We start from the raw sequence: 57,082 nt of genomic DNA, 5'->3' as shown, positions 1-57,082 counted from the left end.
CTTCCTGCGCGACAACTTCCAGGGCGCCCTGCCGCGCGACCGGCTCGAACTTGCGGCCCTTGAGGGCTGGACCAGCCGCGACGAGGACGACGAGCCGCGTCGCAGCCTGCCTCAATAGGAGCCTTGCTTTCGGAACCGCCTCCCTTTCGCTGGGGTTGGGCCGGGACAAGCAAGGAGACATCCCATGGCGCAAGACCAAGACCGGCAGGCCGACTCCCAGGCCAATCCGCACGAGAAGCCGCGGAACGCCTCCGACGGTCCGCCGCAGATCGACAAGTCCCCGGAAGGCGCATCCCCGGACCGGCAAATCGCCCAGGAGTCGCAGCAGTCCAGCGGCCAGGGCATGGGTCAGTCCTGAGGAGCCGCTATGTCTGAGCAGAACAACACGGGCCCGGGCGTCGGCCAGGGCGGCGGTGAGCAGTTCGAGCAACTGGAAGGCAGCCTGACCGACGGCGGCAGCCTGCCGGGTCGGCGGGACGAGGATCGCAGCTTCGGCGCTGGCCGCCAGGCGGAAGGCGTCAGCGAACCAGGCCATACGGGTCCGGAAGGCGAGGGCGGCGGCACGATGAGCGGTCGCGGCCAGGAAGAAGGCGGTGGTTGGCAGGCTCAGGTGGACGACGCCCACGAGCAGGCCGAGCGCGACCACAGCCTGGGGGAGGGCCAGGCAAGCGCATCGGCCGGCGATGCGGGACCTAGCGGTGAACAGAGCGGTTACGGCAACACCCCGCCCCGCGAATAGCACCCAACGCTGGAGCCTCGCTTGGGGCTCCGGCGTCCACCGGAAGTTGACGTCGCGGCAGCATTGACCCGGCGCTCGAACCGGCAGTCACTGTGCGAAAACAACGACGTACAGGGACGGAAATGAAACGGGCTCTCATCCTCGCCACAACCATGCTCGCGGGCCTCGGCGCCGCAAGCCTCGCCCATGCTCAAGAGGCGCCGTTCAACGGCGTGGTCGTTTTCGGCGACAGCCTGAGCGACGCCGGCAACATCTCCATCGCGTCCGGCTCTCCGGTGCGCACGCGGTTCACCACCAATCCCGGCTTGGTCACCTTCGAAGGGGTGGCCCAGTACTACGGCCTGCCGCTGGCGCCTTCCCTCGCAGGCGGAACGGACTTCGCCTTCGGCGGCGCGGGCTTTACGGTCAACGCGCCGGGCACGCCAGCTGGCGTGCCGACCATCACCACCCAGGTGAACAGCTACCTCGCCGCGAGGCCCACGCTTGATCCGCAGACCCTCTACGGGCTCTGGGGCGGGGCCAACGACATCTTCTACCACGCCACCGCGGCGGGCGCGGGCACGACGGCCGACGCCCTGATCGCCCAGCGCACCGTCGGCCTGCCCCCTGCGGCGGCGGCGCAGGTCGCGGCCCAGATCCGCACCCAGGTCGCTGCGGCGGCTGGGGTGGCGGCGGTGGAGACCTCCGAACAGGCGGCAAGAGCCGTGGGCGCTGCGGCCGACCAGCAGGTCGCCCTGATCAACCGGTTGCAGGACGCAGGCGCCAGGTACCTGGTGGTCATGAACCTGCCTGACGTCGGCCTGACGCCGTCCGCCCGCGCGCAGGGTCCGGCCGGCCAGGCCTCGCTGACCACTCTCGCCACCAGCTACAACGCGATCCTCGGAAACGGCCTGGCCAATGCCGACGAGGGCATTGTGCCGGTGAACACCTTCGGCCTGATCCGCGAGATCATCGCCAATCCCAGCGTCTATGGCTTCACCAACGTCACCCAACCGGCCTGCACGACGTCGAGCTCGGTGACCTGCACGCCCGCGACCCTGGTCGCGCCGAACGCTGGATCGACCTACCTCTATGCCGACGGCGTGCACCCCACGGCTGCGGCCCACGCGGCGCTGACGCAGGTGGTCATCTCGGAACTCGTGGCGCCCCAGCAGATGTCGCTGCTGGCCGAAACGCCCCTGGCCGTGCTGGAAAGTAACCGCATGGCCATCGGCGCCGAGATGGGCCAGGACCTGCCAGAGGGAACTCGAGCCTTCGCCGTGGGACGGTTCGGGTCGCGCAGCCTGAAAGGGGGGCTCGGCGTACCCGAAAGCGACAGCGATGATCGTCTGCTCACCGTCGGCCTGACCATGAGCCTGGGCTCCTCCGGCCTCGTCGGCGGCGCGCTGACGCTGGCTGATAGCGAGACCGAACTGGCCGGCCAGGCTGGCGGGTTCGACACTCGCGGCGTCATCGGCACGATCTTCGGCCAGTACCGGTTCGGGGCTGGCTACGTGGGCGGCCTGCTCGGCTTCGGAAAGTCCGACTTCCAGGACATCCAACGCGCTTTCCAGATCGGCGCCGCCCGCCGCGTTGAAACGAGCGAGACCGAAGGCGCGAGCCTCAGCGCCGACATCATCGGCGGTTGGTGGTTCGACGCCGGCGCGCTGCGGACCGGCCCCTTTGCGGCGCTCAGCTACGATCGCGTACGGGTGGAGGGCTTCGCCGAAGACAGCGGCGACTCCACAGCCATGCGCTTTGGCGACCAGCGCCGGGAAGCCCTGGTCGGCCGTATCGGCTGGAAGGTGCAAGGCGAGTGGGCCATGGGCGAGACCCGTCTGTTCCCCACGGCCTCGCTCGCCTACGCCCATGACACCCGTGCCGACCAGCGCAGCGTCACGGCCGGCCTGACCACCATGCCGGGCATGTTCTCCATGCCGGGGTACATGCCGGAGGAAAGCTGGGGCGAGGCTCAGGTCGGCCTCGGGGTGGCGTTCGGCGCCAACCTGCGTGGGCACGTCGCCTATCAGGGACGCATCTCGGGCGACACGGACCTGAACGTCGCCAGCGTCGGCCTCAGCTACAGCTTCTAGAGCGCGAGCGTCGCGCAAACGAAAACGGCGGCCGTCTCGCGACGGCCGCCGAATTCTTTGTCCGGTGAACCGGCGTTTAGTGCATGCCGCCGCCGGAAGCGCCGCCCTGCAGAGCGCGCGCGCGTTCCAGGTGAGCCTGGACCTTCGGAGCCGCCTTGGCGGCCGCGCCCTTCAGGCCGGCGTCGTCGCCGTTCTGAGCGTAGCCTTGCATCAGCGTCAGGGTCTCTTCGTGAGCGGCGACCTGCTGGGTCAGGTAGACGCGGTCGAAGTCGGCGCCGCTGGCGGCGCGCAGGTTGTCCAGCATGCCCTTGCGGCGCTGGTCGAGCTCGGCCGGCGCGGTCTGGCCAGCGGCTTGGATCAGCGGCTTCATCTCGTTGGTGAGAGCGGTGTGGTCGGTGACCATCATCTTGCCGAACGCCTTCACGTCGGCCGATTGGGCGCGCTCCTGCGCCATCCTGCCGGCTTCGATCTCGTACATGTTGCCCATGGCGGCGTTGGTCACGAACGGACCGGTCGCGTTGGCGCCCATGGTGGAGGCGGACACCTGACCGACGGCGGCGCCGACGGCGTCCTGCGCGGCGTTCACCGGCTGGGTCTGGCCCGGGTTCATGTTGGCGGCGGCGTCGCCGGCGTTGTCCGCGGTGTTTTCGGCCTTGTTGCAGGCTGCGAGCGAAAGAGCGGCGACGGCGGCGGCCGTCAGAACGAATGCGCGTTTCATAGTGGCGTCTCCCATTGACCCTGTCGGCAGAACGGGGCTCGGCAGAGCTGGTTCCGCCCACGATCAACTTTGCGAGAGGTAGGCGTTGCGGCCCCTGCGCCACTTGGGGGGATGCGCAGGGGCCTTGAGCTCATCAAACGCGGATGGAGCTGGAGACCTCCACCGTAGGGGCAATCCACGAGAAGCCGTCGGAGTTCCCGCGACGCCGCTCTGCGCCGCCAAAAATATCGTTTCCTTACAACAGGAACGGTCGATTTGCCGTGCCGTTGTGCAGGTCTGACGGTTTCGGGGGATTTTTGAGCACCAATATGTCGAGCGTAACGCCTGGCTCTATGCGCGTTCTTGAGCGCGCAGTTTACCGCGGCCCGCATCTGTTCGGGCCGATTCCCATGATCCGGTTCCAGCTCGATCTGGGCCCATTGGAGGAGCGTCCCTCCAACACGATCGAAGGGTTCGCAGACCGCCTTCTGGCGCTTCTGCCGACGCTGAACGACCATGCCTGCAGCCTGGGCCGGGCGGGTGGTTTTGTGGAGCGGCTGCGGGATGGCACCTGGCTTGGTCATGTGACCGAGCACGTCGCGTTGGCTCTGCAGACCTTGGCCGGCGTGCCGGTCACCAAGGGCAAGACGCGGTCCGTGAAGGGCCAACCTGGCGTCTACAACGTGCTTATCGAGTACCAGGAGGAAGAGGTCGGGCTGTTTGCGGCGCGGCTGGCGCTGGAACTGGTCGACTCGCTGCTGCCGGAAGACCTGCGCGGCGTTCGCGGGCTGGACGTACTGAGCCGGGAGCGGACCCGCAGTCCCTTTGATGTCGAGACGGCTCTGAATGACCTCAAGCGCCTGGAGCGGCGGGTGGGGCTTGGGCCGACGACCGGGTCCATCGTGGCCGAAGCCAAGCGCCGCGGTATCCCCGTGCTCAGGCTTGATGAGCGCAGCCTCGTTCAGCTGGGATGGGGCGCCCGGCAAGAGCGCATCCGCGCCAGCATCACTGGCCGAACCAGCTTCATCGGCGTCGAAACCGCATCCGACAAGGACCTCACAAAGACCTTGCTGGCCAAGGCCGGCGTGCCGGTGCCCCGCGGCGTGGTCGTGCGCAATGCCGACGACGCGGTGCGCGAGGCCCAGCGCCTAGGCGGGCCGGTGGTGGTCAAGCCGCTGGACGGCAACCATGGCCGCGGCGTCAGCACCAACCTGACCGATCCGGAGCAGATCCGGCGGGCCTTCCAGGCGGCGGCCGAGCACAGCCGCCGCATCGTTGTGGAGCAGTTCTTCAGCGGCAACGACCATCGCCTGCTGGTGGTCGGCGGCGAGTTGGTGGCTGTGGCCGAACGAGTGCCCGCGCATGTGGTGGGCGACGGCGCCAGCACTATCCGCCAGCTGATCGACGAGGTGAACAAGGACCCGCGCCGGGGCGAAGGCCACGAGCAGGTGCTCACCAAGATCAAGGTGGACGAGATCGTCGAAGCTTTCCTGGCCGAGCAAGGCCTGGATGTGAACAGCACCCCAGCGTCCGGCCAGAAAGTCTACCTGCGGGGCACCGCCAACCTTTCCACTGGTGGCACCGCTGTGGACCGCACGGACGACATCCATCCTGACAACGCCTGCATTGCGATCCGCGCGGCTCTCAGCCTGGGTCTGGACGTCGCCGGCATCGACTTCATCTGCCCGGACATCAGCAAGTCCGTGCGCGAGACCTCTGGCGGCATCGTCGAGGTGAACGCCGCGCCGGGCTTCCGCATGCACCTGCAGCCCACCGAGGGCCGGCCGCGTCCGGTGGCGCCTGCGGTGGTGCGGATGCTGTTCCCGAAAGGTGAGAGCGGCCGCATCCCAATCTTCGCGATCACCGGCACCAACGGGAAGTCGACCACTGGCCGGATGCTGTCGCACATCCTGCGCCAGACCGGCCTGACCGTTGGCCTCACCAACACCTCCGGGGTCTACGTGAACTCTGAGCAGGTGCTGCAAGCCGACGCTTCCGGGCCCAAGAGCGCCCGCATGGTGCTGCACGATCCTATGGTGGATGCGGCGGTGTTCGAAGTGGCGCGCGGCGGCCTGTTGCGCGAGGGCCTGGCCTTCGACCGCTGCGATATCGGCGCGGTCACCAACGTCCAGCCGGACCACCTCGGCCTGAAGGGCATCGACACGGTGCAGGACCTGGCCTGGGTGAAGTCGATCGTGGTGGAGAACGTCGCCGACGACGGGATCAGCGTACTGAACGCCGACGACGTGCTCACTGCACGCATGCGGCGCAGGTCCGGCGGCCGGCCGGCCTTCTTCTCCCTCCGCGGCGGTGAGGCGATGCCGCCGTTCCTCCGTGAGCACATCGTCGAGCGCGGGGGGCTGGCTGCAGTGCGCGAGCCCGACGGCGCGGGCGGTGAACTGGTTGTCTACCAGGAAGGACGCCGGCGCCTGCTTATGCGGGCGGCGGAAATCCCCGCCACCTTCGGCGGCCTGGCGGAGTTCAACGTCGCCAACGCCCTGACGGCCGCCTGCATGGCCATAGGTCACGGCGTGAACATCCAGCATGTGCGGCTGGCGCTGGCGACCTTCGGCACGGCCTTCGAGCAGAACCCCGGGCGGCTCAACGTCTTCGACGGCCACGGCTTCCGGGTCATCATGGACTACGCCCACAACGCCGCCGGCCTGATCGCCCTGCGCGACCTGCTGCAGAAGCTGCGTCCCAGCTACCGTCGCCAGATCGGCATGGTCACCATTCCGGGCGATCGACGTGATGAAGACATCCGCGCCATGGGCGAAGTGGCCGCGCTGACATACGATGAGATGGTGCTGCGCGAAGACCCCAGCCGGCGCGGACGCAGGGAAGGCGAGATCATACAGCTTCTTGCCGAGGGCGCCCGACGCGCCGGCGCCGACGACAGCCGCATCCACCGCGTCGCCGACGAGATGCAGGCGGCGGAGACCTGCATGTCCATGGCTCGGCCTGGCGACCTCGTGGTGCTGACGCCCACCGAGGTGGAGGACATGTGGCAGCGCGTCCTGGCCTTCCAGCCGAACCTGCGCCCGAACTTCGTGTCCGAGACGCTGCCCCAGCTCCATTCGGATCTGCCGCCATCGTTGACCTCGGTTGGAACTGGAACCGGAGGGATCCACCCCAATGTCTGATCGCGGCGTGCTGATGGCCATTGGCGGCCACGAAGACAAGGACGGTGACCGCGAGATCCTCAAGGAGGTCGCCCGGCATGTGGATGGCGGCGTGCTGGTGCTGGCCACCGTCGCCAGTCGCGAGCCGGAAGCCTATCTGGAGATGTACGAGAAGGCCTTCGCCGACCTCGGCGTGAAGGCGATCCGTGAGCTCTACATCAATGAGCGGGCCGAAGCCTCGGACCCCGACAAGCTGAGCGTCTTCGACGATGCGGCGGGCGTCTTTTTCACCGGCGGCGACCAGCTGCGAATCTCGAGCCAGGTGGGCGACACGCCCGTCGAGGTGAGGGTGCGGGAGCTGCTCTCGCGCGGCGCCGTGGTGGCAGGCACCTCCGCTGGCGCGTCGATGATGAGCGAGACCATGCTGGTGCGCGGGCCCAGCAGCGAGTCCTATCGGATCGGCGACCTACACATGGCGCCCGGCCTTGGTCTGGTGCGCGACATGATCATCGACCAGCATTTCGCCGAACGTGGCCGCATCGGTCGCTTGCTGGGCGCCGTGGCCCACAATCCGCGCGTCCTAGGCGTCGGCATCGACGAGAACACCTCAGCCATCTTCGAAGGCGACGAGATGCGGATCATCGGCGCAGGCGCAGTCTATGTGGTGGATGGGACGGACGTCGGCCATTCCAATGTGGCGGAGGCCGATCCCGACCAAGCGCTGTCCATGCACGACGTGCGGCTGCACGTGCTGAGCGCCGGCGACAGCTTCGACCTGCAGCGGCGCCGGCCGCTGCCGCGCAGCTAGCCGCGCACCAGGTAGGCGATCCACAGCGCGACAGAGCTCGCCAGTGCGACGAGTTCGGTCAGCCGGCCCCAGCGGACGGCATAGCGGACGGGTGCGCGATGGTGTTGGACGATGTCGCTCATGTCTTCTTTCCTCGCAGGGATGTCCCGCCGCTCCGGCGTGCGGGGAGGGAAAGGGGGCGCCGGAGCCTGGGGCTACAGGCCAAGGCGCCACACCGGAGCGGCGGAAACCGACGAGTCTACAAACTTACTCGTTGCGTAATTACTGTAGTCGGATCTCTTGCGGGATGCAAGCGCCACCTTGCGAACATTCATGGCGGATTGAGGGCTTGATCTGTTCGCCGGAACTTCCGACAGAGCGCTGACACCGGGGTCATAGCCTTGATGGCTAGGCCTGACTCGCGGGCGAAGGGAGAAACCTTATGGGTGGAGTGATCGCGCTCGGCGAGTGCATGGTCGAGCTGAGCCTGACGAGTTCGCGCGCCGCCGCCATCGGCTATGCCGGCGACACCTTCAACACGGCCGTCTACCTGAGCCGCCTCGGCCGGCAGGTGAGCTACGCCACCGCCTTGGGCGCCGGCGATCCGTTCAGCGCCGGCATCCTCCAGCTCATGGCCGACGAGGGCATCGCCCAGGACTTGGTGGTCAAGGCCGAAGGACGCGTCCCGGGCCTCTACGCCATCGAGCGGGATGAAGCCGGCGAGCGGCGCTTCTTCTACTGGCGCGACCAGGCGCCTGCGCGGCAGTTCTTCGAACTCGCCGACCTCAACGCCCTGCGGCGCGCCCTTCGCGACGCGGAGCTGGTCTATCTGTCCGGCATCACCCTGGCGGTGATCGGCGAGGGGGGACGTGCAACGCTCAGCGAGTTGCTGGCCGATGCGCGAGTTCACGGTTCGGCGGTGGCGTTCGATCCCAACTACCGCCCGCGCCTTTGGAGCGGCCCGGACGTGGCGCGGGACGCCATCGAGGCCATCGCGCCGCTCTGCCGCTATCTGTCGGTGAGCGGCCCGGATCTAGAGACGCTGTACGATGAACCGGTGCACGAGGTGGCGGCGCGCTGGGCGACCATGGGCCCTGAGGTGGTCGCCCGCGACGAGGATCAGACGGTGCACCTTCTGGGCGCCGGCGATCCGGTCCGAATGGAGCCCGAGCCGTCGGTCAAGGCGGTGGACACCACCGGCGCCGGCGACAGCTTCAACGCCGGCTACCTGGCGGCGCGTCTTCAGGGGCAAGAGCCGGTGGAGGCTGTCCGCGAAGGCCGCCGCCTGGCCCGCATCGTCGTGCAGCACATGGGCGCGATCGTTCCGAAGAACGCCATGCCCTGATCGGAAGAACGGCGTCGGAGCCCCTGGAGAAGCACCCCGACGCCGCCGGAACTCTCAAAGCTGGTCGAACCGGTTCCAGGCCAGGATGGCCAGGCTCCAGAATACAGCGCAGCTTGCAAGCGCCAGGATCCTGTCCCAGTGCAGTTGCATGTGTCCGTCCCTCAATAGGCCCTCCCAGGCCCAGATCGAGTGAACGGGTGAGTGCGTTGCAGCACAACCCCTTATGAAAGCTTGGCAATTCGGAATCTGCAGATTCCGCGTTGGGGCCGGCCCCTCGCAAGGCGGCTCGCCTTGAAAGGACCGGTCCAGCGCGGGCACGGGGGCAGGCCACGCATGCGCACAGCCCTCCAACTCGCCATCGATCTGTCGAGTTCCCGACCGTGCGCCGCGTGCGATTCGTTCAGAACAGGCCGAGCGCGCGGAAGCTCGCCGTGCCGTTGCGGCCCACCACCAGATGGTCGTGCACGGTGATCCGCAGCGGCCGCCCGGCTTCCACCACCTGCCGGGTCATGTCCACGTCGGCCGTAGATGGCGTAGGGTCGCCCGACGGATGATTGTGCACCAGGATGACCGCGCTGGCTGACAGCTCCAGCGCGCGCCGCATCACCTCGCGCGGGTACACAGGCGCGTGGTCCACCGTGCCGCGGTTCATGATCTCGTCAGCGATGAGCTGGTTCTTCTTGTCCAGAAACAGGACCCGGAACTGCTCCCGCGCTTCGTGCGCCAGCGCCGTCTTCACGTAGTCCAGCAGCGCCGACCACGAGGAGATCACGGTGCGTCGCTTCACCTCCTCCCGCGCGGTGCGCAGGGCCGCTTCGTGCATCAGCTTGAGGTCCAGCGCCACGGCCTCGCCGACGCCCTTGACCGTCTTCAGCTCCTCGGGCGTGGCGCCCAGCACCGCCCCAAGGCTGCCGAACCGCGCGAGAAGTTGCTTGGCCAAAGGCTTGACGTCCTTCTTCGGAATAGACCGAAACAGGAACAGCTCCAGCAACTCATAGTCCGGCACCGCCGCCAGCCCGCCAGCGATGGCCCGGGTGCGCAGCCGCTCCCTGTGACCGACGAAATGCGGCGGCGGCTGCGGGGCCGGCGCGGGCGCTGCGGCGGCCCACAGCTCGGGCTGGGCGGAGGCATCTTCAACGGCGCTGACAGGGTTCATGAGAACAGAGTTCCCCAAATGTTCCCGGTTGGCAAGCCGGCGTACAGCAGCGCTCATCTGGCCAAGACCGAAGCTACGGTCAGACCATGGGGATGAGACGATGGCGGGCATGACGCGGCGCGGGCTAGCGCTGGGCGGCGTTGCGGTAGGAAGCCTGGCGATCGGCGCGCGCGCGCTGGGCCAGGCTGCAGCCCCGGTCACCTTCACCGCCGAGCAGGACCAGCGGAACATGATGGACCGCCTGGGCATCCGCTCCATGCGGCCAAGTCCCAGCGGCCGCGAGGACGCGCCCAACCCGGCCAACTATGACGAGAGCATCGCCGGACCGACGGGCGACATTCCCGACGTCCTGCGCCTGAAGAACGGACGGCCCGTCACCACGCCCGACGCTTGGTGGAAGCAGCGTCGCCCGCAGATCGCCGAGGACTTCGAGCGCGAGGTCTACGGCCGTATCCCCGCCGACGTGCCGAAGGTCACCTGGGAGGTGGTCGCCAGCGAGCCTGAGCGCCTGGGCTTCACGCCGGTGAACGTGACCCAGCTTGTGGGCCGGGTGGAGAACTCCGCTTATCCTGCCATCAGCGTGAACATGCAGATGACCCTGGTGCTGCCAGCCCAGGCGAAAGGCCCCGTGCCTGTGCTGATCATGTTCGGGCGCGCCGCCTGGCCTTCGCCCCGGCAGCCGTCCCGCGACGAGCTCGCCCGCATCAACGCCGCCATGAAGGCGATGCTCGCCGACAAGGACCCGAGCCTTCGGCCGGTGTTTGAAGGCCTCCCCGCCTACCAGCCGTTCGGCGAAGCGCCCATGTTCCCCGCCGGCGGCCCGCCGCCCAGCTGGGACGTGGCCGGCGGCGGCTGGGGCTTCGCCCTGCTCGACACCGCCACCATCCAGGCCGACAGCGGCGACGGCCTGACGCGTGGGATCATCGGCCTCACCAACAAGGGCCAGCCGCGCAAGGTGGACGACTGGGGCGCCCTGCGCGCCTGGGGCTGGGGCGCCAGCCGCGCCCTGGACTACCTGCAGACCCGGCCCGAGGTGGACGCCAAGCGCATCGGGGTGGAGGGCGTCTCCCGCTACGGGAAGGCCGCCCTCGTCGCCGCCGCCTTCGACCAGCGGTTCGGCCTCGTCCTCGTGGGCTCCTCCGGCAAGGGCGGCGCGACGCTGCACCGGCGCAACTTCGGCGAGGCTGTTGAGACGCTGACCAGCTCGGGCGAGTACCACTGGTTCTGCGGGAACTACCTTCGCTACGGCGCCGCCGAGCCGGCGTCCGCCCGCCGCGACATCGACACCCTGCCAGTGGACAGCCACGAGCTGATCGCCATGGTCGCGCCCCGGCCCTGCTTTATCAGTTACGGCATTCCCGAAAGCGGCGACGCCAAGTGGCTGGACCAGCGGGGCAGCTGGATGGCCGCCGTCGCGGCCGGCCGCGTCTACCGCCTGCTGGGGGCGAAGGACCTCGGCGTCGGCGACGACTGGCGCAACACGCCTATGCCGCCGGTGCTCACCGGCCTGCTCGACGGCGAGCTCGCCTGGCGGCAGCACGACGGCGGCCACACCGACGGGCCGAACATCCGCACCTTCGTGACCTGGGCGGACAAGATCACCGGCCGCAAGACCTAAGCCTCCAGCGTTCCTTTTTTGCAGCGCAGCGGATCGGCCCGCGCGCTTCGGGCGTTGCGCCGTGGTGAAGCTCAGAGCCGCCCGCTGCGGCCCTGTGCGCGCGGCTGCCGCTTGGGGGAACGCTTTTGGACAAGACGCCGATCGTCTCGGTCATCATGACCCGCCGTGCTGCGGACGCGCCGCTCGCCGGCTCCGTGCGCTCCGTGCTGGGCCAAACCCTTCGGGCGCTGGAGCTCATCATCGTCGAAGAAGGACCGGGCGTGGAGGCCGCGCAGGCCGCCGCCGAAGACCCGCGGGTCCGCACGGTCACCGGCGCGCCCTTGTCGGCGGCGCGCGAGCGCGCCTTGCGCAGCGCCCGCGGGCAGTGGGTCGCCGTGATGGACGCAGGCGACATCCTGCGTCGCGACCGGCTGGAGCGCCTGGTGCTTTCCGCCGACGCCGAAGGCGCGGACCTCGTCGCCGACAACCAGATGATCTTCTCGGAAGACGGCCGCCGCCCGACGCTGCTGTTCCCAGGCGATGAGCCCCTGGCCGGCGCCAAGGGCCTCAAGCCCCTGATCCGCCGGACGCGGCTCGCGGAACTGGGAGGCTACGAAGCCGGCGTGTTCGAAACGGACGACGGCCTGGTGCGCCGGCTGGTGGAAGCCCGCCTCAAGCTGCGGACTTTCGCGGAGCCGACCTATCTGAAGCGGGTGGGCGGCGGCGCCGAACGCTCGTCCGCGGGCAAGCGGGTCGTGTTCCTGTCCCGGCAGCGGGTGACCGGCGCCAACACCGGCAGCTCCACCTATCTGCTCAGCGTCGCCAAGGCGCTGCGCGAGGCGGGGTACGAGCCGAGCTTCCTGGGCGTTGCGCCGACCATCTTCGGCCGTTGGCCGGTGCTGCGCCTGAAGCCCGAGACCAAGGTGTTCGCCGACTACCGCATCCGCGGCAGCGTCCGCTTCGGCGACTGGATCATCGCTCTGGACCCGAAGATCGCCTGGAGCGCCGGCCTGACCGCGCTGGAGCTGGTGCTCGGCAAGCTGAAAGTGAAGAAGCCGGGCTGGGTGAAGCCCGCGCCCTATTCCGTCGCCGTCCCGCACACCAAGTCGGACATGCTGTTCGTCGCTCGCAACGCCGGGCCGGGTGTGGCGGGCGTGCTGTGCGACTACGCCTTCCTGGCGCCCATGGCGGCCTATGCGCTGGCCCCGGAAGCGCCGGTGCAGGTGCTGATGCACGACCTGTTCTCCAGCCGCCCGCAGCAGTTCGCCAAGGTGGGCGCGCAGGACAGCGTCGCCACCCTGGACGCAGCCGAGGAGTTCCGTCTCCTGGCCTGCGCCGACACCGTGCTGGCCATCCAGGCGACCGAGGCCGAGGAGGTCAGCCGCCGCCTGCTGGACCGCCAAGTGATCGTGGCGCCCATGGCCGTCGAGGTCGGTGCGCCGGAACCGGGCCGCGCCGACGAAGTGCTGTTCGTGGGCAGCAACACGGCCCCCAACACCATCGGGATTCGCTGGTTCATGGACGAGGTGTGGCCGCGCGTCCGCGCTGCCCGTCCCGATGCGAAGCTCAAGATCGCCGGCTCGGTGTCGCGCTCGCTGGACGGCGTGCCGGACGGCGTGGAGGTGCTGGGCGTCGTCGACAGCCTTGATCCGCTTTACCGCCAGGCGGGCGTGGTGATCTCGCCCCTGCTCACCGGCTCAGGCCTGAAGATCAAGCTCGTTGAGGGCTTGGCGGCGGGCAAGGCCATGGTGGTGACCACCACCACCCTGCAAGGCGTCGAGGCGATCGCCGGTCCGGCCGTGCGGCTGGCCGACGAGCCGGCGCCGTTCGCCGACCATGTGCTGGAGCTTCTCGCCTCGGACGAGGCCCGCGCGCGTCTGTGCGAGCGGGCCGTCCGCTGCGCCGCTGACCACTTCAGCCCGGCAGCCTGCTACGGCGAAGCGATCCGGGCCTTCGCCCAGCCGCCCGCCGCGCCCGCGGCCTTTGTCGAGCCGCCGCGGGCCAGCATCGCCGTCTAGTCGCTGGTCTTGATGGCGTTGTCGTCCGAGTTGCGGTCGATCAGCTTGTTGTAGGGATCAATCCCCGCGAACCGCGGCGGCTTGTCGACGGTCACCGTCAGGGTCTGCGTCCCGGAGCGCAGCGGCCGCAGGCCGAACGACAGCACGTCCTCCGGCCCGAAGCCCTTGCGGCCCGGCTCGGCGGTGAACACCCCGACGTCGAACCGTTCGTTCGGGGCGATGGGGACTTCCGTCTCCTTGCCATTGCCGTCGGCGTACATCTTCTTGGCCTCGACGGTCAGGACGACGTCATAGCGGCCGTCGGCCCGCTTCTTCACCTGCGCGGTGCGGGTCTTCAGGTCGTGAAGGGTGATCCGCTCGAACACGTCGGTGATCAGCTGCTGGTGCTCGGGCAAGGCCTCGGCGCGCAGGGCGTTTACGAGGTCGACCGAGCGCGGGTAGGGCGCGCCCTTGAACTCGTACTGCGCCAGCACGCGGCGCAGCGCGGCGTTGACCCGCGCCTCGCCCATGCGGTCCCGCAGCAGGTACATGACGTGCCCGCCCTTGTTGTAGTGGATGTACTGCTGGTTCTCGACGCGCATCAGCGGCTGCTCTTCCAGCACGTCGCCGCCGCGGGCCCGCAGATAGCTGTCGAGTTCGCGCTTCAGGAACCGGCGGATCTGCGCCTCGCCCAGGGTCTTCTCCATGACCATGATCGCCGAGTACTCGGCCAGGGTCTCGGACAGGGCGGTGGAGCCCTGCATGTCGGCGCCGACGATCTGGTGGGCCCACCATTGGTGCGCGACCTCGTGCGCCGTGACGAAGGTCACGAAGTCGATCTTGTCCGGATCGCGCGGGTCCATGATGAACCCGAGGCCTTCCGACCAGGGCACGGTGTTGGCGAACGACTGGGCGAACTGGGCGTAGTCCGGGAACTCCAGCACCCGCAGCTGGCGGAACTGGAACGGGCTGAACTGCGCCTGGTAGTAGTCCAGGCTGTGGCCCATGGCGGCGAGCATCCGGTCCACGTTCCAGGTGTGGCTCGGGTGGTAGTAGACCGCGAGCTCCACGCCTTGGTGGTTGGCCCGCTTCACGGCGTAGCGCGCAGACTGCACCGAGAAGAAGTGCAACACCGGCGCGTCGGTCCGGTAGCGGATGGTCCGGCGACCGTCACGGGTGGTGTCCGAAACCCGGTAGCCGGGCGCCACCGGCGTCTGGTCGGCGTCGGTGGTGACGGTGATGTCCGCCATCACCCAGTCGGCGTCGCCCACATAGTTGCGGGACTGGGCCGACCGGTCCTCCAGCCTTGCCATCCGCAGCTGGGGCGGCAGGCCGTACTTGCGGCGCTTGGCCCTGTCCTGCAGCAGGCCGCTGCGGCTCATACCGATGGTGGGCGCGAACTCGCCGTTGTTGACGAAGGTCCCATTGTCCACCAGCCGGGTGGTGTTGCCCGAGTTCTTGAAGCCGCGCTGCGCCATCTGCGTCTGGAAGGTCAGCGAGGTCCGCTCGCCCGGCTGAAGCGGGCGGTCGAAGGTGAAAATGCGGTAGTTGAAGCGGTCGAAGGTCTGCACCTTGTGGGCCCCGCCGACCGCAAGCTGCAGGGCGCGGGTGTCGCGATCCAGGCGCACGTGCAACTGGGTGACGGGCGCGCCGGTGTCGTTGACCAGTCCGTACACGCCCCAGGTGACCAGCCGCGGCTCATGCGGGTGCAGGTCGAGCTTCAGCTTCACATCCGTGACGGAGGGCTGGGCCACCGTCTCGTACTTCAGGAAGCTCTTCTCGAAGTCCGCGAGCCAGCGCTCGCCTTCGATGCTGTTGCGGTAGTCGTTCCAGACGTTGGTGTTCTGGAAGATGAAGGCGCCAGTTCCGACGAACGCCGCGAGGGCGGCGGCGCCGATCAGGCCCGCGGGGCCGAACAGGCGGCGCGGCAGCCGCTTCAGGCGCGGCGCAAGACGCGTCTCCGTCCCCCGCCGCCACAGACCGTAGGACAGCACCAGCAGCACGATGGCGAACGCCGACCAGTAGGCGCGGAACCAGGCCGCGGCCCGGCCGAAGTCGCCCTGTCCGTTCATGTCCGAAAGCGGAACCTGGGGCGCGCCGCCGTAGAGGTACAGGTTGTGGTCGAACCCGATGTTGCCCAGCGTCATGCCGGCGATCAGGTAGAGGACCATCAGGCCCCAGCCGATGAACTTGTGGGGCGACAGCGCCTGAAGGAAGATGGCGAGCACCGCCAGCAGGGACCAGTCCACCGCCATGGGCGCGACGTACCAGGCGAGGTATCTGCCAAGCTCCAGGTCCGTGAAGCCCTTCCCCAGCTGCACGCAGATCGCGGCCAGCACGCTGATCAGCAGGGTCGAGACCAGCACCAGCACCAAGGCCAGGGTCTTGGGGACCACGAACGCCCAGTCGGGAACGGCGGTGGCGTCGACGATCTCGTGGGTCTTGCGGTCACGTTCGCGCCAGACGAGCTCGCCCGCGTAGTAGATCGCCACGATCACCGGGATCAGGCTGAAGGCGCCCTGCAGGGTCTGGATGCTCCAGCGGGTCACCGGGTAGATGGCCGCATCGCCGCGCTCGCCGCCGAGGATCAGCGCCGCGCAGCTGTTGAACAGCCCCAGCATGATCAGCACGGCGAAGGCCGGGCTCTTGAACACCTGCGCCATCTCGAAGCGGGTGCGCTTGGTCAGCTGCGCCCAGGCCGAACCCAGGCCAAAGCGCGGGCGGGGCAGGGGCTCGGCAGGCGTGGCGATCGGCGCTGCGGCCTCGACGCTTGCAGCCTGCGCCGCGGCCTTGGCGCCCTTGCGCGCCTTGGCGCCACGCACTTCGAAGCGGAACAGCCTGTAGGTGAGGGCCAGCAGCGCCAGGCCGGCCGCCGTCCAGATCAGGCGATTGTAGAGCAGGGCGCCCTTGAACGGCGGGACCAGGGTGTTGGCTTCGGCCGCCGTGAAATAGCGGGTGGCGCCCGCGAAGGCGGACATTCCCAACGGGTCAAGATAGGCGGCCAGATCGCGGCGCTCCGGCGCGCCCATCATCGCCAGGAACACCGTGTAGGCGACCAGGAAGCCCGCCGCGCCCAGGTAGGCGCCCATCATCGAGCGCGTCACCGTGGCAAGGCAGAAGAACAGGCTGGCGGTGATCAGCAGGGTCGGCAGGGCCAGGGCGAAGTACGCAAAGGCGTAGTGCGACAGCTGGTTCGGGCCAAGCGTCTCAGGGTCGACCCACGGCGCCCAGGACCCCACCAGAATGCCCAGCGGCACGGCCAGGAACGCCAGGCAGGTCGCGGCGAACGCGCCGGTGAACCGGCCGAACAGATAGTCGAACCGGCTGACCGGGGTCGCCCGCACGATCGGGCCGTAGCCCGTCTCATCGTCACGCACCACGACGTTGGCCACGAAAGCCGTCGAGACGAACATGAAGAACAGGGACATCACCAGCAGGGTGGTGCTGATCGCCTGGGGCGAGTTCTTGTGGATGTTGCCGCCGGAGCCGATCTGGATCTGGTCGATGACCACCGATCCGAACACCAGCAGGAAGAAGATCAGGCTGCTGATCCAGAACACCGGCTGGCGAGTCTGGTAGCGCAGCTCGAAAGCCGCGATCTTGCCGAACATGGGCCGCGCTCCGCCGTCAGGCCGCGCGCCGCGAGGCGGCGAGGGTGGAGAAGTAGACGTCCTCCAGCCCGCCTTGCACGGGAGTGAAGCCGTCGCCCGGGTTCTGATCTGACAGCACGTGGATGATGGTCCGGCCGGCGAACAGGCGGGTCGAGATCACCTGGCGCCGGGCCTTCTCCGCTTCCAGCTCATGCCGGTCGATCGTCTTCTGCCAGATGCGCCCCGACAGCGCGGTCATCAGTTCCAGCGGCGCGCCTTCCACCAGGATCTTGCCGCCGGCCAGCACGGCCATGCGCCGGCAAAGGTCGGCGACGTCCTCCACGATGTGGGTGGACAGGATCACCACCACGTTCTCGCCGATTTCGGCCAGCAGGTTCAGGAAGCGGTTGCGCTCCTCCGGGTCGAGGCCGGCGGTGGGCTCGTCCACGATGATCAGCGACGGGCGGCCGATCAGCGCCTGGGCGATGCCGAACCGCTGGCGCATGCCGCCGGAGTAGCCGGCCACGGCCTTCTTGCGCACTTCCCAGAGGTTCACCTGCTGCAGCAGGGCCTCGACGGTGGTCTTGCGCTCGCCGGCCGAGGCGATGCCCTTCAGCACCGCCATGTGGTCCAGCAGGTCGTAGGCGGAGATCCGCGGATAGACCCCGAAATCCTGCGGCAGGTAGCCCAGCGTCCGGCGCAGCTTCTCCGGCTCGGCGATCACGTCGATGTCGCCGAACTGGATCTTGCCCGAGGTCGGCGTCTGCAGGGTGGCGATGGAGCGCATCAGCGTCGACTTGCCCGCGCCGTTCGGGCCCAGCAGGCCGAACATGCCGCGGCCGATCTCCAGGTTCACCCCGTCCAGCGCGCGGGTGCCGTTGGCATAGACGTGCGTCAGGCCGCTGATCGAAAGCATAAGATCACTCCCCCACTCGAGCTTCGAGGCTGGCCCGTTTTTGCGGCGCGAGGCAAGTGAGGGATGTGTAACAGGCCTGGAGGGAGGAGAAGCGATGACCGCTTATGTGGCGCTGCTGCGCGCCGTGAACGTCGGCTCGGCGCAACTCCCGATGGCCGACCTCAAGGCCCTCTGCGAGGCGGCGGGGTTCGAGGCGGTGCGGACCTACATCGCCAGCGGAAACGCCCTGTTCCGCAGCGATCTGTCCGAAGCCGAGGTGAAGTCACGCTTGGAAGCCGCGCTGGCCGGCTACTTCAAGGCCGACATGCCCGTGATGGTGCGAACGGCCGGAGAGATGGCGCAGATCTGCGCGGCGAATCCATTTCCGGAGGCGAAGGGATCGGCCGTTGCAGCCATCTTCCTTGACGCCCCGCCTCCGCCGGACGCGCTGGGTGAGGTCCGCAACCAAGCCGACGACGAGCGGCTGCAGATCGTCGGCCGGGAGATCTGGGTCGCCTATGGCGCGGCGGGCATGGGACGCACGAAGCTGAAGATCCCCGCCGCCGCCGGCGGCACGGCCCGCAACGCCAACACGGTGGCCAAGCTCGCGGAGCTCGCCGCCGCCCTTTAGGCGCTCTGGATCGGCGGCTTGAACAGGCCGGCGGGCGAGGCCGTGAAGATCTCGATCCCGTCCTCGGTCACGCCGATGGAGTGCTCGCACTGCGCTGACAGCGACTTGTCGCGGGTCACCGCCGTCCAGCCGTCCGCCAGCACCTTCACCGCCGGCTTGCCCAGGTTCACCATCGGCTCGACGGTGAAGAACATGCCGGGCCGCAGCAGCTCGCCCGAGCCCTTCTGGCCGAAGTGCAGGATGTTCGGGGCGTCATGGAAGACCTTGCCCAGGCCGTGGCCGCAGAAGTCGCGGACCACCGAGGCCCGCTGGGCTTCCACGAAGGACTGGATGGCGTGGCCGATGTCGCCCGTCCGCGCGCCCGGCTTGATCGCCGCCAGGCCCCGCTCCAGGGATTCATAGGTGATGTCCACCAGCCGCTTGGCCCGCGGGGAGACCACGCCCACGCCGTACATCCGCGAGGTGTCGCCGTGCCAGCCGTCGACGATCACGGTGACGTCGATGTTGGCGATGTCGCCTTCCCGCAGCGGACGCTCGCTGGGGATGCCGTGGCAGACCACGTGGTTGGCGCTGATGCAGGTGGTCTTGGTGTAGCCGCGATAGCCCAGGCACGCCGGGATCGCCCCGTGGTCCAGGATGAATTCGCGGGCCAGGTCGTCCAGCTTCTCGGTGGCGACGCCGGGGACCACGTGCTCGGTCAGCATGTCCAGGCACTCGGCCGCCAGCCGGCCGGCCTTGCGCATGCCTTCGAAGTCTTCGGCCGTGTGGATCTTGATCTGGCCGGTGCGGAATTCGGCCTCGAGGATATCGGTCATGAACTACTCCGCGACCGCCCGTGCGCTCCGCCAGGGACGTCGGCGGGCGATGCGGATCGCTGTCGGGCTAATGTCGCAATCGTACGCCAGGACTTCAACTCCCTCCGCTGCGGCTTGTTGGAGGCCGGCGGCGTAGGCGGGATCCAGGTCGTGGCAGGCCTCGAACTCGTCGCAGTCGGTCCGCTGGATCACGAACAGCATCACCGCCCGATCGCCCTCGCGCACCATGGCGCTCAGCTCCTTGAGGTGCTTCAGCGAGCGCGCCGCCACGCAGTCCGGAAATTCCGCCAGCGACCCATCCCGGCGCAGGTGGACATTCTTGACCTCCAGCCAGGCGCGAGGCCGATCGGGGCTCTCCAGCAGGAAGTCGACCCGGCTGTTCGTCCCGTACTTCACCTCCCGCCGGTGACTCTCGTAGCCGGACAGCTCGGGAATCGCGTCCGTCGCCAGCGCCTCAGCCACCAGCCGATTGGGATGCATGGTGTTGATCCCGACGATGCCGCCGTCGACCTCCACCAGCTCCAGCGTGTGCGCCAGCTTGCGCTTTGGATCGTCCGACTTGGACAACCAGCAGGGCAGGCCAGGGGCGTTCAGCCCCAGCATCGCGCCGGGGTTCGGGCAGTGAGCCGTCAGCTCCGTTCCGTCGTCGAGAACCACGTCGGCGAAGAAGCGCTTGTAACGCTGCACGAGGCGGCCGCGCACGAGCGGTTGCGGGAAGTCCATCTAGGGCTTTAGTCCGTGTGTCGAGAACGGCTCAGATAGGCGAGGGAAGTGCGGATGGCGAGCGGCGGGGCGAGCGAGCGGGTGACCGCGGCGGTGCTGATCATCGGCGACGAGATCCTGTCGGGCCGCACCCAGGACACCAACCTGCGCGACATCGCCCGCTACCTCGGCGTCCACGGCGTGGACCTGGCGGAAGCCCGCACCATTCCCGACATCCACGAGGAGATTGTCGAGGCGCTGAACGCTCTGCGCCACAAGTACGACTATGTGATCACCACCGGCGGCATCGGACCGACCCACGACGACATCACCGCCGATGCGGTGGCGGCCGCATTCGGCGTCGAGCTCTACGAACATCCGGAAATCATCGCCCAGCTGACCGAACGCTGGGGCGACCAGCTCAACAGCGCCCGCCGGCGCATGGCCCGGGTGCCGCGCGGCGGCGATCTGGTGAAGAACCCGGTGCAGGGGCCTCCCGGCTTCACCATCGGCAACGTCTTCACCCTGGCCGGCGTGCCGGCCATCATGCGCGGCATGCTGGAAGACGTGGGGCCGCGCCTGCGCAACGGGGCGGTCACCCATTCGCGGACCGTGCGGGTGGAAGGCTCGGGCGAGGGGACCATCGCCGCGCCGCTGGAAGCCGTGGCCAAGGCCCACCCGCAGATGTCCCTGGGCAGCTATCCGTTCTTCGGTCCGGACGGCTTCGGCTCCAACCTCGTGCTGCGCAGCCGCGACCCGGAGGAACTCTCCGCGACCGTGGCGGAGCTGGTGGCCGCTCTCAAGGCGGCGGGTGTGGAGAACGTGCGGGAAGTCGAAGCGGCGGCGTGACATCCGCCGCCGGGCGTCAGCGCGCCGCGTACTCCGCCTGGCCGCGTCCGTGCTCCAGGCCCAGGCTGTGGGCGCCGATGGACGCCGCGACGCCGAGAACGCACGCCACGCTGAACGCGGCGGTCACCGCCAGGCGCGCTCGGTTGCGCCAGTACCAGCGGCTCACGTGGTAATTCACCTTGGCAGAACGGCTGCCCAGCCGTCTGCGAACGATCACTGCGGGCATCCCGTCCCCCGACATCGCCGCGTCAAGGTCGAAAGGGTTAACAAGTCGTGCGCCGCCGCGCCAGTGGGGCGCAAGCGCGCAGGGAACATCAGGAGAATCCAAGGGAACGCAGGGCCGCTCCGGGGTTTTTCTGCCGGGGGCTCAGGTCGGGCTCCCGCACGGAGTTCTGCTTGGACCGCTCATCCGACACCTCGCACGAGGCGCCGGCGCATGCCGACGCCGTTCTGGCCCCTGCGCCCGCCGCCAGCGCCGCTCCGCCGGAGCCGCCTCGCGCGCCTGTGCAGCCGCCGCCCGCCGCCATCGCCGCGCGCCTGACCGCCGCCGCCCGCGAGGCGGGGCCAGCGGGGCTCATCTTCACCGCGTCCAGCGAACGCCGGGCCGACGAGATCGGCCGCGCCGCACGCCAGCTCGCGCCGGATGTTGAAGTCTTGGTGCTGCCCCCGTGGGACTGCCTGCCTTACGACCGCGCCTCGCCGTCGCGCGAAAGCATGGGCCGGCGGATGGCGGTGATCTGCCGCCTGGCGCAAAAGGCGGAGGGTCCGCGCCTGCTGGTCTCCAGCCCCGAGGCCCTGATGCAGCGCGCCGCGCCGGCCGAGGTGGTCCGCGACGCCTTCCTGGTCCTGACCAAGGGCGACGCGCTCGAGCGGGAGGCCATGGAAGCGTTCGCCCAGCGCACCGGCTATCTGTTCGACGACCGCATCGACGAGCCCGGCGAGATGGCCATCCTGGGCGAGGTCATCGACGTCTTCCCGGCCGCCGCGGACCGGCCGGTGCGGATCACCCTCGCCGAAGGCCGCATCGCCGAGATCAAGCACTACGACCCGATCTCCCAGCGCACGGAGGAGAGCGTCGACGAGGTGGTCATCGGGCCCGCCTCCGAGCTGATCCTTGACCCGCAGGCGCCTGAGCCGGTGGAGCGCGAGCCCGGCCTGGAGCACCGGGCCAGCGAGATCTACGGAACCATGCAGGCCGTTCCCGACCTCCTGCCCAAGGCGCAGGCCGCCTTCGACCTCAAGGCTCAGGAACGCTGCACCGACGTCGGCGGCCAGATCGCCGAAGCCTACGAAGCCCGCCGCGTCTTCGCCGAAGAGGCCGCGCGCCCCATCCCCCCCGGCGACCAGGGCCTGTACATGCCCTGTGACGAGCTGCTTGCCCGGCTGGGCAAACGCCGTCGTGCGGACCTGCGCGAGGCCGAGCTCGAGACCGTTCCCAAGTTCGCCCTGGACCGCAATCCCGGCCGCGCCTTTTCCGACTTCGTCCAAGACCAGCTGGACAGCGGCGCCCGCGTGGCGCTGGCCGGCCTTGCGCACGAGCGGCGTCTGCTGACGCGCGCGATCCAGCGGGGTCTGGGGCAGTCCCCGGACGGCGTTGTCTCCTGGGCCGAACTGCTTGCCGCGCCGGCGGGCTCGCTGCACGCGGTGGAGGTCGACCCCGACGGCGGCTTCGTGGACCGCACCGAGAAGGTCTGCGTGGTGGCGGCCGCCGACGTGCTGGGCAGCCGCGTCGCAAAGCGCAGCTCGGATAATGGCGCCAGCCTAATCGCCGAGCCGGAGCTGCGGGTCGGCGACGTGGTGATCCACGAGGATCATGGCCTGGGCGTGCTGCGCGCCCTCGAGCGGATCGAAGTGGCGGGCGAGGAGCGCGACGCCGTCCGCATCGAGTATCACGGCGGCGCCAGCGTCCTGGCGCCGGTCGAGGAATTCGGCCGCATCTGGCGCTACGGGTCGGAGGAGGAGGCGGTCACCCTAGATCGCCTGCACACCGACAGCTGGAACAAGCGCAGGCTGGAGATCAGTGCGGAGATCGACCGCACCGCGGCCGGCCTCGTGGAGCTCGCAAAGCTCCGCGGTGAGCGCAAGGCCGAGCCGTTGGAGCCGCCAAAGGCCGCCTATGCCCGGTTCGCCGCGCGCTTCCCGTTCCCCGAGACCCCCGACCAGTCCGCGGCCATCGCCGCCATGCTGGAGGATTTGGCGTCCGGCCGGCCGATGAACCGCCTGGTCTGCGGCGACGTGGGTTTCGGAAAGACGGAGGTCGCCTTGCGCGCCGCCGCCGCTGCGGCTCTGGCCGGCAAGCAGGTGGCCATCGTGGCGCCCACCACCGTCCTGGCCCGGCAGCACTTCCACAGCTTCCGCCGCCGCTTCTCCGGTTTCGGGATCGAGGTCGCGCACCTGTCCCGCTTGGTCACTTCGGCCGAGGCCAAGCAGGTCAAGGCGGGCCTTGCGGACGGCACGGTGCGGGTCGTGGTGGGCACCCACGCCTTGGCCGGCAAGGACGTGGCCTTCGCCGACCTCGGCCTGCTGATCATCGACGAGGAGCAGCGGTTCGGGGCCAAGATCAAGCAGTCGCTCAAGGACCTGAAGCCCGACGTCCACCTGCTGACCATGACCGCCACGCCGATCCCGCGCACCCTGCAGCTGGCGATGATCGGCATTGAGGACGTCAGTGTGATCGCCACGCCGCCCGCTCGGCGGCGGCCGATCCGCACCTTCCTGACGCCCTTCGACTCCGCCACCCTGCGCACCGCCCTGATGCGCGAGAAACGGCGCGGCGGGCAGAGCTTCTTCGTGGTGCCACGGATCGAGGACATGGAGCCCATGGCCGCGCGCCTGGCCCAGGTCGCACCCGAGCTGAAGATCCGCGCCGCCCACGGCGAGATGCCGGCGGACGAAGTGGACGAGACCATGGTCGCCTTCGCCGAAGGCGACGGCGACGTGCTGCTGGCCACGAACATCATTGAAAGCGGCCTGGACGTGCCGCGGGCCAACACCATGCTGGTCTGGCGCGCCGACCGCTTCGGCCTGGCCCAGCTGCACCAGCTGCGGGGCCGGGTTGGTCGTGGGCGGCAGCAGGGCGTCGCCTACCTCCTCACCGATCCTGCCGAAGAGATGGCGGACGCCACGCGCGCACGGCTCAACACCCTGGTGGCGTTCGATCGCCTGGGCTCGGGCCTGGCGATCAGCGCGCGTGACCTCGACCTGCGCGGCGCCGGCGACCTCGTCGGCGAGGACCAGGCCGGCCACATGCAGCTGATCGGCGCGGCGCTCTATCAGCGCCTGCTGGCCAAGGCGGTGCGCATCGCCAAGGGCGAGGACGCCGGCGGCGACTGGACGGCGGAGCTGAACTTGGGCGTCACCGGCTCCATTCCCGAGGCCTACGTCCCCGACCCCACCATCCGCATCAACCTCTACGCCCGGCTCGCACGCCTGACGGAGCCGGAGGAGGTGGACGCCTTTGGCGAGGAGCTGGAAGACCGGTTCGGCGCCCTGCCGCCGGAGGCGCAGGCGCTGTTGTCCCTCGCCAGGCTTCAGGCGCTGGCGGTGCGAGCCAAGGTCATCAAGGTGGACGCCGGTCCTAAGGCGCTGGCTTTGACCCTGCGGCCGGGCGCCAAGCCTCCGGCCAAGCTGCCCAAGGACGCCAAGATCAGCGACGAGCGGATCGTCTTCCCCGACGCCACCGAAGCGGGCGCCGAGCGGCTGGAAGCGGCGGAGCGGCGGCTGGACGCCCTGGCGGGCTGATCAGCGGCCGAGGTCGGACAGCGCGTTGATGTTGGGCGCGTTCTCGATGTTGGTGCTGACCGGGGCGCACCAGTCGAAGGGCTCCGCGCCCGGGCGCACGGCGTAGCCGTCCTGCACCAGGCTGTCGCCGAGGTCGAGGCCGTCCAGCAGGACCTTGGCGATGGTGCGCCCGTACTCGTCCGTCTTGCCGGTGGACTGGATGTCGATCTCGTTGGCCGCTGTCGCCAGGTCGGCTGCGCGCTTGCGCGCTTCGCGGCCGGCGATCGACTCCGCCCAGCACCGCGCATAGGGCGTGCGCAGCGGCGCTTCCGCATTCGCCAGGCGCACGTGCTTGCCGTTGATCATCAGCGCGTCGCCCTGGGTGGCCTGCACGTCGTTCAGCGCGACGTCCGTGCGGCTGCTGGTGCGGGCTTCCTCGCGCGGTGAGCAGGCGGCCAGGGCCGCGGCCACCAAGGCTGGGGCGAGCAGTGCGGCGGAAGTGCGGGTCTGGATCATGGCTGGCAGTCGTCTGGCGGCAAAACAGGTCGGCGCCCCGCGGAAGGGGAGGACCGCGAGGCGCCGGGTGCGGGGGGAGCGCTGGGGCTTAGAAGCCGTAGCGCAGGCCCACCGTGACGGCCTGGGTCTCGAAGTCGCCGTCGATATGGGCTGCGCCGCGCCCAAGCTCAACGTCCGCGACGTTCACGTAGCGATATGCAACCTCGCCGGTGAGCCGTTCGCTGAACGGATGGGCGACGCCCGCCTTGAACTGGTAGGCGAAGGCGCTGTCATCATCGTCCAGCAGGCGCCCGTCGACCTTGACCTTTGCATAGCCGACGCCCGCGCCCAGGAACGGCTGGATCGCGCCGCCCGGATTAAAGTCGTAGTAGCCGTTCACGAAGCCGCCAAACGTCTCCAGGTCGCCGGAGCCGGCGATCTTGCCGTCGGCGGTCGAATAGAAGAGCTCGCCTTCCGCCCGGATGTTGGGGGTGATCTGGCGTCCCACGGCGCCGCTGACGGCCCAGCCGTCATCGCCCTTCAGCGAGGGGCTGCTGCCGAGCTTGTTCTGGAAGTTGGCCCCGGCGTTACCCTGGACATACCAGCCGGCGTCCTGGGCGGATGCGGCGCCCGCGGACAGGGCGGCGACGGCGGCGAAAGCGGCGAGAGTGATCTTTTTCATTGGTCTTGGTCTCCATCGGCCCGGTGCTGTCCGGGTCTTGTGGAGGTCCAAATGCGGCCGCCGCGCCGGCGCCGCTTCCAGCTTCGCCGCAGCACTTTCAGGAAAGTGCGCAATTCACCCAGCTTGACCTTATTGCGATCCGGCGTCGGCGACCTACCTGACGAACAGTCGTCCGGGGATCTCCGACAATGCCGTCATCCGTCGCCGCAAGGCTTGCGCCGTCCGAGCCCCAGGCCGGCCCGATCGTCAAGCTCCAGGCCGGCGCCGTGCGGGTGCGGCACCAGCCGCCTGAGGCGTTTCACCTGTCCTATGCCGGTGATCGGCCGGTGATGCTGTTCCTGTTCAACGCCCCTCGGCCGACGCACGGCGAGGGTCGCGGGCCCAAACGGGCGGGCTCCTTCGCCCTGCTTCGCCCTGGCCGTCCGGTGGAGATCCACCATCCCGATCCGCTGGAGGTGCTGGCGGTGGTCTATGACGATCCCGCCCTGTGGCCGCACGAGCCCGAGGACGCGGCCGAGCCGGACTGCGGCCGCGTGGATCCCGGCGTCCGCACCCTGGCCCACGAGCTGCGGCGCGTGGTGCTGCGCGAGCCCGCGCCGGACACGGGCTATGTGGAGGCCCTGGCGCGCAGCCTGCTGCTTCGGGCTCTGCAGGTGGAGCGGCCCGAGCTGCCCAGCCGCTCGGCCGGCGGCATCTCGCCCTTCCGCCTCCGCCGGGTGCTGGAGCATATCGACCTGCGCCTTGCGGAGCGCATAACTGTTCCCGACCTAGCCGCCGTCGCCGGCATGAGCCGCGGGCACTTCACCCGGGTCTTCGAAGGCGCCGTAGGCGAGACGCCGCACCGCTTCGTGCTGACCCGCCGGCTGGAAGCGGCCCGTCGCATGGTGGAGGAGGGCGCGGCCGACCTGGCGACCATCGCCGCTCGCACCGGCTTCTCCAGCCATGCCCACCTGACCACCACCTTTCGGCAGGCCTTCGGCGTCACCCCGGCGGAGCATCGCCGCCGCGAAGTCCTTCGCCGCCTGCCGGCCAGCTGATCTGCCCCCGACCTGACCATCGACGCCCGCCGGCTTTGCGGATAATCCGATGCTGCCGGGCGCCGGGGACATGGCGGAACTGGTAGACGCAAGCGACTTAAAATCGCTCGGAGTGATCCGTCCGGGTTCGATTCCCGGTGTCCCCACCAGGCGTTGCAAAGCCTCCGCCCGCTAGCTCGCCCAAAAAGTGTGCGAAGTCGCCTTCCGGAAGGTCCGGTTAAGGAGTCCGCTGATAGTCAAAGCTTGACCTCAGCGGAGAATCCCTGTGCGCGCCGCGTTTCCCGAGTCGGAAGAAAACCGACTCAAGGTTCTGTACTCCCTCGACTTCATCGGCTCCGAGCCGGGGAGGGCCTTTCAGGACATCGTTTCACTTGCGGCCGAGACCACAGGTTGTCCTCTCGCCCTGTTCTCGGTGATCGATCGCGACCGGCAGCACTTCAAGGCCAAGGTCGGCACGGATCTTTGCGAAAACCACCGGGACGCAGCCTTCTGCGCCCACACCATTCTCGAGCCAGGCGTCCTGTGGGTGCAGGACCTGCTGCTCGACCCCCGCTTCTCCGACAGCATCCTGGTCACCGGTGAGCCGTGGCTGCGCTTCTACGCCGGCGCGCCGGTTACAGTAGACGGCGAGAACGTCGGCGCCCTGGCCATCGTGGATGTGCAGCCCCGCGCGTTCGACGCGCGTGAGGCTCGCAGGCTTGAGCGGTTGGCCGGCATGGCGGCGGACGCCATGGTCGCCCGACGTGAAGCCAATCTCCTGCGCGGCGTCGTGGAGCGCAGCCCGGACGCGGTGATCACCACCGACGACAGCGGCGGCATCCTGCGCTGGAACGCCGCCGCCGAGCGGCTGTTCGGCTACACCTCGGAAGAGGCTGTCGGCCGTCCGCTCGACATGATCACGCCTGCGCATCTTCGTGCTCAGCGCGCATCGCAGATCTCCGCCCTGGCGACCGGCAACCTGCTGGGCGAGGGCACGGCTTCCATCGAGCTGCTCGGCCTTTGCAAGGACGGGCGCGAGATCCCCATGGAAGCGTCCTTCTCCATTCAGCGCCTCGGCGGTCGCTTCACCATGACCGCCATGCTGCGTGACGCCTCCGAGCGGAAGGCGCGGGAAAAGGCGCTGTCCGAAGCGGTGGTCCGGGCCGAAGCTGGCGAGCGCGCCAAGAACGAATTCCTCGGCAACATGAGCCACGAGGTCCGCACGCCTCTGAATGGCATCATCGGCCTGGCCGGCGCGCTGCGCCGCACCGATCTGAAGCCCGAGCAGAAGGACATGGTGGGCGGCATCGAGGCCTCGGCTGGCGCGCTCAGCAACCTTCTCAAGGACGTCCTGGACCTCGCTCGCATCGATGGCGAGGACGTGGAGATCCGGCCCGAGCCGTTCCACCTGGGCGAGATGCTCACCGCGCTCAGCGGCTTCTTCGGCCCGGGGGCCTCCGCCAAGGGCCTGGCCTTCGACGCCGCCGTGGATCCCGAGTGCGAGGGCTGGGTGACGGGCGATCCGCTGCGCGTGCGGCAGATCCTCAACAAGCTTCTCTCCAACGCGCTGAAGTTCACAGACGTCGGCGGCGTGACCCTGCGCGCCCAGGCGGGTCGCCCGGGCGAGGTGCTGTTCGTCGTCCAGGACACCGGCGTGGGCTTCGGTCCCGAAGCGGCCGGCCACCTGTTCGAGCGCTTCAACCAGGCGGACGCCAGCGACACGCGCCGGTTCGGCGGGGCCGGCGTGGGCTTGGCTCTCGCCCAAAGCCTCGCCAAGCGCATGGGCGGCCGCATCGAGGCGACGAGTTCGCCGGGCGCGGGCGCGACCTTCACCCTCACTCTGCCGCTGCCCGCCAGCGGCCGCGCCGCCGCGGCCGCGCCCGTCGCCGAGCCCCGCTCGCCCGCGGCCCACGTCCGGGTGCTTCTGGCCGAGGACAACGCCATCAACCGCAAGGTCGTCGAGGTCATCCTGGGCGCGGCCGAGGTTGAGGTGGTCAGCGTCGAGAACGGCCGCGAGGCGCTCGAGGCCTTCAAGGCCGCCGACTTCGACGCCATTCTGATGGACATCCAGATGCCGGTGATGGACGGCCTGTCGGCCATCCGCGCTATTCGCGAGATGGAGGCCCAGAGCCGACGGCCGCGCACGCCCATCGTGGTGGTCAGCGCCAACGTCATGAGCCACGACATCGCCCGTTCACACCAAGCCGGCGCGGACGATCACATCGGCAAGCCGCTGACCTCGGACATCCTGTTCCGGGCGGTCTCCGGCGCCATCGCCCATGGCCACGTGGACATGGACGGGATGACCGCCAGCTACATGTGAGCTGGCGCGTCCTGGGCGAAGCCGAGCTCTTCGTTCAGCCGCTCCAGCACAGTCACTGCGGCCTGCGGGATCACCGTGCCGGGCGTGAAGACGGCCGCCACGCCCATCTCCTCCAGAGCCTGGAAGTCCTCCGGCGGGATCACCCCGCCCACCACCACCAGGATGTCCGGCCGGCCGAGCTTGGCGAGTTCCGACTTCAGCTCCGGCACCAGCGTCAGGTGGCCGGCCGCCAGCGAGCTTGCGCCCACCACATGCACCCCGTCCTCCACCGCCTGCGCGGCGGTCTCGGCCGGCGTCTGGAACAGGTCGCCGATCTCCACGTCGAAGCCGAGGTCCGAGAACCCTGAGGCGATCACCTTCTGACCGCGGTCGTGGCCGTCCTGGCCCATCTTCGCCACCAGGATCCGCGGCTTGCGCCCGTCGGCCTGGGCGAAGGCCTGCGCCATCGCCTTGGCCCGCGCCGCCGCCGACGTCTCGCCGGACTCCCGCAGGTAGACGCCCTTCACCGCGTCCGCCTGCGCCTTGTGCCGGTTGAACACCCGCTCCAGCGCGTCGGAGATTTCGCCGACTGTGGCCTTGGCCCTGGCCGCGTTCACCGACAGCTCCAGCAGATTGGCCCTGCCCGCCGCCCCGTTGGACAGCGCTTCCAGCGCCTGGCGCACCGCTTCCGGATCGCGCTCGGCCCGCAGCCGCTGCAGCTTTTCCAGCTGCCGCTCGCGCACGGCCGTGTTGTCGACTTTCAGCACTGGGATCTCGTCCGCCGTCTCCGGCCGGTAGCGGTTCACGCCCACCACGCTCTGCTGGCCGGAGTCGATGCGCGCCTGGGTCCGCGCCGCCGCTTCCTCGATCCGTCGCTTGGGCAGGCCGGCCTCCAGCGCCCGCGCCATGCCGCCCAGCGCCTCCACCTCGCGGATATGCTCCATGGCCCGGGCCGCCAGCTCCGCCGTCAGCCGCTCCACGTAGAAGGAGCCCCCCCAGGGGTCGATCACTCGCGTCTGGCCGCTTTCCAGCTGCAGGAACAGTTGGGTGTTGCGGCTGATCCGCGCCGAAAAGTCCGTCGGCAGCGCCAGCGCCTCATCCAGCGAGTTGGTGTGCAGGCTCTGCGTCTGCCCGCCCGTGGCCGCCATGGCCTCGATGGCTGTTCGCGCCACGTTGTTGAAGACGTCTTGCGCCGCCAGGCTCCAGCCGCTGGTCTGGGTGTGCGCCCGCAGCGACAGCGAGCGCGGGTCCAGCGGGTTGAACTGCTTCATCAGCCCGGCCCAAAGCAGCCGGCCCGCCCGCTGCTTGGCGATTTCCATGAAGGCGTTCATCCCGGCGTTCCAGAAGAACGACAGGCGCGGCGCGAAGCTGTCCACCGGCAGGCCCGCCGCCACCCCGGCCCGCACGTACTCCACCCCGTCCGCCAGGGTGTAGGCCAGCTCCAGGTCCAGCGTCGCCCCGGCTTCCTGCATGTGGTAGCCGCTGATCGAGATCGAGTTGAACCTTGGCATCTCCAGGCTGGTGTAGGCGAAGATGTCCGAGACGATCCGCATCGAGGGCGCCGGCGGATAGATGTAGGTGTTCCGGACCAGGAACTCCTTGAGTATGTCGTTCTGGATGGTGCCGCTCAGCTTGTCGTGCGGCGCCCCCTGTTCCTCGCCCGTGACGATGTAGAGCGCCAGAACCGGCAGCACCGCCCCGTTCATCGTCATCGACACGCTCATCTGGTCGAGCGGGATGCCGTCGAACAGCGTCCGCATGTCCAGGATGGAGTCGATGGCCACGCCCGCCATGCCGACGTCGCCCTTCACCCGCGGGTGGTCGGAGTCGTAGCCCCGGTGCGTCGCCAGGTCGAAGGCGATGGACAGCCCCTTCTGCCCCGCCGCGAGGTTGCGCCGGTAGAAGGCGTTGGAGTCCTCGGCCGTGGAGAAGCCAGCGTACTGCCGGATCGTCCACGGGTTGGTGGCGTACATCGTCGGGTACGGCCCGCGTAGAAACGGCGCCAGCCCCGGATAGCCCCCTAGGGTGTCCAGCTCGGCCACATCCTGCGGGCCATAGGAGGGGCTCACCGCGATCCCCTCCGGGGTCAGCCAGGGCTCGCCGGGCACGCCGCGCGGAGCCGCCGCCCGGTCCAGCGGCAGGGTGGAGAAGTCCGGAAAGCCGCTCATGACTGCGCCTCGAAGGGTTCGCTCAGCCGCACAGGCGCGAGCGCCGGGCAGGTGCTGTCGGGGCCCGGGAGCTTGGGGGAGGGGCCTTCCATCGGAACGGCGGCCGGCCGCTCGATCTCCACCGGCGTGTCCTGCGCCGGCGGAAAGGCGGTGACGCCGACGATCTTCGGCTCGGGCCGGGCGACGCGCGCCGCTTCCGCCTGCCGGGCGATGTCGCCGGACTGCAGGGCCGCGATCAGGCCGCCGGCCGCCTCGATGGCCTGGAATCTCGCCCAGGCCTCCCGGGCGATCTGGTGGGTCATCGCCTCCACATAGCCGGAGCCGGCCGCTGGATCGGCCACCCGACCCAGGTGCGCCTCTTCCATCAGCACCAGTTGGGCGTTGCGGCTTTGGCGCCGCGCAAAGGCGGTGGGCAGGCCCAGCGCGTCCGTGAAGCAGCCCAGCACCACCGCGTCCGCGCCGCCGACCGCCGCGCCGAACCCTGCGGCGGTGAGCCGGATCATGTTGGTCCAGGCGTCCTTGGCCGTCAGCATCCGCCGCGACGAGCGGGCTTCGATACGCGCCAGGGGATCTGCCCCGCACGCCCCTGCGATCCGCGCCCAGACCACCCGCGCGGCCCGCAGCTTGGCGATGGTCAGGAAGTAGTCGGCGTCCGCAGCCAGGCCCAGCGTGATGCGGCCAAACGCGTCGGCCATGGGCATGCCCGCGCGCACCAGCGCCTTGGCGTAGGCCACCGCCGCGCCCGCTGCAAACGCCAGCTCCAGCGCCTCGCCCCCGCCCGCCTCATGGGCCACGCGCCCCGAGGCCAGGAACAGCTGGCCTTGCGGGTAGGTGTCGGCCAGTCGAACTCCCACCGTGGCGGCGCTGACCAGATGGCTTTCGATCGGCCCGGGGCTGCGTCCGGCCTCGGCGAAGGCGCTCAGCGGGTCGATGTGGAAGCGCAGCCGTGCGCCCGGCGAGGCCTTGGCGACCCCGTGGAGCCAATCGGCCGCCTGCGGGCCCAGGAAGCCGGCGTCCAGGCCCACGGGCGCCAGCTCCAGGATCACGCCCTGCAGCGCGCGCGCCAGCCCCTCGGCCGAGCCGATCGCCACGCCCCTTTCGCCGGCCGGGTCGACCTTCAGCAGCGCCGAGGCCGCGCCCCCTTCCAGATCAGCCAGCAGCTCGGCGTTGGCGCGGCTCGCGTCCGGGTGGGCGCTGACCACGCGCACGTCCCACGGCCGCTCCACGTCGAACGGGCGGACGGGAAAGGCGGCGGCGTCCGCCTCGCGGTACAGCGGCGCGATCGGCAGGCCCTCGGCGGTGCGCGTCTCCAGGCCGGAAAGCGGGGCGCCTTTCAGGGTCTTGGCGACCAGGTCCTGCCAGGCCTCGGCCTTGGCGGGCGGGAAGTCGGAACTCAGTCGGCTTGTATCGGCCATGAGGGTTGATGAGCCCCCCTCGTCCGAGGCGTCAAGTTCACGCCGCGTAAGGGGCTTCAAGAAACCGCGGAGCAGTCTAGACGGTTAGGAGAAGGAAGCTGGACCGTGAGGGCGCGATGCCGACCACCGACTACTACTCCTATCAGCAGCTGTTCGCCGAATGGGGGCCGCGCATCCTGGCGTCCATCGCCATCCTGGTGGTCGCCCATTTCCTCGCCAAGGCTGTCCAGTGGGGACTGGCCAAGCTGATCGACCGGGCGCCGGGGGTGAAGCGCCACAACGAAGGCGCCCCGCCCAAGGAGACCGCCGGCTACCAGCTGGGGCAGCTCGGCTACTGGCTGGTGCTACTGATCGGCGTCATCGGGTCGCTGACGGTGCTCGGCCTGACCAGCATCGTCACGCCTCTCAATGCGCTGCTGTTCGAAGTGCTGGGCTATGTGCCCAACATCATCGGCGCGGTGGTGATCTTCTTCGTGGGCCTCGTGGTGGCCACCCTGGCCCGCCGCGTGGTGGAGGCCGCCCTCAACGTCGCCCACGTGGACCGTTGGCTGGACACCGCCGGCCTGTCGCGCATGACCGGCGCGTCCGGCCTGTCGAAGACCTTCGGCACCCTGGTCTTCGTGCTGATCATCATCCCGGTGACCATCGCCGCGCTCCAGCAGCTGGGCATCAGCGCCATCTCCGACCCGGCCGTGGCTGTCCTGGCGACAGTGCTGGACTCCCTGCCGCGGGTGATCGCGGCGGCCATCGTCCTGGCCATCGCCTTTGTGATCGGCCGCTGGGTGGCGGGCCTGCTGGAACAGATCCTGCCGTCCTTCGGCTTTGACCGCAGCCTCCAGGCCCTGGGCATCGGCGCGCCGGCGGCGGCCGATCCCGCCGACGTTCCCCCGGACGCCCCCGCGCCCGCTGGCGGCTTCACCCCGTCCAAAGTCGTGGCGCGCCTGGCGCTGGTCGCCATCATGCTCTTCTCGGCTGTTGAGGCGGCGCGCCTGCTGGCCTTCGCCGCCATCGCGGTGATGCTGACCGAGATCCTGGAGCTCGCTGGCCATGTGCTGTTCGGCGGCGTGATCATCACTCTGGGCGTGATGATCGGCAATTTCCTGGCCAATCTGATCAACCGCTCCACGGCCAGCAGCGACAGCTTCGCCGCCACCATCGTGCGCTGGGCGACCATCGCCCTGGCCACCGCCATGGGCCTGCGCTTCATGGGCATCGCCGACGAGATCGTGATCCTCGCCTTCGGGCTGGTGCTGGGCTCGGCCGCCGTCGCCGCGGCCCTGGCCTTCGGCATCGGCGGGCGCGAGACCGCCGGGCGCCTGCTGGAGAAGTGGACTCATCATGTGGAGAACCGCCGTCCGCCGCCGCCCGTGCGTCGGCCGGTCGTGCGGCCGCCTCCCAAGACACCCAAGATCTGACGCCGAAGATCTGACGCTTGCGCCTGGCGCTCTGATGCGTACGCTGTAAATCCAACGCACGTTTGAGGAGCCGCCATGGCCCTGCCGCAGGTTCTGCAAGGCCGTCTGCGCCTTCCGGTCATCGCCAGCCCGATGTTCATCGTGTCGGGACCGGAGCTGGTGATCGCCCAGTGCAAGGCGGGGATCGTCGGCTCGTTTCCCGCCCTCAATGCCCGGCCGGCCAGCCTGCTGGACGAGTGGCTGCATCAGATCGAGGAGGAGCTGGCTGCCTGGGACCGGGACAATCCCGACCGGCCCTCCGCTCCTTTCGCGGTGAACCACATCGTCCACCGCACCAATGATCGGCTGGAGCACGACCTGGAGGTCACCACCCGGCGCAAGGTCCCTATCCTGATCACCTCCCTGGGCGCGCGCGAGGACGTCTACGCCGCCGCCCATTCCTACGGCGGCGTGGTGCTGCACGACATCATCAACGACGCCTTCGGCCGCAAGGCGATCGACAAGGGCGCGGACGGCCTGATCGCCGTGGCGACGGGGGCGGGCGGGCACGCCGGCACGCTTTCGCCGTTCGCCCTGATCCAGGAACTGCGCAGCTGGTTCGACGGCCCGATCGCCCTGTCCGGCGCCATCGCCAACGGCCGCGCCATCCTCGCCGCCCAGGCCATGGGCGCGGACCTGGCCTATGTGGGCTCGGCCTTCATCGCCACGGAGGAAGCCAACGCCGTCGAAGCCTACAAGCAGATGATCGTCGGCAGTCGGGCGGAAGACATCGTCTACACCAACCTCTTCACCGGCGTTCACGGCAACTACCTGAAGCCGTCCATCGCGGCGGCGGGGCTCGATCCGGACAAGCTGCCGGAATCCGATCCTTCGAAGATGAGCTTCGGCTCGGGCAATTCGAAAGCCTGGCGCGACATCTGGGGCGCGGGGCAGGGCGTCGGGTCCGTCCAGGCGGTGCTGCCCGCCTCTGAATTGATCGATCGGTTCGCCGCCGAGTACCAGCAGGCCAAAGCCGAACTCGCCCAAAAAGCTCTCTGAACAGCGTTACCTAGAGAGAACCTCGGGGTTCGTTTAGCAAATCCTATAACTCCGATGGAGATAAAAGAGGTAAGCACCTCCCGCTCAATACGAACTGAGGGGACGAGCATGACTTCGCCTGCGCACAGCGCCTTCCGAGCCGCCATTCTGGTTGGTCTGTTCTGCAGCGCGGCACCCGCCGCCTTGGCGCAGACGCTTGAAGCCGGAGCCGCCGCCGTGCCTGCCGCGGCCGCCGTGTCGGTCGCTGCTGCGGACGTCACCGCCGAGCAGGCGCAGCCGGCGTCTCTGGCCGAAGTCACCGTCACCGCCCGCCGGCGCGAGGAGAGCGCACAGGAGGTGCCGATCACCCTTCAGGTCGCCTCGGGCGAGAAGCTGACCCAGACCGGCGTCAACACCATCGTCGGCCTGACCCAGCTGGTGCCCACCCTGCAGGTGCTGTCGCCCAACCCGCGCAACACCGCCCTGACCATCCGCGGCCTTGGCGCCTCCTATGGCCTGGCCAACGACGGGCTGGAGCAAGGCGTCGGCGTCTATGTCGACCAGGTCTATGTGTCCCGTCCGGCGATCGCGACGCTCGACTTCATCGACATCCAGCAGGTGGAAGTGCTGCGCGGCCCGCAAGGCACCCTGTTCGGCAAGAACACCACCGCCGGGGCGCTGAACATCACCACCGTCAACGCCTCCAACCACTGGGAAGCGGCCGTGGAAGGCAGCTACGGCAGCTACAACTTCCGCCAGGCCAAGGGCACCATCAGCGGCCCGATCATCCAGGATGTGCTGGCGTTCCGCCTGTCTGCGGTGGGCACCTGGCGCGACGGCGACATCTACAACCCGATCCAGCGCCTCGACCAGAACGCCCGTGACAGCCAGGCCTACCGTGGCCAGCTGCTCTATACGCCCAACGAGAGCCTGACGGTCCGGATCAACGGCGAATACGCCACCCAGCATCCGGAATGCTGCACCCAGATCTTCTACCGCGTCGGCACGACCTTGAAGCCGGCGAACCAGCAATACCCGGCCCTGGCCGCCGGCCGGAACTACCGGCCGCCCAGCACCAACGTTTATGACCGCATCGCCGACGTGGACGATCCCATCCAGGCCGACCAGTGGGTCAGCGGCCTGTCGGCGATCATCGACTACGACTTCGGCTGGGCGACGCTGACCTCGGTCACCGCGCACCGCGAGTGGGATTGGGAGCCGCGCAACGACCGCGACTACACCGCGCTGGACGTCACCCGCCGGTCGAACAACCCGTCGCACCAGAAGCAGGACAGCCAGGAACTGCGCCTGGCCTCCAATGGCGAGAACCGCATCGATTGGACGGTCGGCCTCTACTACTTCGACCAGAACGTCACGACCCACGGCGTGACGGAATACGGCTCGGACGCGTCCTACTGGCTGCTGCCCGCCACCAACACGCCGGCGTCGCTGCTTGAAGGCTACACGGTCTTCAACGACTCCACGATCGACACCACCAGCTACGCCGCCTTCGGCCAGCTGACCTGGAACATCAACGACCGGTTCCGGATCACGCCCGGCATCCGCTACACCCACGAGAAGAAGGACGGGACCTACATCGCCACCGTCACCGGCGGCGGCGTGACCACCGACACCACCCTGATCAATCGGCGCCTGGGCATTGCGCGGCCGCAGAACTACTCGGCCGAGACCAGCGACGGCTCCTGGTCCGGCCAGGTGGCCGCCTCCTACGACCTGGCCGACCAGATCCACCTCTATGGCACCTACTCGCGTGGCTTTAAGTCCGGCGGCATCAACATGGCTGGCATTCCGACCACGGCGGCTGGCGCGCCTTCGCTGGTCAACGCCGTGGTCAAGCCGGAGCAGGCGACCACCTACGAAGCGGGCATCAAGACGGAGCTGTTCGACCGCTTCCTGATCGCCAACGCCGCGGTGTTCGCCACCGACGTGAAGGACTTCCAGGCCAATGTGGTGGACGCCGGCCCAGGCGCTCTGCGCGGCTACCTGGCCAACGTCGAGAAGGTCACTGTCCGCGGCGCTGAAGCGGACATCAGCACACGTCCGCTCAACGGCTTCACCTTCTACGCCAACCTCGCGTACACGGACGGCAAGTACGACAGCTTCAAGAACGGGCCGTGCCCGCTCGAGCGCGTCGGCACCTCCACCGCCGCCTGCGACCTGTCGGGCAAGGAGCTGCCGGGCGTGTCCAAGTGGGCGGGCTCGCTGGGCGGGGAGTATCGTCGGGACGCCAGCTTCGGCCGCCTCTCGGGCGAGACCTACGCCGGCGTCGACGCCAGCTTCCGCTCGGCCTACTTCGCCGACGCGACGGACAGCATCTACACCCGCCTGCCGTCGTACCAGCTGCTGAACCTGCGCGCCGGCTTCAAGGCGGACGCCGGCTGGGAAGTCTTCGTTTCCGCGCGCAACGCGCTCAATGAAGAGTTCATCCAGAACGTCACCGTGGTGTCGGGCAACTCCGGTCTGGTGGTGGCCACGCCGGGTGACGCTCGGACCTACACGCTCACTCTGCGCGCCCGGTACTGATCCGCGCTTGTCGGGCGGGGCCGCCAAGGCTCCGCCCGAGAATTTCTATTGCCACTTCCAATCAAAACCCACTCACTCGGTGGGACTAAGCGGTCTAGGTTTAAACCTGGGTAAGGTTCTGGGCCGGATAGCCGTCCTAACGTACCTGCGGATCCTGGGGGCCCAAACGAATGGTTCAGCTTTCCCGTCGTGGATTGATCGTCTCGGCCGCCGCGGCGGGGCTGGCGGCGTGTTCAGGCGAAGGCGGCGGGAAGGGCGGCGCGGCCGGCGGGGCGGTGCGGCTGCTGAACGTCAGCTACGATCCGACGCGCGAGCTGTACAAGGCGATCAACGCTGCCTTCGCGCCGGTTTGGACCCAGCAGCACGGCGGCTCCGTGCAGGTCGAACAGAGCCACGGCGGCTCGGGCAAGCAGGCTCGCGCTGTGATCGACGGGCTCGACGCTGACGTGGTGACCCTGGCCCTGGCCGGCGACATCGACGAGATCGCCGCCCGCGCCAAGCTGCTGCCGGAAAATTGGCAGACCCGCCTGCCGAACAACTCCACGCCCTACACCTCGACCATCGTGTTCCTGGTCCGCAAGGGCAACCCGAAGGGTATCCGCGACTGGGCTGATCTGGTGAAGCCGGGCGTCGGGGTGATCACCGCCAATCCCAAGACCTCCGGCGGCGCCCGCTGGGCCTATCTGGCCGCCTACGCCTATGGCCTGAAGCAGGGCGGCGATGCGGCGGCTCGGGACTACGTGGCTCGCCTCTACCGGAACGTGCCGGTGCTCGACACCGGCGCCCGGGGCGCTACCACCAGCTTCGCCCAGCGCTCGCTCGGCGACGTGCTGCTGTCTTGGGAGAACGAGGCCTACCTCACGATCGACGAGTTCGGCCCGAACTACGACATCATCTATCCGTCCAGCTCCATCCTGGCCGAACCGCCGGTGGCGCTGCTCGACCGCAACGTGGACCGCAAGGGCACCCGCGCCGTCGCGGAAGCCTATCTGCAGTTCCTCTACACGCCGGCCGCCCAGGACATCGTCGGCCGTCACCACTTCCGCCCGCGCGAGCAGGCGGCCGCCGCCAAGTACGCGGCCAGCTTCAAGCAGCTCCCCCTGGTGACCGTCGACGACACCTTCGGCGGCTGGAAAAAGGTGCAGCCCACCCACTTCGCCGACGGCGGGGTGTTCGACCAGATCTACAAACCCGCGTGACCGACCAACTCGCACCCGCAGCCCTTGGGCCTTCCGTCGGAGCCGCCCGGCTCCCCGCCGCGCGCTGGCGCGAACCCTCGATCCTGCCCGGCTTCGGCCTCTCCCTTGGGCTGGTGCTCACCTACCTGGGTCTGATGGTGGTGCTGCCCCTGGCGGCGCTCGCCCTCCGGCCTTGGGAGCTTGGCCTGTCGGGCGTCTGGCAGGCGCTCAGCGAGCCGCGCGTGGCCGCCGCCCTTCGCCTCAGCTTCAGCCTCTCAGCCCTTGCGGCGCTGCTGAACGCGCCCCTGGGCCTGCTGATCGCCTGGACCCTGGTGCGCTATAGCTTCCCCGGCCGTCGGCTGCTGGATGCGCTGGTGGACCTGCCATTCGCCCTGCCGACCGCTGTGGCCGGCATTGCGCTCACCGCCATCTACGCCCCCAACGGCCCCATCGGCGCTTTGGCGGCCAAGGTTGGGATCAAGACGGCCTATTCGCCCGTCGGCATCTTCATCGCCCTGGTGTTCATCGGCCTGCCGTTTGTGGTGCGCGCCGTTCAGCCGGTGATGCAGGACCTCGACCGCGAGGTGGAGGAAGCGGCCCAGACCCTCGGCGCCACCGACTTCCAGCGCATCCGCCACGTGGTGCTGCCCGCCGTCGCCCCGGCCTTGATCTCCGGCGTCACCCTGGCCTTCGCCCGCGCGGTGGGCGAGTACGGCTCGGTGGTCTTCATCGCCGGCAACATGCCGCTGAAGACCGAGATCGCGCCCCTGCTGATCGTCATCAAGCTCGAGCAGTATGACTACGCGGCCGCCGCCGCGATCGGCCTGGCCATGGTCGCCATCTCCTTCGGCGCCCTGATCGTGATCAACACCGTGCAACTGTTCCTGGCCGGGCGAGGCCGTCGATGAGCGCGCAACGCAGCACATACCTCCCGGGCTTTGCGCCCCTGTTCCTGCTGCTGTCGGCGGGCGCCATGTGCGTGCTGGTGATTTTCCCGCTGCTCGTGGTGTTCCACGACGCCTTCTCCAAGGGCGTGGGCGCCTTCCTGCTGGCCATCCGCGAGCCGGACGCCCTGGCGGCGATCCGCCTGACCCTGCTGGTGGCCGCCATCGCCGTGCCGCTCAACGCGGTGTTCGGCGTCGCCGCCGCCTGGCTGATCGCCCGCTTCGAGTTCAAGGGCAAAAGCCTGCTGCTGACCGTGATCGACCTGCCGTTCTCCATCTCGCCGGTGGTGTCGGGTCTGGTCTGGGTGCTGCTGTTCGGCGCCCAGGGCTGGTTCGGCGAGTGGCTGCTCGAGCACAACGTCAAGATCATCTTCGCCACCACGGGCCTGGTCCTGGCCACCATTCTGGTGACCTTGCCGTTCGTGGCGCGCGAGCTGATCCCCCTGATGCAGGACCAGGGCGCAGACGAGGAAGCCGCCGCCCTGACCCTGGGCGCCGGGGGGCTTACCACCTTCTTCCGGGTGACCCTGCCCAACATCAAGTGGGCGCTGCTTTACGGCGTCCTGCTCTGCAACGCGCGGGCGATGGGGGAATTCGGCGCGGTCTCTGTCGTCAGCGGCCACATCCGCGGGCTCACAACAACGCTGCCTCTGCACATTGAGGTGCTCTACAATGACTATGATCTCGTCGGCGCCTTCGCGGCGGCTTCCATCCTCGCGAGCCTCGGGCTCATCACCCTGGTCCTCAAGACCGCTCTCGAATGGCGACACTCCGGTGAACTTTCCGCGGCCCGCAGACACTAGCTCGCCCAGCGTCGCGCTGGAGATCCACGGGATCTCCAAGACCTTCAGCCGCTTTCCAGCGCTGAAGAACGTGTCCCTGCAAGCCCGCGACAAGGAATTCCTGGCCCTGCTGGGGCCCTCCGGCTCGGGCAAGACAACCCTGCTGCGCGTCCTGGCCGGTCTCGAACAGCCGGACAGCGGCGAGGTGCGCTTCGGCGGCGAGGACTTCCTGGCCTTGCCGGTGCGCCGCCGCCGCGTCGGCATGGTGTTCCAGCACTACGCCCTGTTCCGTCACATGACCGTCGGCCAGAACATCGCGTTCGGCCTGTCCGTCCGCCCCCGCGCCGAGCGGCCCAGCAAGGACGAGGTGCGCGCCCGCGTCGCCGACCTGCTGTCCCTGGTGCAGCTCGAGGGCCTGGAGAAGCGCTTCCCCGCCCAGCTGTCCGGCGGCCAGCGTCAGCGCGTGGCTCTGGCCCGCGCCCTGGCCATCGAGCCGCGCATGTTGCTGCTGGACGAGCCTTTCGGGGCCCTGGACGCCCAGGTCCGCCGCGAGCTGCGCCGCTGGCTGCGCGAGGTCCACGACCGCGCCGGCGTCACCACCGTGTTCGTCACCCACGACCAGGAAGAGGCCCTCGACCTCGCCGACCGCGTGGCGATCCTCAAGGACGGCGAGCTCAAGCAGCTCGGCACGCCCAACGAGGTCTACGAGAACCCCGCCGATCCCTTCGTGTTCGACTTCCTGGGCGCCACCGTGCGTCTGCCGGGCGTGGTGGAAGCCGGCCGCCTGCAGGTCGACGGCTGGGAAACCGCCGCGCCCGCCGGCGCCCCCGCCGGCAAGGTCGAGCTGTTCTTCCGCCCCGACGAGGTGGCCTTCAGCGACAAGGGTCCTGGCCTCGCCGCCGAGGTCCGCGCCCTGTCGGCCCGCGGTCCGGACGTGCGCATCGAGTGCGCCCTGAACGGCCAGATCGTCGAGCTGCACGCCCATGGGCCGACAATGCCCGCCGGCCTGCTGCCCGGCGCCGCCGTGCGCGTGACGCCCCTGCGTCCGCGCGTCTACGCCGCCTGAAGGCTTGGCCGCCGCCCGGGGGCGACGGCCAGCCGCCTCAGCTCGTCAGCGTGGCGTTCAGGGTGATCTCGGCGTTCAGCACCTTGGAGATCGGGCAGCCCTTCTCCGCATTGCCGGCCAGCTGGTCGAATTGATCCTGGTCGATGCCGGGCACGTTGGCCGTCAGCGTCAGGGCCGACTTCGAGATCTTGAACCCGTCGCCGTCCTTTTCCAGCGTCACCGCCGCTTCCGTGGCGAGCTCCTCGGGCGTGAAGCCCGCCGCCTGCAGCTGAAACGCCAGGGCCATGGTGAAGCACCCCGCGTGCGCCGCGGCGATCAGCTCCTCCGGATTGGTGCCCGGCTCGCTCTCGAAGCGGGTCTTGTAGCTGTAGGGCGTCGACGACAGCACGCCGGAATCGCTGGTCAGATCGCCGGTCCCGTCGCGTCCCGTTCCGCGCCAGACCGCTCGTGCTTTGCGGATCATGCTCTCGTCTCCTTGGGTTGGGGGTGAGCGAAGTGCGCCCTCGCCGGTGCGCGGCGTCAACGCCCTTCGTCCACAGCCGGTTCGCCGCCAGGCGGAATCCTTTCGGCGCCTTGGACGTTAGCGGCACAGGATCACAGCCCGATCACAAACCAGGAGGTCCCATGCCGGCCGCCGCCCAGCAGACCCAATCCCAGCGCAGGTTCTCGGTCCACAGCCTGGCCGAGGCGCCCTCTCACTCCAAGCTGATCGAGGGCGCCGACTTCCAGGATGCGGCCCTCCATTTCCTGGAGGACCACCACCCGGCCGCCACGGCCGACGACGAGGTCTCGCTGATCGTCGAGGACTGCGCGACCGGACACCGTCAATGCTTCCGCATCGACCTCGCCACTGGCGAGGCCGCGCCCTGCGACTGAGCCCCTAGTTCGGGTGGGCCGCCAGCCAGCGGTCCACCTCCGGCAGGCGCTGCTCGATCACCGACAGCCGCGTCTGGATCGCCGCCTCGGCCTTTTGCACCTCGCCCTGGGTGGACGCGGGCGCCGTCCGGCCAAAGGCCGCCAGCTTGGCCAACATCGCCCGGTCGCGCGAGCCGGACGCCAGGCCCGTGAACCAGGTGGTGCGGCTGGAGGATTCCAGCAGCGGCTCGAACTTGGCCCGGTTGGCCACGGCGAAGTCGAACGCCTTGTCCGGATAGACCCCCGCCACGGCGGAAACCAGCGACGGCACGTCCGTCGCCTCCAGCTCGCCGCTCAGCGACAGCGCCAGGGCCCGATCGGCGAGCTTCGGATCGCGCGCCGAGCCCAGCAGGCGCAGCAGGCGCTGACGGTCGGTCACGTCCTTGGTGTTCCGCGCCAGGGTGTGCAGCTGCTCCCAGGTCGCCGCGTCCGCATTGGTGGCCACCACGCCCAGCACCGCCGTGCGCATGGAGCCGGTCAGGCTCTCCGGATTGGCCACATAGGCGGCGAACCGGCTGCGCGCCTCGGCGATCACCGTCGGATCGCCCAGCGAGCCGAGGGTGCGGATCAGGGAGCCGCGCAGCACCGCCACGTTGTCGGCCTCGCCCGCCGTCTTCTCCCAGCCCACCGTCGCGAAGATCGGCGCCAGCCGCGCCCGGGCGAAGGCGCGGAACGGCTCGCCGCGCGCATCCTGCCCGTAGTAGCTGGCCATGGCGTTGATCTGGCTAGCCAGGGTCTGCAGCACCACCGGATCGGCCTGCGGCGTCCCGTATCGGGTCAGCTCCAGGAAGTCGCTCATAGGCACATAGCCGGCCTCGCCCAGCGCGCGGCTGTCGTAAAGCAGCCCCAGCTGGTCCATGGGCTCCAGCCGGGCGAACTGCGGCGCAAGCTTGGCCCACAGCGGCGCCGAATAGGCGGTGCGGTAGTAGCCGGTCTGCCCGGCGTTCACGACCACCGGCGCCCCGTTCGGGACGGGCACGGTCTCAGGATTGGCGGCCGACACCACGCCCTTCCACGACACCCCGCCATCCAGGCTGCGCACGGCCACCGGCGCGCGCCAGGTCTGCGGCGCCTTGGAGGCCTCGTCCGCGCCGAAGCGGCTCTGCGTCAGGCGGATGCCGCGCGGCGCCTCCTCGACCCGGATCAGCGGCACGCCGGCCTGCAGGGTGAAGTCGCGCGCCACCTGCAGCATCGGGCGCGGCGAGACCTTGTTGATCTCGGCCCAGAAGTCCTCGGTCACCGTGTTCTTGTAGGCGTGCCGCTGCATGTAGTTGCGCACGCCGGTGCGGAAGGCGTCCTCGCCGACGTAGTCTTCCAGCATCCGGATCACGCCCTGACCCTTGGAGTAGGTGATCTCGTCAAAGGCGTTGGAGGCGGCGAACACGTCCGGGATCTCGGTGATGATCGGGTGCGTGCCGGCGCGGGCGTCCAGGCGCATCGCGCTTTGCTGGGCGGCCTGGGTCTGCAGCCACACCTTCCATTCCGGGTGGAAGTGGTCTGTGGCCTTGTTCTCCATCCAGGAGGCGAAGCCCTCGTTCAGCCACAGGTCGTCCCACCAAGCCATGGTGACCAGGTCGCCGAACCACTGGTGGGCCATCTCGTGCGCCACCACGATGAAGACGTTCTGCTTGTCGCTCTCGGTGGACAGCTTCGGGTCCAGCAGCAGGTAGTAGTCGAAGTAGAAGATCGCGCCCCAGTTCTCCATGGCGCCGAAGAACTGGCTCTGGCCGGGCCCCGCGATCATGTCGAGCTTGGGCAGCGGGTAGGGCGTGCCGAAGTAGTCGTTGAAGTAGCCCAGCAGCTTCACCGACGCGTCCAACGCGTATTCGGCCTTCGCCGCGTCGCCCTTGCGGACCACCACGCCCACGTCGGTGTTCCCGACCTGCTTGTGGATGCGCTCGAAGTCGCCCAGCGCCATGAACAGCAGGTACGAGCTCATCTTCGGGCTGTCCTGGAAGCGGACCAGCTGCTTGCCGTTGGCGAGCTTGCTGGTGGACGCCACCGGCATGTTGGACACCGCCATCTGGTCGGCCGGCGCCTCGATGGTCAGGCCGTACACCGCCTTCACGCCTGGCTCGTCCCAGCTGGGGACGAAGCGGCGCGCGTCCGAGTTCTCGAACTGGGTGAACAGGGCCCGCTGCTTGGCGCCGTTCTGGCCTTCGTAGTCCAGCGAGAACAGGCCGGAGGCCTGCTCATAGATCTTGCCGGAATAGTCGATCGACAGGACGTAGCGGCCCGGCGTCAGCGGCTTGGAGAAGACGAAGGCGGCGGTCTGCACCTTGTCGTCCAGCACGATGCGCGGGGTCTCGGTGCGGCCCTGCAGGCTGACGCGCTTCAGCTCCAGGTCGGCGGCGTTCAGCACGATCCGATCGGTGGTCTTCTTCACCTGGACGGTGATCTTCACCTGGCCGTCGAATGTTAGGGCGCCTGCGTTGGGCGTGACCCGGATGTCGTAACGCTCCGGCTGCACCGTGTCGGGCAGCACCACCCGGGCCTGCGTCTTGGCCGGCGCGGCCGCGCTCGCCGGCTGGGCGTGCGCCTGGCTCAGCGCCAAGGGGGACGTCGCGACAAGCAGGGCGGCGACGAGGGCGGAGGCGAGTTTCATAAGTCGGTCCAGCAATGTGGGATGCCGGCACCTTAGGGGCGGGCGCCCAAGCCCGCTAGACAGCCAAGTTGAACGTTGTTCGCCGCGGCCTAGTGGCCGGTCGGGTTGCCGCTGCGCTCTTCGTCGTCGGCCGGCGGGCGGGCGTCCCAAACGGACGATCCGGGCGGCGCCACGGCCACGTCGCCGATGTGGGGCTGCGGCGGCGTCTCGCCCAGGTCGCTGGCCTGCGACTGTTCCTGCGGCGGCAGCGGACCTTGCGGATGTTCCGTGAACTTGGCTTTGACCAGGCCCTCCGCGGCGGGCTCGTAGTGGACCTGCTCGCGCCGGTTGCCCGTGTCGATGGGCTCGACGGCGGGGTCGTGGCCCGGCGTCAGTTCGATGCCGGCCTGGCGGTTCGGTTGCTGCGGATCGTGTTCGGACATGCTCGCCTCCGCCGCCTCTAGCGGTCAGGCGGAGGCGAAGGTTCCGAAAACCGGTGTCGTCAGGTCGTCAGAGGACGCCCAGCATCTCGGCGACCAGCGGGTGGCGGACGATATCGCGGTCGGCCAGTCGGACGACAGAGATGTTGTCCACCGTCTCGAAACGGTCGGCCACGCTGGCCAGGCCCGAAAGCTCCGGCAACAGGTCCGACTGGTTGGGATCGCCCGTCACCACCATGGTCGAGTGCCAGCCCAGGCGGGTCAGCAGCATCTTCAGCTGGCCGTAGGTGCAGTTCTGCGCCTCGTCGATCACCACGAAGGCGTTGTTCAGGGTGCGGCCGCGCATGAAGCCCACCGGCGCGATCTCGATGGCGCCTTCCTGCATCAGGGCGCGCACCCGCTTCATCGACAGCCGGTCGGACAGCGCGTCGTAGAGCGGGCGCAGGTAAGGGGCGAGCTTGTCCTCCGCATCGCCGGGCAGGAAGCCGATGGACTCGCCGGCTTCCACCGCCGGGCGCGACAGCACGATGCGACCCACCCGGCCGCTTTCCAGCGCTTCCACCGCCTTGGCGATGGCCAGATAGGTCTTGCCGGTGCCGGCGGGGCCGAGCGCCAGGACCAGGTTCTTCTTGTCGATCGCTTCGATCAGCGCCTGTTGCCCAGGGGACTTGGCCTTGATCGTTTTCAGGTAGCCCTGCTCGCGGTCGTCGTTGTGCGGCATGGGCGACCACCCTCGGTCCACCGGCAGCCGGCGGATCTTATCGTCACCCTCGAACTGACCGGCGTCGAACGCGCCTTCGCGCAGTTGTCGCTTCGTGGCTCGCTTGCTCATGAGGGCCTCCGTGAGGGCAAGAAAAAAGGGCGTCTCCGCGATGGAGCGCCCTTGGGGTCAGCAGCAGATTGGAAAGCGAAGCGGCGGCGACGGCGGCCAGGCGGCTCGTCCGTCAGGACTGGCCCGGGCGGGAGAACCCGCATCTGAGACCCACTCGGCGCCATACAGCTCCGTCCAGCGCGAGACGCGGGACCGAATGGCCCGCGGCGGCGTCGGAAGGGGTTTCCCCCTCTCGAATCGCCTGACTAGAATGATCCTAACGTGCTTTCGAAATCGTTAAACCGACCGTATGTCGCAGTAAAAGGGGAGGGCCGGTGGCTGTCTATAACTTGGGCGATGTGACGCCTGAATTACCGAATGATGACGAATACTGGATTGCGCCCACGGCTGCGGTTATGGGGCGAGTGATTCTGCAGAAGAACGCGTCGATCTGGTTCGGGGCCACCGTGCGTGGCGACAACGAGCCGATCATCATCGGCGAGAACAGCAACATCCAGGACGGCTCGGTGCTGCACAGCGATCCGGGCTCGCCTCTCACCATCGGAGCCAACGTCACCGTCGGCCACCTGGTCATGCTCCATGGCTGCTCGATCAGCGAGAACTCGCTGATCGGCATCGGCTCCATCATCCTGAATGGCGCCAAGATCGGGAAGAACTGCCTGATCGGCGCCAACTGCCTGATCACCGAAGGCAAGGAGATCCCGGACAACTCCCTGGTCATGGGCGCGCCGGGCAAGGTGGTGCGCGAGGTCGGCCCCGAGCAGGCGCTGATCCTCACCGCCAGCGCCGAGCACTACGTCCAGAACTGGAAGCGCTACCGGCGCGACCTGCGCGAGGTTTGACGCCACAGGCTGTCGCGACAATCAAAGCCGTGGGCCCACTCCCTGGGGGGTCTGCCCACGGCCACTTTGCTGGACGCCGGCTCACAACAAAACGCCGGCTCATATGGAGCCGAAACCACATAAGGCTGCCCTCATGGCCCAAGCCCGCCATCCGCCCGCCAGGAAGCGAGCGTTCTAGACGTCAGCTATGGGTGGGAAGCTGACCTTGGCTCCCGGCGGGAAAGCGGACTTCCTTCAGCCTCACCGCAGAGCGGAAGCTCCGAACGTCAACGGTGGGTGGTCAGCAGACCCGCCGACTAACGCTCGTGGCTCGGAGGACCATCCTCCGGTCGACGGCGCGCCCATGCGTCGGCGGCGGCCGCGCTGCTGAGATATTCTTCGATCACCGCACCCTGGTGCGACGGCTTCTTCGGCGTCCAGCAAGGCTCGAGCGCCTCCTCCGTGCGCTGCCACCAGCGAGCTACTGGTCCGCCGTAGTCAGACCGACGGATCTCGTCGGCCGGCACGCCGTAGGGCGCCGGTCCACGCAGCGTGGTCATGAAGGTATCTGTGGCGAAGCTGCCGCCGCCCACCCCGTCCGGACCACCAAAGCTCACGGGCGGCAACGCTGTGACGTCACGAAGCGCCGTGAGCAAAGCCGGACACGTGCGACCGTCGATCCAGCGGTGATCGCGCACCACGGGGCCGGGTACGTAGGGCTCCTTCCCGTCGGGGATGCGGCCCAGAGAGGTCGTGTACCGTCGCTGTTCGGCCACCCACGCGTCGCTCGGGCGGAGGGCGTTGCCATTCGAGATCCGGGAGATGACGGTCACCTCGTCGGCTGTGGATCCCAACGCCACTCCTTTCACGGTCACTGTGTAGACCGGCGACGCCGCAAGCTCTTGCGCAGGCGCCGTGCTTGCGAGCGACGCTAGGAGGACGGCGCAGGTCAGACTGGAACGGGGGTGAGCTGGGCGTCGCACGGGCTCAGCATAGAGCGATCGTATCGATCGCCAAACGCCTCAAGCTCGGCACAGGACGTCGGCAACGGGTGGATAACGGACGTTGCTCGAGAAGCTCGGCTGTTGTTTGCTCGCGACGACCCGGTGCGGAGCGCCTAGATGATCGTGCGTATGACGGCTCTCATTGCGCTTGTTCCAGCGGTTGCCTTTGCAGAACCGGAGCTCGTCTCCTCTTGGCCAAAGGACGGAGCCAAGGACGTGCAGCCCGGCGAGCAAACGCTGGTCTTCGTCTTCAGCGAAGCGATGGCGCGAGACCGCATGTCCGTGACGGTGGGGGACCTCGGTGTAGCGCCCGATTTCGTGGGCCCTCCCGAGTTCTCTGACGACGGGCGCACGTTCCGGATCCGTATGAGGCTAAAGCCAGGCCTCACTTACGTTGTTGGAGCGAACGGACCCAACCACACCAATTTCCGGAGCCTGAGTGGAGAGCCGGCGAGACCAGCCGCGATCCGTTTCACCACGGCGGCGGCTGCACCCAAAACCCCGCTGTAAGCTCGGCGGCTACCCGCGTTAGTGACTTAGTCGGTTGCCCACTCGATCGGCCGTGCGCTTCAGAAGGTCAGCAAGAGGCGGGATCGGACGCAGCCGCTCAGCCCACAGGCGTTGCAGTTCGTAAGCGTCGGTTAAGTTCGTTGCGACACCAACCGAGTTCCTGAAGTTCTGAAGGCGTGAGCACCGCGCCAACGACTGGGATGCCGCGTCCATCGGCGCGTCCTATCAGCTGCTCACCCGGCGCAAAATCGACGCGTAAGCGACGGACCTTCAGCACTTGAAGCGGACTCCCAGAGGGACGCACCGATGTAACGATTACTGAGGGAGCGCCGATGACCTCGAGAGTTACCTCGACTTTCCGACCAGGCAGCACAGGAAGCAGCGCACGTCGCGCTTCGGTTCGAATGATCCGGAAGCCGCTGTCCTGACCGACGCTCATGATCAAGGTCTCAATGCTTAAGTCGCCATTGCAGGAAGCGAAGCTCGGGAGCGCCGGCCGCGAAGGTCAACCAAGGGGCGGAAGCTGACCTAGCTCCCGGCGGTAAAGCGGACTTCCTTCAGCCTCATCGAAAACGGACGCTCCGAACGTCAACACTGGGTGGCAAGCGGAGGTTGGCTCGACACGCCTGAAAACAGACATCCATTCAGGTTTGGACGAACTCGATCAGCTGCTCGGCGCGGTGACGCCACAGGCCGCTCGCATTGACGCGTTCCCGCGCGCGTTCGGCTCGTTCTTCCGCAACCCCGCCCTCCAGCAATTCTGCGAAGCGCTCTCCGGCCGACGTGGGACGGGTCCGGTCATAGAACGTGATGGCGTCGTCGAAGAACGCTTGAAGCTCGGCGCCTGCGTTAGAAACGACCGCGGCTCCACTGGCAGCGGCGTAGACCGCTCGTTCGGAGGCGCCGTTCCCGGCGTTTAGGTTCAGGACCGATCGAGCATTCTGATAGAGGCGGGGCATCTCGGCGAAGGGTACCGGCGGCAGGTACGTCACTGCGGGCCGATGACCGAAGACGGTCTCCCAGCCGGACCCGCAAAGCGCGACGGGTAAGCCGGTCTCGACAATTGCGCGGATCGCCTCGATGCGATCGTACTGACGCACGTAGGTAAGCGCTTCCCGTAGCATTGGCAGCACAGCCGCGTCGAACCCAGGGTCCTGCCCGAGAGAGACGCCGATACCGGCTGCCTTCGCGGAGGCTTCGAAGGCGTCGATCAATGACGCGTCCCGGTCCGCTAGCAGAGCATCGACCATTCCCTTCCAGAGCCGTCGACCAGGTCCCTCCGCTACGTTCTCCCAGAGGCGCTGGGGCTGACCTTGCCAGGTCGCGGCGATCAGGATTGGCCAGTCTCGTGCGCTGTGCGGCTTCAGTGGCGCGCCTGGGAGCTCGGCGCCAGGCAGCATCACCGTGCCGCGCCCCGGCACGGACATCGCCTTGGCGAACTTGCGGTGAGCGGGGCTCGAGTAAACCGCATACCGTCCCTGGAGCTCGCGCGTGAAAGATTGTGGCGCGTAGACAGGGTGGTCAAAGAGCCAGCCGACGAACTTCACGCCGAGGCCGTCGAAGAGCGAAGTTCCGTTAGTGAGCGTGACGCCACCGAACATCGCCCGAAAGGAGACAAACGCGTCGGGTGCATGCTGCTGCAGATCAGCAACGAGCGGACCTGTTGGGATGGCTCCGTTGGCGGTATGGACGTACTGGTCCGTGATGACCGCCTCGTGGCCGAGTTCTGCGATCGCATCCGCGAGCGCCTGAACGAAGTGGCTGTAGAGATGGTCGTTGGCCATCTCCTTGAGGAGTAGGAGCTTCACGCGGTGATCCGGTTGCAGGACTTACTGCAAGTTGAGCCTGCGTCGCGCCTCGCTTCAAGCCTGCCCCAGGTGCATCGCAGCAGGAAGTCGGTCGGCCCTCGAGTGCCCCGCCCAACACCAGACCTTCAGAACGTCCGCAATGGGTCGAAAGCAGACGGCGGCGCCAAGGCTTGAAGCGGACGTCACATGGAGTGGCGGCTAGGGCGTAAACACGACTGGACGGGCGGCTCCCAAGTTGGTCGCTCAGGTTGGAGCATGGGCACTCTAAGTTGCCCCGCCTCAGAAAGCGCCTCAGGCGATCCGCCGGCCGCCCACCGCGGCCAGCCGCAGGTGCGACGCCGCCTCGTTGGCGGCGCCGGGCCGGCGCAGCGAGCGGACCGACAGTTCCAGCACGGGCAGGCCTTGCAGCCGCGTCACCATCGACAGCGGCTGATAAAGCCCCAGATACCGGTCCGGTCCCCCGTCATGGGCGGTCAGCGGCGCGAACAGCACCTCCATCGGCAGGCTCGCGCCATCGGCCAAGGCTTCGACCACGGCCACCAGCGGCTCGGGCCGGCGGCGAGCTTCCTCCAGCGCGGTCTGCAGGCGCAGTCGGTCGCGCTCGGACCACAGGTGCAGGCCGTTCACCGCGCGCAGGTCGCGCCGGTGCAGGTCGGCGACGAAACCGCCGGCCAGCCGCACGGGATACTGGCCCTTGTCCTCTCGGCCGAGGATGAAGGTCTGGGGCATCAGCTGGCGGAAGTCCGCCGGCTGGATCGCCGAACGGCTCGGCGCCCGGCCGGGGCTGGCCCGGCTGGCCCAGTAGTCGATCAGCTTCTGTGTATTGGCGTGGTACATCTAAGCCGCCTCGTGCGGCCCATGGCGACCGCACGAGGCTTGCATAAAATCCGGCGCCAGACGGTTCCGGCGCCAAAACGGCACACCCGGGTCAGCGGGCCGCGGCCGCAGCGGCGACGGCCGGAGCTGTCGCCGCCTGCTTGGTCTCGACCCCCTTAGGGTCGGGACGCACCACCAGCTTGAACGCCGCCTCGTCCTTCAGGAACGCCTGGGCCGCCCGCTGCACGTCCGCCACGGTCACCGCCTGGATCTCCGGGATCAGGGTTCGGGTGTTGTCGAGCCGGCGCGGATCGGCCTGCACGAACGACAGCTCCCCCAGCCAGTACTGGTTGGTCACCCGCGCCCGCTGGATCGCTTCCACCCGCGGGTTCTTGGCGCGGGCGAGCTCGTCGGCGCTGATCGGATTGGTCCGCAGGTCGGCTGCGATCTTACTCACCGCCTCGAAGAAGGGCTGCAGCTTTTCGGGCGGCACTTCCACGCTTGCGGCCATGTAGCCGTAGCCGGTCCAGACCAGGCTGTGGGTGTAGCCGATGTTCGGCGAGTAGGTCGCGCCTTCCGCCTCGCGTAGTTGCTCCACCAGCCGCAGGCGCATGACTTCGCCAAGGATCGCGGTCTGGCGCGCCCGCTTCGGATCGCTCCAGAAGTCGGCGGTCGGCCAGGCCACATAGCCGATGGACTGGTCTGCCCGACCCTTGTGCGTCAGCTGGATCGGCTCGGCCGTCGGCTTCGGGAACGCCACTTTGCGCGCCTCGGCGCCGACCTGGGACTGCAGCGGCCGCGGGGGCAGGGCGCCGAAGGTGGACGCCACCGCCTGGGTCGCCTGTTCCACCGTGACGTCGCCGACGATCACCACCTCCAGCGGGCCTTCGGCCAGGTTCGGTGCGATCTGGCCCTGCAGATCCTCCAGCTTGGCCTGCGCCAGCTGTTCGCGGCTGGGGAAGGCCCAGCGCGGGTCCCCCGCGTGCAGCAGCTGGGCGAGGTCGCGCGACAGCACGCCGGAGTCGGTGGACTCCAGCTGGTCGTGGATCGTGCGGCTGTTGGCTTTCAGCCGCTGGAAGGCTTCGGCCCGCCAGCCGGGCTCGGCGGCATAGGCCGCCAGCACCTGCAGCTGGGTGGCGAGGTCGCCCGTGCGGGTGCCGCCGCTCAGCACAAAGGCTTCCTCGCCGACGCTGAATCCTGCGCCGTACAGCTTGGACGCCAGCACCCGGTCCATGTCGTCCTTGGTGATCTTCTTCAGCCCGCCTTCCAGGAAGGCGCCGGACGCCCAGGTGGGGTTTGGCCTGTCCCGGGGCAGGTCCAGAAGCCCGTCGCCGATGTTGACCCGGACCATCACCTCGTCGTCACGGAAGGTGGTGGGCTTGACCGTCAGGCGCACGCCGTTGGCGAACCGGATGAAGGTCGCCCCAAGGTCCTCGACCTTGCGGCTTTCCACGACCTTGCCGGGCGGCCCAAAGCTCTCGTAGGGCCACGTCAGCTGCGCCTGGGCGACAGGCGGGGTGACCGCCACCTTTTGAGAGGCGGCGAGTTCCGCCAGCAAAGCCGCTTCACCGCCCTCGATCGGTGTTGGCGAGGCCATGAACAGCAGCGGTCCAGACCCGGTGAAGGCGCTCTTCAGGCCCGCCGAGACTTCCGCCGCGGTCAGGTCCTTCACCACGTCTTCGAAGAAGGCCAGGTTCTGCGCCGGGTTGGTGACCACTTGCTGGTCGTCCAGGCTGCCCAGGATCTGCCCGGCCAGTTCCGACGGCCGTCGCGTGGCGGCGCCGGCCACCGACGCCTTCAGCATCGCCCGGATCTCCGTGATCTCGCGCTCGAGCTCGTCCTGACGCACGCCGTACTGCGCCGCCCGCCGCTGCTCCTTCTCGATGGCGGCCAGGCCCTCGCGCCAGCGGCCCGGCTCGGTGTTCACCGCCACGGTAGTAACTTCCGCCGAGTTGCTGACGTCGCCGCGCGAGGCTCCGGCCGAGATGAACGGCGGCTCTGGCGAACGGGCGATCACCGCCAGCCTGCGGTTCAGCACCGCAAAGCCCAGCATCTCCACGATGTCGCGCCGGCGCTGCGCGCGGGTGTCGGGCGCAAGGTCCGGCGGCGCGATCCAGGCGATCTGCAAGGACGGGGCGGCGCCCGGCTCCACCACGAGCTTGGCTTCGCTCTTGCGGGGCGCGACCTGTCCAAGGTCCGGGTCCACGCCGGCCGGCCCTTCGGCCGTCCAGTCTCCGAACAGCTTGCGGATCTTGGCTTCCATGTCCGCGGCGTCGAAGTCGCCGACGACGATCAGCACGGCGCGCTCGGGCCGATAGAAGCGTTGGTAGAAATCGGCGAGCTGGGACGCCGGCGCGGTCTTCAGCACCTCCACCTGGCCGATGGGGTGGCGGGTCGGCATCCGCTGCCCCTTCAGCAGGAAGGCCAGCCGCTCTTTGTAGACGCGGTAGGCCGGCGTATCGCGGGCGCGCTCTTCCGACAGAACAATCCCGCGTTCCCGGTCCACCGCCCCCTGGTCCAGGGTCAGGTTGCCGGCCGCTTCCCGCAGCAGCATCAGCGAGGTGTCCACCGTCTGGGCGTCGGTCTGCGGCAGGTCCAGGGTGTAGATCGTCTGGCCGTAGTTGGTGGACGCGTTGGTGTCGCCGCCGAAGGACAGCCCCAGCCGCTCCAGCATCTTCACCATGTCGTTCTCTTTGACGCCCTTGGAGCCGTTGAACGCCATGTGCTCCAGAAAGTGGGCGAGGCCTTGCTGCTGGTCGGTCTCCTGCAGCGAGCCCACGTCGAACCACAGCCGCAGCGCCGCCTGGTGGGCGGGCACGGCCTGGCGACGGACGGCGTAGCGCATGCCGTTCGGCAGGGCGCCGAACCGGGTGTCCGGGTCGGCCTTGATGTCCGACTTGGACTGCGGCCACTCGCCGGGCGCGAGCCGCCAGGGCGCCTCGCCGACGATCTTGGCGGGGTAGGGGATGGCGCTGGCGGGCGTGGAAGCGAGGCCCGGAACAAGGGCGATCACGGCGGCGAGGGCATGGCCCGCGCGCAGGGTGCGAAGCATCTACGGATCCTGAAACTCGGACGTCTTGAGCTCCAACTTCTAGGAGCCGTGCGGCGGCGGCAAGGCGCGTTCAAGGCGAAGGTCGCGTCTGGCGTGATTAGTCCCTAAATGGGGCCGATGGACGTCGCCCTTTTCCGAGACACTTCCAGCGGCCCCCGCCGGCCCAAGCCCACCGGGCAGGGCGGCGGGCCCGGCGATCCGCCCGGCAAGGAGCCGATGTTCAACGCCCCCTGGCCGGCGCTGCTGCTGGTGGCCTCGATCATCGGCGGCTACGCGCTGCAGTCCCGCTTCCCCATCGACATGGTGGTGGCGGCCGGCGCCTTCTATCCCGCCGCTCTGGGGGAGGGCCGCTGGGCCACCTTGGTCACCGCGCTCTTCCTTCACGGCGGCTGGGGCCATGCGCTGATGAACGGCGCCTTCGCCCTGGCTTTCGCCGCGGCGGTGTCGCGCTTCTTTGGCGAGCGGCTGCTGGGCGTGGTATCCTTCTTCGCCTTCTACCTGACCTGCGGCGTGCTCGCGAACCTGGCCTACGCCGCTCTTCATCCTGGCGGGCTGGAGCCTCTGGTCGGCGCGTCGGGCGCGGTGTCGGGGCTGATGGCGGCTGGCGCGCGCCTCTTGGCCGGGCATGGCTGGCTGGGCCCGATCCGCTCGCGCATGGTGCTGGGCATGGGCGCAGCCTGGGTGGGGCTGAACCTGCTGATCGGCCTGATCGGCAGCGCATTCCTGCCCGGGACTGGCGGCGCGGGCGTCGCCTGGGAGGCGCACATCGCCGGCTTCCTCGCCGGCCTCGTGCTCGTCCGCCCGTTCGCCTGGCTCGCGCATCGCGCGTAGTCACGCGCGCGTGCATTGAACAACCGCGCATTCTGCGCAACGCTGTTTTCCAAACCATAACAAGGGATGGAAACCGCGCATGCTTGTATCTCAGATACTGCGGCGAAAAGGCGATCTGGTCTTCACCATCGCCCCTGACGAGACCGTCGCCGCCACGGCGGCGCTCCTCAACTCGCGGCGGGTCGGCGCCCTGGTGGTCATGGAGAACGACAGCGTCGTCGGCATCGTCTCCGAGCGGGACATCACCCGCGCTGTGGGGGAGGGCGGACCTGCTGCGCTCGAGCAGCCGGTCTCATCCTGCATGACCCGCGACGTGCTCTACGCCCAGCCGGGCGAAACCGTCGACGACCTCATGGCCCGGATGACCGACCGCCGCATCCGTCACCTTCCGGTCTGCCACAAGGAGCGCCTGGTCGGCCTCGTCTCCATCGGCGACCTGGTCAAGGCCAAGATTTCGGAAGTCCAAGCCGAGGCCGAGGGCCTCAAGGCCTACATCGCGGCCGGCTAGTCGATCGCCTGCAGCAGCGCCGGCGAGCGCGAGTTCGCCGCGTCCGAAAGGGTATAGCCCTCCAGCACCTCGGCCGTGGCGTCGCGCGCCCGGCGCAAAGCTTCGCGCAGGGAGCAGAGCGCCGGATCGTCCGGGCAGTCATCGCACTTGCGGAAGCCCAACCTCGGACTGACGCAGGGCGCCAAGGCCAAAGGGCCGTCAATGACCCGGATCACTTCGGCGAAGCTGATCTCGCCAGCCGGCCTCGCCAGCACATAGCCGCCGAACTTGCCGCGCCGGCTGATCACCAGCTTGTTGCGGGACAGCTCCAACAGAATGGCCTCCAGGAACTTGCGCGGCGCATCCGCCCGGGTGCTCAGCTCACCTGACGTGAGTTGCTCTCCACCGGTGCGGGCGAGTTCGACCAGCGCACGCAGCGCATAGCGGGCCTTCTGTGACAGCATGGATCTCTGGAACGCCTCCTTCCTCTTCATATGGCGCGCCAAGAAGAAAGGCGAGCGGCGCCTCCGGCAGCAGCGGCGCCCACCGCCGGTCGCTGAAAAACATGCGACCGGCCGATTGACACCCGTCAGGGTGACGAATAGATAGCGCCTCCCGCTTGGACGGGGCCAATCAAAAGACGGTTTCTGAGGCGTTAAGCCTCTGAATCATCTTCGAAAGGCCGAGGCGTTCATTCGGGCTTCTGCGTTGCAGCGCGGGTTGTTCAGAGATCATCTGACGTCTCGTCCGCGACGCTTCCTAAGGCTGGGCGGTGGGAGCCGCGCGGCGTTGGGAAGGCCCGCAAGGGCCGGTTGACACTCTCGGGCGCGGTCACTAAGTAGCCGCTCCCCGCGAGGGCTCCGCTAGAGACGGTTTGCTTGGTGCTGAAAAGCGCTTGCTTTCTTTCTCCAGATGGATATCTTCGCGAACCTCAATCGAATCGCTACGGATCTTCGGGGCAACCCCACGGCGGCCCGCAGCGATGTTTGCGCCAAAATCGGAGCTTCCGAAGTTGTCGCAAAAAGTTCGAAAGAGCCGATTGACAGTAAAGAGGCCGGCCACTAAGTAGCCGCCTCCGCCGACCACCGGCGCTAAACAGTGGGGCCGGAGTTCCGGTTGGGTCTTTGACATCGTTGGAATGGAAAGAGAAGCGCAGGCGGTGGCGTTCTGGCGATAGGCTTTAAGGTCTATCTCGACGCTGACTGAATGCGGTCTCTTGAAGACACCATGAATATGGCTGTCTG

The 57,082-nt window shown here is 68.7% G+C and carries 48 protein-coding genes and 1 tRNA gene (1 of these 49 cut by a window edge); 27 read left to right on the top strand and 22 right to left on the bottom strand.

The genetic code is table 11. The annotated features are described in order from the left end of the window. The 4 genes from DJ018_RS00230 to DJ018_RS00220 form a co-directional block, all read left to right on the top strand. On the top strand, nt 1-118 hold the final stretch of the coding sequence (locus tag DJ018_RS00230) for a mechanosensitive ion channel family protein (protein WP_111512803.1). 1,016 nt of this gene lie to the left of the window's left edge; the window shows 118 of its 1,134 coding nt (coding positions 1,017-1,134); its start codon lies beyond the left edge, outside the window; its stop codon occupies nt 116-118. A gap of 66 nt (nt 119-184) precedes the next feature. Next, complete coding sequence (locus tag DJ018_RS19035) at nt 185-358, top strand: hypothetical protein (protein WP_165842752.1); 174 nt, start codon at nt 185-187, stop codon at nt 356-358. A 9-nt stretch (nt 359-367) separates the two neighbouring features. Then, a complete protein-coding gene (locus DJ018_RS00225) occupies nt 368-739 on the top strand; it encodes a hypothetical protein (protein ID WP_111512802.1) in 372 nt (123 codons plus the stop codon). A 122-nt stretch (nt 740-861) separates the two neighbouring features. After that, nucleotides 862-2,811: an autotransporter domain-containing protein gene (locus tag DJ018_RS00220; RefSeq protein ID WP_111512801.1), complete on the top strand. Its 1,950-nt coding sequence runs from the start codon at nt 862-864 to the stop codon at nt 2,809-2,811. A gap of 76 nt (nt 2,812-2,887) precedes the next feature. On the opposite strand, the gene DJ018_RS00215 is transcribed toward DJ018_RS00220, so the two are convergent. Further along, nucleotides 2,888-3,529: a DUF4142 domain-containing protein gene (locus tag DJ018_RS00215; protein ID WP_111512800.1), complete on the bottom strand. Its 642-nt coding sequence runs from the start codon at nt 3,527-3,529 to the stop codon at nt 2,888-2,890. A 143-nt stretch (nt 3,530-3,672) separates the two neighbouring features. Between DJ018_RS00215 and cphA the strand changes: the two genes are divergently transcribed. Both cphA and DJ018_RS00205 read left to right on the top strand, forming a co-directional pair. Continuing rightward, the gene (gene cphA / locus DJ018_RS00210; RefSeq protein ID WP_338066128.1) at nt 3,673-6,651 is read left to right on the top strand and encodes a cyanophycin synthetase; all 2,979 of its coding nucleotides are present in this window, start codon (nt 3,673-3,675) and stop codon (nt 6,649-6,651) included. Further along, a complete protein-coding gene (locus DJ018_RS00205) occupies nt 6,644-7,438 on the top strand; it encodes a cyanophycinase (RefSeq protein WP_111512798.1) in 795 nt (264 codons plus the stop codon). The genes cphA and DJ018_RS00205 overlap by 8 nt, the downstream gene beginning before the upstream one ends. Here the strand turns inward: DJ018_RS00205 and DJ018_RS19515 are convergent. Continuing rightward, nucleotides 7,435-7,560, bottom strand: coding sequence for a hypothetical protein (locus DJ018_RS19515; RefSeq protein WP_276309795.1), 126 nt, complete (start codon nt 7,558-7,560; stop codon nt 7,435-7,437). The genes DJ018_RS00205 and DJ018_RS19515 overlap by 4 nt on opposite strands. 299 nt (nt 7,561-7,859) lie before the next feature. Here DJ018_RS19515 and DJ018_RS00200 point away from each other — a divergent pair, with 299 nt between their 5' ends. After that, nucleotides 7,860-8,762, top strand: a complete 903-nt coding sequence (locus tag DJ018_RS00200) for a sugar kinase (RefSeq protein ID WP_111512797.1) — start codon at nt 7,860-7,862, stop codon at nt 8,760-8,762. A 400-nt stretch (nt 8,763-9,162) separates the two neighbouring features. Here the strand turns inward: DJ018_RS00200 and radC are convergent, their stop codons facing one another. Next, entirely contained in the window at nt 9,163-9,918 is a 756-nt protein-coding gene (gene radC, locus DJ018_RS00195; protein WP_111512796.1) for a RadC family protein, read from the bottom strand. A 100-nt stretch (nt 9,919-10,018) separates the two neighbouring features. On the opposite strand from radC, the gene DJ018_RS00190 reads away from it, so the two are divergent. Next, on the top strand, nt 10,019-11,536 hold the full coding sequence (locus tag DJ018_RS00190) for a glucuronyl esterase domain-containing protein (protein WP_240609415.1): 1,518 nt from the start codon (nt 10,019-10,021) through the stop codon (nt 11,534-11,536). A gap of 125 nt (nt 11,537-11,661) precedes the next feature. Next, nucleotides 11,662-13,533: a glycosyltransferase gene (locus DJ018_RS00185; protein ID WP_111512795.1), complete on the top strand. Its 1,872-nt coding sequence runs from the start codon at nt 11,662-11,664 to the stop codon at nt 13,531-13,533. Here the strand turns inward: DJ018_RS00185 and DJ018_RS00180 are convergent. Both DJ018_RS00180 and DJ018_RS00175 read right to left on the bottom strand, forming a co-directional pair. Beyond that, on the bottom strand, nt 13,530-17,123 hold the full coding sequence (locus DJ018_RS00180; RefSeq protein ID WP_111512794.1) for an ABC transporter permease/M1 family aminopeptidase: 3,594 nt from the start codon (nt 17,121-17,123) through the stop codon (nt 13,530-13,532). The two genes, DJ018_RS00185 and DJ018_RS00180, sit on opposite strands and share 4 nt — an antisense overlap. Before the next feature lie 16 nt (nt 17,124-17,139). After that, nucleotides 17,140-18,018 carry an ABC transporter ATP-binding protein gene (locus DJ018_RS00175; RefSeq protein ID WP_111512793.1) on the bottom strand — a complete coding sequence of 293 codons (879 nt, stop codon included), beginning with the start codon at nt 18,016-18,018 and terminating at the stop codon, nt 17,140-17,142. A 94-nt stretch (nt 18,019-18,112) separates the two neighbouring features. Here DJ018_RS00175 and DJ018_RS00170 point away from each other — a divergent pair, with 94 nt between their 5' ends. Beyond that, nucleotides 18,113-18,628 (top strand): DUF1697 domain-containing protein, encoded by a 516-nt coding sequence (locus tag DJ018_RS00170; RefSeq protein WP_111512792.1) that lies wholly within the window; start codon nt 18,113-18,115, stop codon nt 18,626-18,628. On the opposite strand, the gene map is transcribed toward DJ018_RS00170, so the two are convergent. Both map and sfsA read right to left on the bottom strand, forming a co-directional pair. After that, a complete protein-coding gene (gene map / locus DJ018_RS00165; RefSeq protein WP_111512791.1) occupies nt 18,625-19,443 on the bottom strand; it encodes a type I methionyl aminopeptidase in 819 nt (272 codons plus the stop codon). The genes DJ018_RS00170 and map overlap by 4 nt on opposite strands. Before the next feature lie 3 nt (nt 19,444-19,446). Continuing rightward, a complete protein-coding gene (gene sfsA, locus DJ018_RS00160) occupies nt 19,447-20,166 on the bottom strand; it encodes a DNA/RNA nuclease SfsA (RefSeq protein WP_111512790.1) in 720 nt (239 codons plus the stop codon). A 54-nt stretch (nt 20,167-20,220) separates the two neighbouring features. Between sfsA and DJ018_RS00155 the strand changes: the two genes are divergently transcribed. Continuing rightward, entirely contained in the window at nt 20,221-20,994 is a 774-nt protein-coding gene (locus DJ018_RS00155) for a competence/damage-inducible protein A (protein ID WP_111512789.1), read from the top strand. Between the two features lie 16 nt (nt 20,995-21,010). Here DJ018_RS00155 and DJ018_RS00150 read toward each other — a convergent pair whose 3' ends face one another. Then, nucleotides 21,011-21,211, bottom strand: a complete 201-nt coding sequence (locus DJ018_RS00150; RefSeq protein WP_165842751.1) for a hypothetical protein — start codon at nt 21,209-21,211, stop codon at nt 21,011-21,013. Between the two features lie 179 nt (nt 21,212-21,390). Between DJ018_RS00150 and DJ018_RS00145 the strand changes: the two genes are divergently transcribed. Further along, complete coding sequence (locus DJ018_RS00145) at nt 21,391-24,735, top strand: transcription-repair coupling factor (protein WP_111512787.1); 3,345 nt, start codon at nt 21,391-21,393, stop codon at nt 24,733-24,735. Here the strand turns inward: DJ018_RS00145 and DJ018_RS00140 are convergent, their stop codons facing one another. Together DJ018_RS00140 and DJ018_RS00135 are read right to left on the bottom strand one after the other, a co-directional pair. Continuing rightward, nucleotides 24,736-25,230, bottom strand: a complete 495-nt coding sequence (locus DJ018_RS00140) for a thermonuclease family protein (protein WP_111512786.1) — start codon at nt 25,228-25,230, stop codon at nt 24,736-24,738. An 88-nt stretch (nt 25,231-25,318) separates the two neighbouring features. Then, a complete protein-coding gene (locus DJ018_RS00135) occupies nt 25,319-25,891 on the bottom strand; it encodes an outer membrane protein (RefSeq protein WP_111512785.1) in 573 nt (190 codons plus the stop codon). A gap of 188 nt (nt 25,892-26,079) precedes the next feature. On the opposite strand from DJ018_RS00135, the gene DJ018_RS00130 reads away from it, so the two are divergent. The 3 genes from DJ018_RS00130 (at nt 26,080) to DJ018_RS00120 (ending at nt 29,230) form a co-directional block, all read left to right on the top strand. Further along, on the top strand, nt 26,080-26,928 hold the full coding sequence (locus DJ018_RS00130; RefSeq protein ID WP_111512784.1) for an AraC family transcriptional regulator: 849 nt from the start codon (nt 26,080-26,082) through the stop codon (nt 26,926-26,928). Nucleotides 26,929-26,992: 64 nt separating this feature from the next. Beyond that, nucleotides 26,993-27,077: transfer RNA gene (locus DJ018_RS00125), tRNA-Leu, on the top strand. 116 nt (nt 27,078-27,193) lie between these two features. Next, entirely contained in the window at nt 27,194-29,230 is a 2,037-nt protein-coding gene (locus DJ018_RS00120) for an ATP-binding protein (RefSeq protein ID WP_111512783.1), read from the top strand. Here the strand turns inward: DJ018_RS00120 and scpA are convergent. Both scpA and DJ018_RS00110 read right to left on the bottom strand, forming a co-directional pair. Beyond that, nucleotides 29,221-31,377: a methylmalonyl-CoA mutase gene (gene scpA / locus DJ018_RS00115; RefSeq protein WP_111512782.1), complete on the bottom strand. Its 2,157-nt coding sequence runs from the start codon at nt 31,375-31,377 to the stop codon at nt 29,221-29,223. The two genes, DJ018_RS00120 and scpA, sit on opposite strands and share 10 nt — an antisense overlap. Further along, the gene (locus DJ018_RS00110; protein WP_111512781.1) at nt 31,374-32,792 is read right to left on the bottom strand and encodes a methylmalonyl-CoA mutase family protein; all 1,419 of its coding nucleotides are present in this window, start codon (nt 32,790-32,792) and stop codon (nt 31,374-31,376) included. Before DJ018_RS00110 ends, scpA begins: the two co-directional genes overlap by 4 nt. 116 nt (nt 32,793-32,908) lie before the next feature. On the opposite strand from DJ018_RS00110, the gene DJ018_RS00105 reads away from it, so the two are divergent. From DJ018_RS00105 to DJ018_RS00075, 7 genes are all read left to right on the top strand, one after another. Continuing rightward, complete coding sequence (locus DJ018_RS00105; protein WP_111512780.1) at nt 32,909-34,207, top strand: mechanosensitive ion channel; 1,299 nt, start codon at nt 32,909-32,911, stop codon at nt 34,205-34,207. Between the two features lie 75 nt (nt 34,208-34,282). Then, nucleotides 34,283-35,245 carry an NAD(P)H-dependent flavin oxidoreductase gene (locus tag DJ018_RS00100; RefSeq protein WP_111512779.1) on the top strand — a complete coding sequence of 321 codons (963 nt, stop codon included), beginning with the start codon at nt 34,283-34,285 and terminating at the stop codon, nt 35,243-35,245. Nucleotides 35,246-35,353: 108 nt separating this feature from the next. Then, nucleotides 35,354-37,768 (top strand): TonB-dependent receptor, encoded by a 2,415-nt coding sequence (locus DJ018_RS00095; protein WP_165842750.1) that lies wholly within the window; start codon nt 35,354-35,356, stop codon nt 37,766-37,768. 170 nt (nt 37,769-37,938) lie between these two features. Then, nucleotides 37,939-38,967, top strand: coding sequence for a sulfate ABC transporter substrate-binding protein (locus tag DJ018_RS00090; RefSeq protein WP_111512777.1), 1,029 nt, complete (start codon nt 37,939-37,941; stop codon nt 38,965-38,967). Continuing rightward, nucleotides 38,964-39,854 (top strand): sulfate ABC transporter permease subunit CysT, encoded by an 891-nt coding sequence (gene cysT / locus DJ018_RS00085; protein ID WP_111512776.1) that lies wholly within the window; start codon nt 38,964-38,966, stop codon nt 39,852-39,854. The genes DJ018_RS00090 and cysT overlap by 4 nt, the downstream gene beginning before the upstream one ends. Beyond that, nucleotides 39,851-40,693 (top strand): sulfate ABC transporter permease subunit CysW, encoded by an 843-nt coding sequence (gene cysW / locus DJ018_RS00080; protein WP_111512775.1) that lies wholly within the window; start codon nt 39,851-39,853, stop codon nt 40,691-40,693. The genes cysT and cysW overlap by 4 nt, the downstream gene beginning before the upstream one ends. Further along, nucleotides 40,665-41,738 carry a sulfate/molybdate ABC transporter ATP-binding protein gene (locus DJ018_RS00075; protein WP_205853683.1) on the top strand — a complete coding sequence of 358 codons (1,074 nt, stop codon included), beginning with the start codon at nt 40,665-40,667 and terminating at the stop codon, nt 41,736-41,738. Before cysW ends, DJ018_RS00075 begins: the two co-directional genes overlap by 29 nt. 37 nt (nt 41,739-41,775) lie before the next feature. Here DJ018_RS00075 and DJ018_RS00070 read toward each other — a convergent pair whose 3' ends face one another. Further along, on the bottom strand, nt 41,776-42,201 hold the full coding sequence (locus tag DJ018_RS00070; protein ID WP_111512774.1) for an OsmC family protein: 426 nt from the start codon (nt 42,199-42,201) through the stop codon (nt 41,776-41,778). Between the two features lie 161 nt (nt 42,202-42,362). On the opposite strand from DJ018_RS00070, the gene DJ018_RS00065 reads away from it, so the two are divergent. Beyond that, nucleotides 42,363-42,614, top strand: a complete 252-nt coding sequence (locus DJ018_RS00065; RefSeq protein ID WP_111512773.1) for a DUF5961 family protein — start codon at nt 42,363-42,365, stop codon at nt 42,612-42,614. A gap of 4 nt (nt 42,615-42,618) precedes the next feature. Here DJ018_RS00065 and DJ018_RS00060 read toward each other — a convergent pair whose 3' ends face one another. The 3 genes from DJ018_RS00060 to DJ018_RS00050 form a co-directional block, all read right to left on the bottom strand. After that, nucleotides 42,619-45,258 (bottom strand): M1 family metallopeptidase, encoded by a 2,640-nt coding sequence (locus tag DJ018_RS00060; RefSeq protein ID WP_111512772.1) that lies wholly within the window; start codon nt 45,256-45,258, stop codon nt 42,619-42,621. 89 nt (nt 45,259-45,347) lie between these two features. Beyond that, a complete protein-coding gene (locus DJ018_RS00055) occupies nt 45,348-45,680 on the bottom strand; it encodes a hypothetical protein (protein WP_111512771.1) in 333 nt (110 codons plus the stop codon). Nucleotides 45,681-45,747: 67 nt separating this feature from the next. Next, a complete protein-coding gene (locus DJ018_RS00050) occupies nt 45,748-46,509 on the bottom strand; it encodes a PhoH family protein (RefSeq protein WP_111512770.1) in 762 nt (253 codons plus the stop codon). Between the two features lie 314 nt (nt 46,510-46,823). On the opposite strand from DJ018_RS00050, the gene DJ018_RS00045 reads away from it, so the two are divergent. Continuing rightward, a complete protein-coding gene (locus DJ018_RS00045) occupies nt 46,824-47,351 on the top strand; it encodes a gamma carbonic anhydrase family protein (RefSeq protein ID WP_111512769.1) in 528 nt (175 codons plus the stop codon). Between the two features lie 296 nt (nt 47,352-47,647). Here DJ018_RS00045 and DJ018_RS00040 read toward each other — a convergent pair whose 3' ends face one another. Further along, a complete protein-coding gene (locus DJ018_RS00040; protein ID WP_111512768.1) occupies nt 47,648-48,184 on the bottom strand; it encodes a hypothetical protein in 537 nt (178 codons plus the stop codon). 267 nt (nt 48,185-48,451) lie between these two features. Here DJ018_RS00040 and DJ018_RS00035 point away from each other — a divergent pair, with 267 nt between their 5' ends. After that, the gene (locus DJ018_RS00035; protein ID WP_111512767.1) at nt 48,452-48,844 is read left to right on the top strand and encodes an Ig-like domain-containing domain; all 393 of its coding nucleotides are present in this window, start codon (nt 48,452-48,454) and stop codon (nt 48,842-48,844) included. A 644-nt stretch (nt 48,845-49,488) separates the two neighbouring features. On the opposite strand, the gene DJ018_RS00030 is transcribed toward DJ018_RS00035, so the two are convergent. The 3 genes from DJ018_RS00030 to DJ018_RS00020 form a co-directional block, all read right to left on the bottom strand. Beyond that, nucleotides 49,489-50,652 (bottom strand): glycosyltransferase family protein, encoded by a 1,164-nt coding sequence (locus tag DJ018_RS00030; RefSeq protein ID WP_111512766.1) that lies wholly within the window; start codon nt 50,650-50,652, stop codon nt 49,489-49,491. Between the two features lie 291 nt (nt 50,653-50,943). Beyond that, on the bottom strand, nt 50,944-51,489 hold the full coding sequence (locus tag DJ018_RS00025; RefSeq protein ID WP_111512765.1) for a PAS domain-containing protein: 546 nt from the start codon (nt 51,487-51,489) through the stop codon (nt 50,944-50,946). A 91-nt stretch (nt 51,490-51,580) separates the two neighbouring features. Beyond that, complete coding sequence (locus tag DJ018_RS00020) at nt 51,581-54,520, bottom strand: M16 family metallopeptidase (protein ID WP_111512764.1); 2,940 nt, start codon at nt 54,518-54,520, stop codon at nt 51,581-51,583. Between the two features lie 117 nt (nt 54,521-54,637). On the opposite strand from DJ018_RS00020, the gene DJ018_RS00015 reads away from it, so the two are divergent. Next, nucleotides 54,638-55,351: a rhomboid family intramembrane serine protease gene (locus DJ018_RS00015; protein ID WP_165842749.1), complete on the top strand. Its 714-nt coding sequence runs from the start codon at nt 54,638-54,640 to the stop codon at nt 55,349-55,351. 79 nt (nt 55,352-55,430) lie between these two features. Continuing rightward, nucleotides 55,431-55,859: a CBS domain-containing protein gene (locus DJ018_RS00010; protein WP_111512762.1), complete on the top strand. Its 429-nt coding sequence runs from the start codon at nt 55,431-55,433 to the stop codon at nt 55,857-55,859. On the opposite strand, the gene DJ018_RS00005 is transcribed toward DJ018_RS00010, so the two are convergent. Both DJ018_RS00005 and DJ018_RS19030 read right to left on the bottom strand, forming a co-directional pair. Continuing rightward, entirely contained in the window at nt 55,856-56,302 is a 447-nt protein-coding gene (locus DJ018_RS00005) for an RrF2 family transcriptional regulator (protein ID WP_111512761.1), read from the bottom strand. The genes DJ018_RS00010 and DJ018_RS00005 overlap by 4 nt on opposite strands. 370 nt (nt 56,303-56,672) lie before the next feature. Further along, on the bottom strand, nt 56,673-57,082 hold a 410-nt coding region (locus tag DJ018_RS19030), incomplete at its 5' end, for a hypothetical protein (protein ID WP_165842748.1).

The organism is Phenylobacterium deserti, assembly GCF_003254705.1.
Classification (GTDB): domain Bacteria; phylum Pseudomonadota; class Alphaproteobacteria; order Caulobacterales; family Caulobacteraceae; genus Phenylobacterium; species Phenylobacterium deserti.
This window is presented reverse-complemented; position numbering and strand designations above follow the sequence as displayed.

Coding starts and splice junctions, on each gene's coding strand:
- DJ018_RS19035 (WP_165842752.1), top strand. CDS start 185: ATGGCGCAAGACCAAGACCGGCAGGCCGACTCCCAGGCCAATCCGCAC.
- DJ018_RS00225 (WP_111512802.1), top strand. CDS start 368: ATGTCTGAGCAGAACAACACGGGCCCGGGCGTCGGCCAGGGCGGCGGT.
- DJ018_RS00220 (WP_111512801.1), top strand. CDS start 862: ATGAAACGGGCTCTCATCCTCGCCACAACCATGCTCGCGGGCCTCGGC.
- DJ018_RS00215 (WP_111512800.1), bottom strand. CDS start 3,529: ATGAAACGCGCATTCGTTCTGACGGCCGCCGCCGTCGCCGCTCTTTCG.
- cphA (WP_338066128.1), top strand. CDS start 3,673: ATGGAGCTGGAGACCTCCACCGTAGGGGCAATCCACGAGAAGCCGTCG.
- DJ018_RS00205 (WP_111512798.1), top strand. CDS start 6,644: ATGTCTGATCGCGGCGTGCTGATGGCCATTGGCGGCCACGAAGACAAG.
- DJ018_RS19515 (WP_276309795.1), bottom strand. CDS start 7,560: ATGAGCGACATCGTCCAACACCATCGCGCACCCGTCCGCTATGCCGTC.
- DJ018_RS00200 (WP_111512797.1), top strand. CDS start 7,860: ATGGGTGGAGTGATCGCGCTCGGCGAGTGCATGGTCGAGCTGAGCCTG.
- radC (WP_111512796.1), bottom strand. CDS start 9,918: ATGAACCCTGTCAGCGCCGTTGAAGATGCCTCCGCCCAGCCCGAGCTG.
- DJ018_RS00190 (WP_240609415.1), top strand. CDS start 10,019: ATGGCGGGCATGACGCGGCGCGGGCTAGCGCTGGGCGGCGTTGCGGTA.
- DJ018_RS00180 (WP_111512794.1), bottom strand. CDS start 17,123: ATGTTCGGCAAGATCGCGGCTTTCGAGCTGCGCTACCAGACTCGCCAG.
- DJ018_RS00175 (WP_111512793.1), bottom strand. CDS start 18,018: ATGCTTTCGATCAGCGGCCTGACGCACGTCTATGCCAACGGCACCCGC.
- DJ018_RS00170 (WP_111512792.1), top strand. CDS start 18,113: ATGACCGCTTATGTGGCGCTGCTGCGCGCCGTGAACGTCGGCTCGGCG.
- map (WP_111512791.1), bottom strand. CDS start 19,443: ATGACCGATATCCTCGAGGCCGAATTCCGCACCGGCCAGATCAAGATC.
- sfsA (WP_111512790.1), bottom strand. CDS start 20,166: ATGGACTTCCCGCAACCGCTCGTGCGCGGCCGCCTCGTGCAGCGTTAC.
- DJ018_RS00155 (WP_111512789.1), top strand. CDS start 20,221: ATGGCGAGCGGCGGGGCGAGCGAGCGGGTGACCGCGGCGGTGCTGATC.
- DJ018_RS00140 (WP_111512786.1), bottom strand. CDS start 25,230: ATGATCCAGACCCGCACTTCCGCCGCACTGCTCGCCCCAGCCTTGGTG.
- DJ018_RS00135 (WP_111512785.1), bottom strand. CDS start 25,891: ATGAAAAAGATCACTCTCGCCGCTTTCGCCGCCGTCGCCGCCCTGTCC.
- DJ018_RS00130 (WP_111512784.1), top strand. CDS start 26,080: ATGCCGTCATCCGTCGCCGCAAGGCTTGCGCCGTCCGAGCCCCAGGCC.
- scpA (WP_111512782.1), bottom strand. CDS start 31,377: ATGAGCGGCTTTCCGGACTTCTCCACCCTGCCGCTGGACCGGGCGGCG.
- DJ018_RS00110 (WP_111512781.1), bottom strand. CDS start 32,792: ATGGCCGATACAAGCCGACTGAGTTCCGACTTCCCGCCCGCCAAGGCC.
- DJ018_RS00105 (WP_111512780.1), top strand. CDS start 32,909: ATGCCGACCACCGACTACTACTCCTATCAGCAGCTGTTCGCCGAATGG.
- DJ018_RS00100 (WP_111512779.1), top strand. CDS start 34,283: ATGGCCCTGCCGCAGGTTCTGCAAGGCCGTCTGCGCCTTCCGGTCATC.
- DJ018_RS00095 (WP_165842750.1), top strand. CDS start 35,354: ATGACTTCGCCTGCGCACAGCGCCTTCCGAGCCGCCATTCTGGTTGGT.
- DJ018_RS00090 (WP_111512777.1), top strand. CDS start 37,939: ATGGTTCAGCTTTCCCGTCGTGGATTGATCGTCTCGGCCGCCGCGGCG.
- cysW (WP_111512775.1), top strand. CDS start 39,851: ATGAGCGCGCAACGCAGCACATACCTCCCGGGCTTTGCGCCCCTGTTC.
- DJ018_RS00070 (WP_111512774.1), bottom strand. CDS start 42,201: ATGATCCGCAAAGCACGAGCGGTCTGGCGCGGAACGGGACGCGACGGG.
- DJ018_RS00065 (WP_111512773.1), top strand. CDS start 42,363: ATGCCGGCCGCCGCCCAGCAGACCCAATCCCAGCGCAGGTTCTCGGTC.
- DJ018_RS00060 (WP_111512772.1), bottom strand. CDS start 45,258: ATGAAACTCGCCTCCGCCCTCGTCGCCGCCCTGCTTGTCGCGACGTCC.
- DJ018_RS00055 (WP_111512771.1), bottom strand. CDS start 45,680: ATGTCCGAACACGATCCGCAGCAACCGAACCGCCAGGCCGGCATCGAA.
- DJ018_RS00050 (WP_111512770.1), bottom strand. CDS start 46,509: ATGAGCAAGCGAGCCACGAAGCGACAACTGCGCGAAGGCGCGTTCGAC.
- DJ018_RS00035 (WP_111512767.1), top strand. CDS start 48,452: ATGATCGTGCGTATGACGGCTCTCATTGCGCTTGTTCCAGCGGTTGCC.
- DJ018_RS00025 (WP_111512765.1), bottom strand. CDS start 51,489: ATGTACCACGCCAATACACAGAAGCTGATCGACTACTGGGCCAGCCGG.
- DJ018_RS00020 (WP_111512764.1), bottom strand. CDS start 54,520: ATGCTTCGCACCCTGCGCGCGGGCCATGCCCTCGCCGCCGTGATCGCC.
- DJ018_RS00015 (WP_165842749.1), top strand. CDS start 54,638: ATGGACGTCGCCCTTTTCCGAGACACTTCCAGCGGCCCCCGCCGGCCC.
- DJ018_RS00010 (WP_111512762.1), top strand. CDS start 55,431: ATGCTTGTATCTCAGATACTGCGGCGAAAAGGCGATCTGGTCTTCACC.
- DJ018_RS00005 (WP_111512761.1), bottom strand. CDS start 56,302: ATGCTGTCACAGAAGGCCCGCTATGCGCTGCGTGCGCTGGTCGAACTC.